The organism is Thermobacillus xylanilyticus (assembly GCF_907165215.1).
Lineage (GTDB): Bacteria > Bacillota > Bacilli > Paenibacillales > Paenibacillaceae > Thermobacillus > Thermobacillus xylanilyticus.
Genome location: NZ_CAJRAY010000042.1, coordinates 14,534 through 56,550, shown reverse-complemented (window position 1 = coordinate 56,550; position 42,017 = coordinate 14,534). Strand labels below are relative to the sequence as shown.

The window sequence follows — 42,017 nt, the reverse complement described above, 5'->3', positions numbered from 1 at the left end:
GATTCAGGTCGGGCTGATGGTCTATCATGATGGAAGACACCTCTTCTGTCTGGTAGTGATTGCTTGTCACTCTCACTTTACCAAACGAAGTGGTGTTTTTCTATTTGTGCAAGCTGGCTATTCAACAGACCTTAAGCCCGCTCTACAATTGGTTTTACATTGATTTTCTAGGTGCGAAAGTTGAGTTAATTATTATCATAGTATACCATCTCGGCGTATTATTCGACAATCTGCGCGATAATTGCTTGATACATTCGTGACGTCAGATTTGATTGAGATGAAACCATTGCTTTGCTACAATTAAAATTACATGGCATTTAGCCTTTTAGGTGAAGTCTACCACATTTGTAAGTGATATCAAGTCCGTCTCAACAATAACACGCAACATTATATTATTATTTCAATTTTTTTGTTAGGAGTCTTCCGGATGAAAAACATGACAAGTAAAAAAACTCAACTCACAAATAACGATTTCTCAATTCTCCACTGGTCTTTGATTTTGGGCGTATCGATTTTTTTTATATTCTTCCCGTACAGCCGCGGTTTGTTTAATAGCTTTTCCTACGAGTTTGAGCCTGCAATTTTTGAATCTATGCTTTTTGTGTTCGCCTTGTTCTTTTTGATGATCGCGCGTCTGTATTTCGTTTGGAAGGTTGATCAAATTTCTGCCATCTATTCCGTCGGAATCCTGCTGATTCCGCTCATCTATTGGATTTCAACCTTCCAAGCCGCGTCCTATCATAATGCTGTTTTAATGGTTCTTGTGACGTCCCTGCTTGCATGTCTTTTCATCATGGGCTTGTACTTGGGGACGACTCCTCGCTCCCTGGATGTCCTGCAAACCATACTCTTGTTGTCCGGATATGCGGTCATTCTATATGGCACCGGCGTTGTACTCGGGCTGGCGTATACGAAAGATGCAATCTGGTTTACCAGTGGAACTTACCGGCTTACATCCGTGTTCCAGTACTCCAACACTTACGCTGGCTTTCTGCTTGCTTTTCTTATGGGAGCTATGTTCACAACCGTTAACGCCAAGCGGACCTGGATTGCACTGATGAATGCCGCAATGCTCACGCCAATCTGGATGTCTTTGATGCTCACGTATTCCCGCGGGGCGTTGATCTTCATTCCGCTTCTGGTTTTGGTCATTCTTTTCTTCTTGCGCCTGGATCGCCAGATAGCGTTTGTCATCGCATTTATCGGCTCGGCGCTCGTGACCGTCTTCACCTTGAGTCCGATTACCGAGCGGTATATTCAAATAGCCCAAATCGTGATGCCCAAGAGAGACGGCGAGCCGGCAAATTTATTGTCGATACAAAATTCGCTGGTATGGCAGACCGCGCTGATTCTGCTGATTGGATCGCTTGTCACTACACTTCTCATCTGGGGAATTCGCACCCGGTACTCGTGGTTAGAGAAAAAATTATCCGCGCTGTCCGGCCGAAAATTCGCCTCCTTTATTGTACCGGTCGGCTTGGGTGGAGCGGGCATTCTTGGGCTGCTATTGCTGCTGGGAACCGGGATTGCGAGTTCCATTCTGCCCTCAAGCATCGCCGAAAGACTTCAAAATATTAACTTTCAACAGCATAGTGTACTTGAACGGAAGACGTTCTATGTCGATGCGCTGAAACTGACATCCGACTATCCGCTTTTTGGCTCCGGCGGAGGCGGTTGGAGTGCGCTGTACGAGAAATACCAGAACAACCCGTATGTCAGCCGGCAGACGCATAGCTTCTTCGCACAGACGCTTGTCGAGATCGGTTGGGTAGGCTTTTCGATACTGCTGCTCATTCTATGCGTCATCTTCTTTCAATATTTGAAACAATATTGGCGGGAAAGACAGCAGCAGCCGAGCCATTTCATTTTCTTTATCTTGGCTTTCACACTGCTTGCCCACAGCCTAATTGACTTTGACATGAGTTACGTATATATAGCAGGCCTGGTCTTCTTCTCTTTGGGCGTTCTTGTGGCAGTGTACGATAAAAAGATCTCCTTGACATTACTCAAATCGAAGGTTGCTTCCCGCTGGCGCTTCTTGTATCATGGAGCCTTGGCTGTAGTAACTCTTGTCTTGATCGTGCAAGCCTACCAAGAGTATGTTGGGAGTCAATATTTTAAAAGCGCAATAAATAAGGCAATAAATGAAAAGCCGCCGCTGGACGAGTTGCTTGTAACACTTGATCAGGCCATTTCATATTCGCCCAAGCACCCGGCTTATCTTGTCACCAAGATTGACTGGCTGGGGCAAGCCTACCACCAGACCGGTGATCGTTCTTATGCATTGCAGGCAAAGGAATTAATTGAGCAGATCAAATCAACCGAGCCTTATGATCGCCAAATTATTTTGTCGGAGTACCGAAACCATAAGGACTTGGGAGAGTATAATGAATCGATAGAAGCTTTGGAAGAAGGCATCTCTAAATTCCAGTGGGATATTAAATTTTATGAAGCCGCGATCATGGAATATGCGGTTAACGGAAACAGTGTGAAGGACACTGATCCTGCCAAAGCACAGACCTATTGGAATCGGGGTATGGAACTCTATGAGGAGGTCCTGCATCGTAAGCAGTTGTTGATGTTATTGCCTGAAGAGCAGCTTCAGGGACGTGACTTCGACGTCACGCCTTTCATTAGACAAGCAGTGGGGCAAATTTTATTTGGGCAAGGTCGTTATGAAGATGCTGTCTCTATGTTAAAACCAATGGTTGAAAATGATCTGAGTGATGTATACAATAGGATTGGCGTTCGTTACTATCTGGCAGCTCTGTATATGCTGGGGCAATCGGATGCCGATTTACTGAATCGATTGGTAGAAGCCGGTCCGAATGAGAAAATGTATCTGGACTCGCTCTTACAGTAACTGCCAATCATTGGGGAATCTGGGTTCGAATCTATGAATAATATTCTGTTCCAATTCACTTCCATTTCGACAAATTGTGCACTATAATAGTGTTGTTCTTCATGAATGTAATTGTCTCGAAAGGAGGTGAAAATGAATGAAAGCATTGATCCAACGCAAAACTGCTGCACTCGTAGCGTTCTTCATGATCGCATCGATGCTGTTCCCGATTGCGGCTTTTGCTGCGAAAGGTTTTATGAACCTGACGCACAATGCCATCACCGGGAAGGTAACGGGCACCGTGTATACCGATACGTACCACGGTGAAGGTGTATCGCCGGTAATTGCTGTTTACGACAAGGACGGCAATCGCTTGGATACGAGCGTATCTGTCACGTACTTCTACCTCGATCCGAGCAACGGTCACTACTACTACAGCTTCGAAGTTGACGCGTCGACGTACGGCGCTACATACTTCCCGCTGAACCTCCGCTACTATTACGAAGGTGCAGCATCCAGCGTATATGAGGGCGCTTATGTGTACGCAGGCGTAGTAGTTCCTCCGATCTTCGGCGGCATTGGCGGTGGTGACACGAACCCGACTGACGGTGTGGTGAAAGCCAACCCGGACGGCACGGTTGACGCCAACGCGCTGAAGAAGGCACTGGAGAGCGGTTCTGCGATTGTCGAGATCACTGGCGAAGTTGCGAAGCTTCCGGCTTCCGCTCTGACGGTAGGCGGTGTCGTAACGATTGTTTCGCCGCTCGGCTCGTATGAACTGCCTCTGGACGAGCTCGACCTGGAAGCGCTGGCTGAAGAGCTGGGCGTTTCGATCGATGATCTCTGGATCGTCGTGACGATTGCCGAACTGGAAGGCGCAGCCAAGGCAGCAGCCGAAGCAGCCATCGAGTCGGCAGGCGGTGAGGCTGTATCCGCGATCGTCGATTTCAAGCTTGAAGCCGTAGCTGGCGACAAGTCGGTTGAGATCAACAAGTTCAGCAAGTTTGTGAAGCGTACCCTGAACCTGACGGACGAAGGCGACAACCTCGTCGCTGTGCGGATCAAGGGTGACACGGTGAACCCGATCCCGACGAAGGTTGGCGAGGAGGATGCTGCATTCTTCAGCAACTCCAACTCGGTCTACGCCATCATCGATGTGGCTCCGAAGTCCTTCTCGGACCTGCGGAACCACTGGGGTGTCAAGGACATTCACACGCTGGCGAACAAGCTGATCGTCAACGGCACCGGCGCTGGCAAGTTCGAGCCGAAGCGTGATGTCACGCGTGCGGAATTCGCCGCGATGATCGTCCGCGCACTCGGACTCCAGGCTTCCGAAGCCGCGAACTTCTCCGATGTCGCTTCGTCCGCATGGTATGCCGACGCTGTAGCAGCCGCTGCAGAATACGGCATCGTCAAGGGCGACGGCACCGGCAAGTTCCGCCCGACGGACAAGATTTCGCGTCAAGAGATGGCTGCCATGGTCATCCGCGCCCAAGAACTGGCTGGCGTTGAAGTCGTCCTGTCGAACGCGGAAGTCGCTGCTCTCCTGAGCGGCTACAAGGACGCTGGTCAAATCGGCAGCTGGGCTAGAGCGGAACTCGCGGCAGCAATCGAATCCGGTATCGTGAGCGGCACGTCCGCCAACACGGTATCGCCGACCGCATCGGCTACCCGTGCGGAAGCTGCTGTGATGATCATCCGCGTCCTGAGCAATGTCGACTTCATCTGATCAGCCGCCCTTAACGGCACAAAAAAGGAGAGACCCTTCGGGGTCTCCCTTTTTTTGCCCTTTTATTCTCCGTTGCCGTATCCTTCCGGATTCTGCCGCTGCCAACGCCAGGCGTCGGCGCACATCTCCTCGATGCCCCGCGTGGCCGCCCAGCCCAGGCCATCGCGCGCGGCGGACGGATCAGCGTAACAGACTGCGGTATCACCCGGACGGCGCCCGACGATCGTATACGGGATCTTGCGGCCACTCGCCCGCTCGAACGCGGCCACGACCTCGAGCACGCTGTAGCCGCGCCCCGTGCCGAGGTTGTAGACGTGATACCCGGGATTCGTGAGAATCTTGTCCAGCGCCTTCAGATGGCCCTCCGCGAGGTCGACGACATGGATGTAGTCCCGGACGCCCGTTCCGTCCGGCGTCGGATAGTCGCCGCCGAACACGTTCAGCCGCTCCCGCTGGCCGACGGCGACCTGGGTGATGTAGGGCATCAGGTTGTTCGGGATGCCCTCCGGGTCCTCGCCGATCCGCCCGCTCGGATGCGCCCCGACCGGATTGAAATAGCGGAGCACCGCGATCCCCCATTCCGGATCGGCTGCGTGCAAGTCGCGCAGGATGAGCTCGCCCATCCACTTCGTCCGGCCGTACGGGTTGATCGGCCCGAGCGGCGAATCCTCGGTGAGGGGGCGCGGCGAATCAGGAACGGCGTAGACGGTGGCGGACGAGCTGTAGACGATCTTTTTCACCCCGAACTGCCGCATCGTCTGACAGAGCTGGATTGTGCCCGCAATGTTGTTCCAGTAGTACTCGAGCGGCATCTCGACCGACTCGCCGACCGCCTTCAGCGCGGCGAAGTGGATGACCGCCTCGACCTTGTGCTCGCGGAACACCCGCTCGAGCGCGGGCTTGTCCAGCAGATCGGCCTCGTGGAACGCGACCTTCCGTCCCGTAATCTCCTCAACCCGCCGGACCGCTTCGCGGTGGCTGTTCGACAGGTTGTCCACCACTACGACGTCATACCCCGCGTTCAACAGTTCCACGCACGTGTGGCTGCCGATATAACCGGCGCCGCCCGTTACGATAATTGCCAATCCAATCAACCTCTCCCAGCCCTAATATTTATCACGATTTTACTTGCCCACTCCAAAGTACAGGAAACCTTTCTCTGTCATGGGCTGCCTTTCGTACAAATTCCGCAGATCAAACAACACTTTTCCAGCATGCAAAGACTCGTAACGGTCGAAATCTATGCTTCTAAACTCATCCCAGTCCGTCAGAATAACTGTTGCATCAGAATCGCTTACAGCTTCATAAATGTCGCCGCACCAGGCAATGGAATCAAGAATGTCGCGAAAGGCCCGTTCCCCATTTATACGACCGCAAGGGTCATAAACGCGAAGTTTCGCTCCAAGCTCGACCAGCCGGGGCAATATGACAAGGGCTGGCGACTCACGGATATCGTCCGTGTTTGGCTTAAATGTGATTCCGAGGATTGCGATATTTTTTCCGGCGAGGTCTCCCAGTCCATCCCGGATCTTGTCAACCATCCGCAGTTTTTGGAGTTGATTGGACTTGATCATCGCTTCAACAAGCTGCAATGACTCTCCACAATCTTCCGCCATCCGTATTAATGCGGAAGCGTCTTTTGGAAAACAGCTTCCGCCATATCCGGGGCCCGCTTTCAAAAAGCTAGGTCCGATTCTTTGGTCCAGCCCCATCGCTTCGGCGACCAGTTGAATGTCTGCCCTCATTTTCTCGCAAACATTCGCAATTTCGTTGATATATGTTACTTTCATGGCCAGATACGCGTTTGAAGCATATTTAATCATTTCTGCGGTTTCCAAATTCGCCTCTATGGTGGGGACCTCGTTCTTGTAACAGAAGCCATAAACAGCTTTCATGCGCTCAATTGCATGCGGGTTTTCCGCTCCGATCACAATTCTGTACGGATGCATAAAGTCTTGGATGGCCGTGCCTTCTCTCAAAAATTCGGGATTGGAAACGACATCGAATGGAAAATTAACACCTCTCTCATGCAAAACCTGATGGATCGTCTGCTTGATGGCTCGTGCCGTTCCCACCGGTGAAGTCGATTTGTTGACAATGACCTTATATCCATTCATCCACTTGGCAATTTCCCTTGCCGCATGCAATACATACTGAATATCCGCTCTACCATCCTCCTTTGGGGGAGTTCCGACAGTGATAAAAATAACCTCGCTCTCTTCGACCGCGACTCGAATGTCAGTTGTGAAATGCAGGCGTCCACACGTCAAGTTCCTCATTACGATCGGTTCAAGACCCGGCTCATAGATCGGAATTTGGCCATTGCAAAGCTTGTTGATTTTCTCCGCATCTACATCAACACAAGTCACGGTATGACCAAAATCGGCCAACAACACTCCCGTAACCAAACCCACATATCCGGTCCCGACAACGGCAAGAATCGGCAATTTGAACCCTCCCTAATAATAAGAATATTAAAAGTTGGAATTCAAGTAAATTTCATTGGTACAAACTGTCGGAGCAATATTCGATTCCTAATGTATCTTTCCTCGGCCATCAGACCGCGGGTTAAAATCATACCAATTGCATCATACTCTCTGATTCAGAAAACAGAAAAGGCCATAATCCGCACCCCTGGTTTAAATCATCAGGTCACGTTCAACCCCGAGAATTCGGATATGGCTCAATCAGTCAGATTCACTTTATTTATTTCACTTCATACGAGCTCTTCAGCGACACGATGCGGTTGAACACCGGCCTGCCGGGCGCCGACAGCTTCGGATCGACGTTGAAATACCCGTGCCGGAAAAATTGGAACTTCTGCTGCGGCTCGACATCCTTCATGTGCGGCTCGACGAACCCGTGCAGCACCTGGAGCGAGTTCGGGTTGATCCGCGAGAGCAGCGAACGGTCTTCCGCCGGCGCGGCGTCCCCGTTCTCCTCGCCTGCTCCGGCCTCGGGCTCCTCGTCCACGGCGTTCTCATCCAGCAGCAGCGGCTCGAACAGCCGGAACTCCGCCGGCACCGCATGCGATGCCTCGACCCAGTGGATTGTCCCCTTCACCTTCCGCCCCGTGAACCCGGAGCCGCTCTTCGTCTCCGGATCGTAGGTGCAGCGCAGCTCGATCACGTTGCCGCTTGCGTCCTTCACGACTTCCTCGCACTTGATGAAGTACGCGTGCTTCAGCCGCACTTCGTTCCCCGGATAGAGCCGGTGATACTTCGCGGGCGGATTTTCCATGAAGTCGTCCTGCTCGATGTAGATCTCCCGGGAAAACGGAATCTGCCGCTCGCCCATCTCCGGGTTCTCGGCGTTGTTCTCCGCGGGGAGCCATTCGATCTGACCTTCCGGGTAGTTCGTGATGACGACTTTGAGCGGCCGCATGACCGCCATCGTGCGCGGCGCCTTCAGCTTCAGATCTTCCCGGACAAAATGCTCCAGCATCCGCGGATCGACGACGCCGGCGCTCTTCGACACCCCGGTCTCGCGGACGAACGCCCGGATCGCCTCCGGCGTGTAGCCGCGCCGCCGGAGCCCGCTCAGCGTGTACACGCGCGGGTCATCCCAGCCGTCCAGCACGCCGGCTTCCACAAGCTGCTTGATGTACCGCTTGCCGATGACCGCGCCCTGGATCTGCAGCTTCGCGAACTCGTACTGGCGCGGCTGCGATTCCATCTCGCACTCCCGGATGACCCAATCGTAGAAGGGCCGCTGATCTTCGAACTCGAGCGAGCAGAGCGAATGGGTAACCCCCTCGATCGCGTCCTCCAGCGGATGGGCGAACGTGTACATCGGATAAATGCACCACTTGTCCCCGGTGTTGTGGTGGCGGGCATGCAGCACGCGGTAAATGACCGGGTCGCGCATGTTGATGTTCGGCGACTTCATGTCCACCTTGGCGCGTAGCACCTTCTCGCCGTCCTTGAACTCGCCCCTCCGCATCCGCTCGAACAGGTCGAGATTCTCTTCCACGCTCCGGTTCCGGTACGGGCTCTCGATCCCCGGCTCGGTCAGCGTCCCGCGCGTCGCCCGGATCTCTTCCTGCGTCTGGTCGTCGACATAGGCGAGCCCTTTCTTGATCAGGAGCACCGCACGGTTGTACATTTCCTCGAAATAGTCCGAAGCATAATAGAGGGCGTCCCATTCAAACCCGAGCCACTCGATATCCCGCTTGATCGCCTCGACGTACTCCACGTCTTCCTTCGTCGGGTTCGTGTCGTCGAAGCGCAGATGGGTGCGGCCACCGTAGGCGTCGGCGATGTCGAAGTTGATGATGATCGCCCGGGCGTGGCCGATGTGCAGGTAGCCGTTCGGCTCGGGCGGGAAACGGGTGACGACGGTTTTGACCCTGCCCTCCTGCAAATCCCGTTCCACAATGGTGCGGATGAAGTTCGAAGACGTCATGTTCTCCACTCAGATCAACCTTTCCGGCGCAAGTAAAACGGCTGGCGCCGCCGCTCGGGCAAGCGCACAAACTCTTATCTTACATATGATACACAATTCTCCGCGGAAAAATAAGGGGGTACGCGCTTCGGCTCACCAATCCCCGCCCTCGTGATGCTCAAAAAACACATTCCGTGCCAAGAACGCTTCCCGCTCCCGCACCGTCTCCGGATCCCGCCCCGGGTACGTGCCGTAGGCGGCCATCAGCTTGACCAGGGCCGCCTCCGGCACGATGCGCGCGAGGCCCCGCACGCCCGCCTCGGCGAGCTCGTGCGCCGAGCGGTAGCGCGCGCTGTCCGCCGCCTTGACCGGCGCGAGCCAGACGTCGATGCCGAGCGCGGCGCACCGCGCCGCGAACGCGGGCAGCGACGATTCGTACGCGCCGGCAGCCGCGCTGCACGCCGTCGCCGAATGGTACAGGCCGTGCAGCACCGCCGCGGGCCTGCGCGGCAGCCGTTCGAAGTCGTACAGGCCGTAGTCGAGGCCGGGATACGGACGGATATAGACGATATCCGTCGTGAAGCCGAGCCGCTCCGGCGGCAGGCCGGGCTCGCGCGCCGCGCGCAGCGCCGCCACGGGCGGGTTCACCGCATGCTCGTGCGGCACGAACCGGCCGTCCAGCATATGCCCGAGCGGCGCGCCGTACGGCGGCGCGAACTGGTCGTCGAACGGGCGGGCCTCCGCCATCCGCGTGCCGAGCATGACCGGCATCTCGCCCCGGTCGTTCTCGAAAACCGCATAGACGCCGGGCAGCGCCGCGTCCACGATGAAATCGACCGCTGCGGCGAAGTTCCGCAGCCCGTTGCTGCGCGGATCTTCGAGCGGACGGTTCGCCGCCGTCAGCACGACCGGCAGCCGGACGTCCGCGAGCGCATAGCCGAGCATCGCCGCCGTGTACGGCAGCGTGTCCGAGCCGTGCGTGACGATCGCGCCCGCGAAGCGCTCCGGCTCCGTTGCCAGCCGCTCGCGCAGGCAACGGACAAGCGCCAGCCAATGCGCCGGCATCATGTTCTCGCTGAGCAGCGTCATCGGCTGCGCCGTCTCGAAGCGGATCTCCTCCGCCAACGCCCCCGCCGACTCCCGATAACGCTCAAGCAGCGCATAGCCCGTGCCGCTGTCGACGTCGACGACCGCGCCGGTCTGCCGGCTGCCGATCGTGCCGCCGGTGAAGACGACCAGAATCTCCGTCACCTTGCCACACCCCCGAACGAAAAACGCTACAGCAGCGCCTCGATGTCCCCGGCCAGCTGATCCGGCGTCACCTTCGGCTCATACCGGCGCACCAGCCGCCCATCGCGGTCGACGAGAAACTTCGTGAAATTCCACGGAATCCGCTCATCGTCGCCGCCGGACAGATGCTTGAACAGCGGATGCGCCCCTTCGCCGCGCACGTCCACCTTCGCGAACATCGGGAACGTCACGCCGTAATTCCGCGTGCAGAACGCACGGATTTCCTCATGCGTGCCCGGCTCCTGCCCCCCGAACTGGTTGCAGGGAAAACCCAGCACTTCAAAGCCCCTGTCCCTGAACCGGTCGTACAGCTGCTGCAGCCCTTCATATTGCGGCGTCAACCCGCAGGCGCTGGCCGTATTCACGATGAGCAGCACCTTGCCCGCGTAATCGGAGAGTGAAACCTGCCTGCCGTCCAGCGTCTCCGCCTCGAATGCGTGCACCGTCATGCCGCGTCCCTCCTGCCTTTTTTACCCACGAGTCTACCATCCGCGGCGCACAGGGTCAAACGGGCCTCGCACAAAAAAAATCCGCCTATTGTGAAATTTTTCACGATATTTGTGATTTTTATCACATACTTTGCGTGCCATCCATATTACACTGAAGACGTAAAGAACAAGATCAATCATCCGCAGCCGAACCGGCGCGGCAAGCAAGGGAGAGGATCAGCGATGCAGCGGTCCCGGCCATCCACCGATCGGCAATGAACGAACATCCCGAACCGGCAAGTCGATTCCAATCGGCGTTTTGCTTCCGGATCAATCTTCATAAGGAGTGAACGGTCATGATGAAATTCTGGCGAGAAAATGTTTATGCAGCGGGCGCGCTCCTTCTGCTTCGGTTGTACATCGGCTGGATGTGGCTCGAGGCCGGCTGGCACAAAATGACCGGCGGGTTCGACGCCGCCGGCTTCCTGACCCGGGCGGTCGAAAACCCCGTCGCCGACAAGGCGACCGGCGCGGCGGTCTACCCGACGTACACGGCGTTCATTGAGCACTTCGCGCTGCCGAACGTCAAGCTGATCAACTTCCTGATCCCGGTGGGCGAGTTCCTGATCGGCCTCGGCCTCATCCTCGGCGCACTGACGACGGCGGCCGCCTTCTTCGGCCTGATGCTCAACTTCCTGTTCCTCTTCGCGGGAACCGTAAGCACGAACCCGTGGATGGTGCTGCTGGGCGCGTTGATCTTCATCGGCGGCGCCAACGCCGGAGCGTTCGGCCTCGACCGTTGGCTGATGCCGATCCTGCGGGCCGGCTGGAAGAAAATCTTCCGCCGCAAGGACACCCTCGGCGGCGGCACGACGGATGCGGCGCCCAAAGCCGTCTGACGCGCAAGCTGCCCTTGGCATAATCCATCAACACACACACGAAGGAAGCGGTCCCCGTTCGGAGGACCGCTTCCTTCGTCACCGCCGATCCCCGGCAGCTCAATTGAAATGTTCCGGCCCAAGCGCCGCATTACAAACCGCCGGAATTGCTGTATAATGGGCGGCAAGGAGGGTGATAACCATGGCTTTCACACTGCAGATCGGCGAGCAGGCCCCCGATTTCCGCCTGCCCGCAACGGACGGCCGCACCTGGTCGCTGGATGACTTCAAGGACGCGCGCGTGCTGGTCATCTTTTTCACATGCAACCATTGCCCGTATGTCATCGGCTCGGACGAAGTGACCCGCGCGACCGCGCTCAAGTATGAGCCGCACGGCGTCCGCTTCGTCGGCATCAACTCGAACAGCGAGAACACGAAGCCGGAAGACTCCTTCGAGAACATGGTGAGGCGCATGGAAGAACACCGTTTCCCCTGGGTTTACCTGCGCGACGAAACGCAGGAAGTCGCGAAAGCGTACGGCGCGCTCCGGACGCCGCATTTCTACGTCTTCGACGAGAACCGCAAGCTGGTCTACACGGGCCGCGGCGTGGACAATCCGCGCGACACGTCGCAGATGACCGTGAACGACCTCGACAACGCGCTCGCGGACGTCATCGCCGGCCGGCCGGTCGCCGTGCCGCTGACGAACCCGATCGGCTGCAACGTGAAGTGGGACGGCAAGGACCCGCACTGGATGCCGGTCGAAGCCTGCGACCTCGTCTGATCCGCGTGCATGGAGGGATAGCCGACCGATGCGCACGACCGTCGGGGACGTGGTCGCCGCGCTGACCGCGCCTGCCGGACAGCTCGGACAGACGGTGGATGAGCTGCTCTTCGGCGAGCCGGAGACGACCGTGACGGGCATCGTGACGGCATTCATGCCGACGCAGCGGGTGCTGGAGGAAGCGCACGCGGCGGGCGCCAATCTCGTCATCGCCCACGAAGGCCCGTTCTACAGCCATCACGCCGGTTTTGCGAAGACCATCGAAGATGACCCCGTCTATCAGGCGAAAAAAAACTTCATCCTCGAAGCGGGGCTGGCGATTTATCGGCTCCACGACCACATCCACCGATACCGTCCGGATGGCATTGCCGAAGGCCTGATCGAAGCGCTGGATTGGGCGCGCTTCACGGTCCGGCATCTGCCGGAGGCGGCGATCATCGAACGGGAAGGGACGACCGTCCGGGCAGTCGCGGAGGAAGTGAAGCGGCGCCTCGGCCTGTCCGTCGTCCGTGTCTCGGGAGATCTTGACGCCCCCTGCCGGCGGATCGGCCTGCTCGTCGGCTACCGCGGCGGCGGTGCGAACGCCATTCCGCTGTTCGAACAGGAACGGCTCGATCTTGTCATTTGCGGCGAAGGCCCGGAATGGGAGACGCCGGAATACGTCCGGGACGCCGCGCGGCAAGGCAGGGCGCGGGCGCTCATCGTGCTCGGCCACGCCGAGAGCGAGGCGGCGGGCATGCGCCTGCTCGCGAGGCGGCTTGCGGCCGCGTTCCCGCACATCCCCGTCCGCTGCGCGGACGAGGAACCGGTGTTCACCTGGATATAGAAACCATTGAAGCCTGCCGGCTGTCCGGACATTGTCCGTCGCCGATGCAGGCTTCGTCCTTTTTTGTACTGTATGAAAACATCCCCCGCAGCGCACGATAACCTTGTTTGTTGTGCACCATACCGGTCGACCGGATGCGGCACATGCCCGACAAGACCCGGAAATGGAGGATCCGGTGTGAGCCGAACCAAACGAAGCGCGCTGCTCGCGCTCAGTTCCATCCCGCTCATCATGACGCTGGGCAACTCGATGCTCATTCCCGTGCTGCCGGCCATCCGGCGCAAGCTGGAGCTGACGCCGCTTCAGACCAGCCTGATCATCACCGTCTTCTCGGTGATGGCGATCCTCTTCATCCCGCCCGCGGGCTGGCTGTCGGACCGGATCGGCCGGAAGCGCGTCATCCTCCCGTGCCTCGCCCTGGCCGGCATCGGCGGCGCCGTCTGCACCGCCGCCATCATCTGGCTCAAGCACCCGTACCCGTACCTGCTGGCCGGACGAATTCTGCAGGGCATCGGCGCCGCCGGAGCGGCGCCCATCGTCATGCCGCTCGTCGGCGACATGTTCAAGAGCAAGGAACAGGTGAGCGAAGGTCTCGGCCTGATCGAAACCTCGAATACCTTCGGCAAAGTGCTCAGCCCGATCATCGGCTCCGTCCTCGCGATGCTGGCCTGGTACGCGCCGTTTGCGGCCATTCCGGTCTTCGCGGCGGTCGCGGTGCTGCTGGTGGCCCTGCTGGTCCGCGCACCCGCGAAGAAGGACGAGCCGCAGCCGCTGCCGGCGTTTCTGCGCACGCTGCGGCGCATCTTCCGGCAGAAAGGGCGGTGGCTCTTCGCCGTCTTCGCCCTTGGCGGGCTCGGCATGTTCATCCTGTTCGCCAGCCTCGTCCACCTGTCGGATGCCCTCGAGGACCAGCTCGGACTGGACGGCGTGTGGAAAGGCGCCGTGCTCGCCCTCCCGCTCGCCGTGCTCTGCACGGCCTCCTACGTCACGGGCAAGCTGATCGGCGAGCGGAAACGCCGCATGAAGGTGATCGCCACGGCCGGCTTTGCGCTGTCGGCCTGCGCGACGGGCGCCTGCGCCGCCGCGGACGGCATCTGGTTGCAGCTTGCCCTGTTCAGCGCCGCCGGCCTCGGCATCGGCGCCGCCCTGCCCTGCCTCGACGCTTTCATCACCGAAGGGATCGATGAGGCGCATCGCGGCACCGTCGGCTCGTTCTACAGCAGCATGCGCTTTGCGGGCGTCGCCCTCGGTCCGCCGGCCGCCTCGCTGCTCGGCCGGCCGAACGCCGATCCGCTGTTCTGGTGCCTGGCGGGAGCCGGAGCCGTCTCGGCGCTCGTGGCGTGGCTCGCCATCCGCCCGGGCGAGCCGAATCCCCGCGTGTACACGGGGCCGCGGCTCGTCGGCCGGCCTTCGCCCAGCCGCTGAACCGGCAGCCATCCGGCTTGAAAAAAGTTTCAAATTGTCATGAGCTTCTAAGTATGTTATGTTATTGGAAGGTCAATGATAAAAGAAGGCCCGGGCGAAAGCCCAGGCCTTTTTCCCGGCGGACGCCGGCATACAACCTCATCCTGGACGGGAGTCAACGCTTCCCCCGGATGGAAATCGGAAGAAAGTGACCGTCAACCTTGGCAGGGGACCGGTTACTTTCTTTTTTTGTCATGGTGGTCGAAAATGAACCTCAGCAGCGTCAACAGGAACGTGCCGAAAGCCATCATCGCCATGACAAATTGGAAAAGTGTCCATAGCATCACCTCCTCGGCGCCGGACAGACGCCTTGGGTGCCGGTCGCCGCCGGACCGGAGGAAGATGCAACTCCCAACCAAGGCCACCTCCCTTCACGGTCAAAGAAGGGAAATGTCAGGTTGTACTTTTATTAATATGCATTATTTCCTGTTATTAGTCTAGCTCTTCAAAAATAACCGAACGTATATTCTTCCTTTTATTTCCTGATCGACCCGGACAGCAGCCGCTCCACCTCGTCCCGGGACGGAATCGAAGCCTGCGCACCATGCCGGGTAACGGCCAACGCCGAAGCGGCCGCCGCAAACCTGAGCGCTTCCATCACCGGCTTCCCTTCGCTTGACGCCGCCGCCATGGCGCCGATGAACGTGTCGCCCGCCGCCGTCGTGTCCACCGCCCGGACCTTGAAGGCCGGCACATGGACGGATTCGCCGTCCCGGCCGGCCCGGACGCAGCCTTTGTCGCCGAGGGTGACGACCACCTGCGTCACGCCGGCCTCAAGCAGCCGCCCGGCCGCCCGCTCCGCATCCTCCGCGCCGGACACTTTCGCGCCCGTGATCACCTCGATCTCCGTCTCGTTCAGGATGCACGTATGGATCAATGGCAGCAGCGACGGCTCCGGTTTCACGGCCGGCGCGGGATTGAACCAGACGGGAACGCCCCTCCGCTTCGCCTCCCGCATGACCGCCGCGGTGGTCTCCCGGTCGATTTCATTTTGCAGCAGGACGGCATGGGCTTCGTCCCAGGCGATCCGCCCCTCAATCTCGCCGAACGCGAACGCTTTGTTGCTTCCGCCGGCCAGCACGATATGGTTCTCGCCCGACCGGTCCACCGTGATGATCGCCAGCCCCGAATGGCCTTCCTTGCGCAGAATGCCCGCGGTATCCACGCCGCTGCCCGCCAGATTGTCGATCAGCGTCTGCGCGAAGCTGTCCGTGCCGACCGCACCGACCATCTGCACGCTGGCGCCGCTGCGGGCGGCCGCCACGGCCTGATTGGCCCCCTTGCCGCCCGGCTGGTAGCCGACGCCCAGACTGTGGATCGTTTCCCCGGGCCGCGGGAAAGCCTCGACATTCGTCACCAGATCCATATTGATGCTGCCGACGACGACGATCTTCTTCATCGTTCCATCCCGTCCTGTACGGTAAATGATATGACGCGGAATTCGCCGACGCTGCCCGCGGCATCCCTCAGCGAGGCAACGCCGTACATGCCGTGCGCGTATTGCGCGTCCTCCGCCTCCACCACCAGCTTATCATCCACGTACAATTTCAGGGAAGCGCCCCGGACGATCATTTTCAAGGCATAGGTCCGGCCGTGCTCCCAGGGGAAGCTCGCCGACGCCAGCTCCGTCCAGCCGAAATCGTTCTTCCGGATCGACACGGTGCCCTCCTCCGCCAAGCCCAGCCAGTAGCAGCGCTCGATGCCGAGCGCCCGGGCGACGAACCCGTGGGACTCGCCGGACAGCGGCGTAAATTCGGCTTCGGCCTCCACGTCCCGCGCGTAATAATTCCCCGTGAACGCGGCGGCGTTCCCCTCGACGGCATAGTGCAGCGCGCCGTCCTTCAGGCTCCACTCCCCGCGATGCTGGGCCATCGGCGTCACCGAGGTGAATTCGACCGCCTGCTTGCGCCAGTCGATCGCGTACCCGCCGCCGCCGTACACGCGCATCCGTCCGATATACAGCGCGCCGAACGCGCGGGATGCGGCCGTCGACGTCGGCGAGTCGATCATGAAGCCGACTTCGTCCGCGAAGCTTCCCGCAAGCGGCGGAACCACGAAGCTCAGCGTGTTCCACTCGCCACGGACCAGCTCCACGGCCTCGAGCAACACATCCTCCTTCGTATACGTATCGCGGACATACGGCGTGATCCGCAGCGGCGCGCCCTCCCACTGGTCCAGCCAGAGCTTGAACTCCACCGTCTGGCCGCTGTACACTTGCGGCGCGAACGTCGGCTTGTATTTCTCATCGTTGAAGTCCTCGCGCCGGTAATAAGGCTTGTAGCAGATCTTGCTGCTTTCGACATTGGTGATGCGGTCGAACACGATTTCCAGCGATCCGCCGCTCTCCCCGTACCGGACGCGCCGCGAATGTCGGATGACCGGCGTCTTGAACGGATTGCTCGTGCGGATGCCGTGCGTCGAGCCCGGCAGATCGAAATCGAAGTACAGCTCGCCGAACCGGACGCCGTTCGCCAGCTTCCGCGGCGGTTCCAGGCCGTGCAGCCGGCAAGACAGCAGCGCCAGCTCCTTGCAGAACGTCGGCAGATCGACGATGTTCAGATAGCCCGACACGCTGCTTGCGACGATGCAATCGTTGATCGGCTTCCGGTAATGCCCGGGAATGCCCGCAAGACCGCACAGCACGCCCGCGATCGTGCCGACGTTGCCCGCATTGCAGTCGGTGTCCCAGCCGCACATCGTCGCGATCTCCACCGTCCGGGCAAAATCGCCCCCGCCGTACAGCAAGGCCAGCACGCACACCCCAGCGTTCGGGATGATGTGGCAGACGCCGCCGTATTTGTCGTAGCCCCATTCCGTCTCCAGGAACCGGCGGCACGCCCGCCAATCGTGCGGATGCCGGTCGTGGAAGTCCATCACCGCGCGCACCACCTGCGCGTACAGCGAATCCGCGGGAATCATGCCCAGGGCCGCCTCCACCACCTCATCGACGCTGTCCGCTTCGAACGCCTTCGCGATGCAGGCCGCAATGAAGCGCGCCCCGTACAGGCCGTTGCGGTCGTGCGACACGCTGGCCGCCCGCTCCGCGTAAAGCGCCGCCTTCTCCATGTTCCCCGGCCACAGCAGCCCCCACACGTCGACGAAAATCTGCCCGCCGATCTGCTCCGCCAATATCTCCCCGTTCACGGCGATCGAACCCGATGCCGGCGCTTCGATGCCCTTGCGAAGGTTCACGTAGGCCGTATGCTCGGTGCTGACGCCCACGCCGCCCCACCAGAACATGCCGACGCCTTCCCGCGCGTAATTCAGCCACGCCCGCGCCACATCCTGCGCGGTCAGCTCGCGGTCCACGGCATCGTCATACAGCGCCCGAATAAAAAAAATGGGGCCGTTCGCGTCATCATCGGCGGAAAAGGTGCGATACGGCTTCACATAATCCCGAATGTCCCCGTAGACCCGCTCGATGCGCTCGAAGGTCCACACCTCCGGCTCGACGGGCGCGCCAAGGCGGATGCCGATATTCATGCCGAGAAATCCCGCGTACACCCGCTCCAGATAATTCGCTGGCAACATCATTCCACTCCCCCGGACGATCATCGTATGTTCAGTCGAGCACGGCCTCCCGCCGCTTCAGCTTGTCCAGATCCCGCCGGATGATCTCGCGGGCGGCACCGGCGAAGGCATCGCTCGCGGCCATCAGGTCGAGGCGGTTCACGCGGTCGAGCTGCTCCAGATCCTCGCGCCGGATCGCGCCGACACCATGCATGGCCCCGAGAATCGCGCCGATCATGACGCCGATCGAGTCGGTATCCCGGCCCGAACTGACGCCGTCGCTCATCGCCGGATAGAGCTCGCCGTCATGCAGATGAATGAAGGCGAGCGCCACCGGCAGCTCTTCGATGCTGCCCAGCCGGCTCGGCGCGTAGTGGTTGCTCGGCTTCCCGACCTTGTCGATATGGCGGTGCACGTCGTCCCCCATGGGGGAGTAGGGCAGCAGCGCTTCATGCAGCCGCCCCACCGCCTCCTCGTAAGACCAGGAACCTTGCTTCTTCAGGCTGTCCGCGACGTGCAGACAAGCCTCGATCGCGAGCCGGGTGCCGTCCTTCGCGAAGCCAAGCGCCGTGTCCAGAATATCCCGGACCGTGCAGCCCGGCTCCATCGCCCTCGCGACGCAGGCCGCCATGACGCCGGCAGCCTCCAGCCCGTAGCTCGACTGATGCCCCATCGCGAACAGGATCGCTTCGTCATAGGCAGCCTTCGGATCGCCCGCGTTGACGACGCCCACGGGGGCGATATACATCGCCGCCCCGCAGTTCACCATGTTGCCGATGCCGCCTTCGCGCGGCTCGCAGTTCGCGAGCACATGACGGATGAAAATATACTTCTCCGGATAGAACAGCCGCTCCAGGATGGTCGTCTCCCGGCCCAGCTCCGGCACATAGACCTTGCGGAACGCGATTTCCTTGACGAATTCATTCCCCATGTCGTAGGCGTCCAGATGCCGGCGCTCGGTCTCGTACACCCGCATCAGCGCGAGCGTCATCAGCGTGTCGTCGGTGACAATGCCATCGCCGCGCATCCGCCCGAGACGGGCCTCTTCGTCGTAATCCGCCTTGTACCACCGCGTCATGATCGACTCGACTTTCCCGTATTGCTGCTGAATCTGGGCGAAGGTCAGCTTCTCGACCGGCGCGCCCATCGCGTCTCCCAACGCGACGCCGGCCGCGACCCCTCTGACCCGGTCCTGAAAAGTTGTCATCCGTCACAGGCTCCCTTTCTTGCTCATGACCTTGCTCTTAGTTTAACAGATCGTTCGCGTACTCCGTGATTTCCTTGCCGCCGTTGGCATACCAGGCGTCGACGAACTTCTGGAAGTCGCTGATCGGCTTCTTGCCGGTGATGAAGTCGGCCGCGTACTCCTTGTACAGGTTCGTCAGCGCGTCCCAGGTCGCGACATGCTCTTCCGGAATCGCGAAGTTGTTGTCCTCCTTGAAGTACTTCGTCGGCATCTCGAGCGATTCTTGCGCCGTGGCGCCCAGCAAGGCGCCTTCCACCGGAATCGTCGTGTTCAGCTCGATCGGCTCCCAGAACGACGCGATCCATTCGCTGAAGAACGCGTCCGTGAGCACCGCCTTGCCGTCCACGACGTTGTAGTGCTGCCCTTCGAAGCCGAGGCGGTCCAGCGTCTGGCCTTCCGGGCTTGCGAGGAAGTCGAGGATCCGGAAGACGACATCCTTGTGCTCGGACACTGCCGAGATCGCGAAGCCGCGCGATTCCTTCGTGACGTCGGTCGCCCCGAAGCCCTGGGATACGCCCTTGGCCGGCGGCAGCACGACCAGTCCGGCGCTGTCGCCGTGCAGTTCCTTCATGCGGGCTTCATACAGGTCGATGACCTTGCCCGCCGTGCCGACGATGACGCCGGCGTCGCCCTTGTAGAACGCGTCTTCCTTCGTATCCCATTGCTTCGTCATGTACTCGTTGTCGAACAGGCCTTCCTTGTACAGCTTGTTGTAGAATTCGAGCTTGTTCTTTTCCGCCTGGGACACGAGCGAATACTCGTAGGTGCCGTCGTCCTTCTTCAGCCAGGTCGAGGTGACGCCGAACGCTTCATTGAAGATGAAGTTGATCTCCGCCAGATCGCCCGCGACCGTAATGCCGTATTTCGCCTTGCCCGAATCGACCAGTTCCTTGAAGAACGCGTAGTAGTTGTCCGGCGTCGGATTGTCCATGAGCGCCTCGCCCGTCGCCAGCCCGCTCAGCCAGTCGGCGCGGACGACCGGCACCTTCGGCGTCACCGGCTTGATCCAGAGCAGGTACGGATAGCTTTCGATCCGCTTGATGTTGTGCTCCATCATGATGTTCTTCAGGTATTTGGAGTTTTCGATGTACGGCCGCAGATCTTCCAGCAGCCCTTGCTCGGCGATCGGCTGGTCCCCGCCCTGGAAGTAGATCAGATCGGGAATGTCGCCGCCGAGCAGCAGGAGATTCAGATTCTCCGCATAGTTCCCCTGCGGAAGCTCGACAAGTTCAAATTGGACGTTCAACCCCTCATGCTCCAGCAGCGCCGCTTCCAGCGCGTCGAAATATTGCGCATAGAGCGGATTGGATGCGGATACATCCTTGATGACGGTCCGGATCGTGACCGGGTCGCCGGACGGCGCGGGCGTGTTGTCCGCCGATGCGTTCGACGAGGTGTTCGACGATCCGCCGCTGCCGCCGGAGCCGGCCGGATTGTTCTTGCCGCCGGAGGAGCACGCCGTCACCGCCAGCAGGATACAGACCATCAGTGCGATCAAGCTTTCCATCCGTTTCATTCTTTTCAGCACCCCTTGAGATTCGTTTTGAATGTCCAAAATCTTTCCGCGTGACGCGCTTGCTTCTTCCCCCACGGATCAACCGCCCATTATTCCTTCACACCGCCTTCCATCGCGCCTTTGGTGTAATATTTCAAAATCAACGGATAGAGCAGAAGCAAAGGGACAATCGCAATGATGATCGTTCCCGCCTGCAGGGCGTCGAAATCGACCAGCTGTCCGCCGAACATGTTCTCGTAGCCGCCCATGATCGTCGTGTTGTCCTGGCGGATGACGAACTGGCGGAGCACCACCTGCAGCGGCCATTTGGCCTGATCGGTGATGTAGATCATGGAACGGAAATACTCGTTCCAGTGGAACACCCCGTAGAATAATCCCAGCGTCGCGATGCCGGCCTTCGACAGCGGCAGCATCACCTGCGCGTAGATGCGCAGATGGCCCGCGCCGTCGATCTTGGCCGCATCCAGCAGCTCTTCCGGCACATCCTGGAAGTAACGCATCATGATGAACAGGTAGTACACATTGATGCCCTTGTACAGGATGAGCGATGTGTAGGTGTTGAGCAGATCCAGCTCCTTGACGAGCAGATATTCCGGGATCAGGCCGGGCTCGAACACCATGATGATGATCAGGAAAATGACGACGAGACCTTTGCCGTAAAAGTTGTTCCGCGCGATGACATAAGCGGCCATCGTGGTCAGCAGGAGATTGAGGCAGGTGCCCGCCGCCGTGATGAACACCGAGTTCAGAATCCCGCCGGCAATCAGCGAGTTGTTGAGCAGCACCTCATAGGTGGCCAGGGAGAACTTCTTCGGCCACAGATCCAATCCGTCCATGAGGTGGGCATGGGCCGGGTCCGTCAGGGAGACCGCGAGCAGATTGATGAGCGGCAGCAGCACCGCGAGCGTGCACAGAAACAGGAAGACGTGGATGATCACCTTCGTCAGCTCGACTCTTCGCATATCGGTCGCCCCCTTTCTACCACAGCCCTCTGCCGGTCAACCGCCTGGAGGTAAAGTGCGTACCGAGGATCAGGACGATCCCGATGACGCCCTTGAACAGGCTGGCCGCCGTGGAATACGCGAACTGGCCGTTCACGATGCCGATCCGGTAGACGTAGGTGTCGAGAATATCCGCCACGCTGATGACCGAATCGTTCATCATGTTGAACACCTGATCGAACCCCGCGCTCATGAAGAAGCCAAGGTTCAGGATGAATACGGTTACAATCGTGCCTGTCAGCTGCGGCAGCGTGATGTGGAACATCGACTGCAGGCGGCTCGCCCCGTCGATTTTCGCGGCCTCGTACAGAGCCGGGCTGATGCTCATGATGGCCGCCAGGTAGATGATCGAATCCCAGCCCGCGCTGCGCCAGATTTCGGATGCGACGAACACCCAGCGGATATGGGCCTTGCTCGTCATGTAGTCGATTGACGGCTCCCCGAAGAAATTCGCGATCAGGTTGACCGCGCCTTCGGAAGGGCTCAGCAGCTTGATCCAGATCCCGGCGATGACGACCCAGCTCAGAAAGTGCGGCAGGTAGACGACCGACTGCACATACTTGCGGAAGTGGCGCTGCGTCACCTCGTTGATCAGGATGGCCAGCAGGATCGGCACCGGGAAGCCGAAGATCATCTTCATGGCGCTGATGATCAGCGTGTTCCGGATGACGTTCATGAACGCCGGAGAACTGAACAGCACTTCGAAATGCTTGAACCCGACCCACACGTTGTCCCCGATGATCCGGTAATCCTGGAAAGCAAGCCGCATGCCCAGAATCGGGATCACGTGGAAAATGACGAAGTACGCGAGGGGAGGGACGAGCATCACATACAGAATCCAGTCATGCCGCAGCTTTTTCAGCACATTCATGGTCCCTCCTCCTTCATCGCCACGTCGAGATTCATCAGGGGCGCGTGCTGCTGCGCGCCGTAGACGTCGCGGTCGCCGGCCGAGCCCGACGATACCTCGCGGGCGATCGTCACCTTGAAGCCGAGCGCCTGATCGTAGAACACGAGTTGATGGACCTGGTCCACGCGGATCTGATACAGCCGGGCGATCGTCTCCCGCGTAATCGCGTTCGACCGCTTGAGGCGTTCATAAGATTCGCGATTGTCGAACAGGCAATCCAGGGTGATCTCGAACGGACCGGAATTTTTGCTCCGCAGCACCTTGGCGATGTCACCCAGCTTCGCCATCCTGAACGCCTCCTTGCCGAATCTCGATGGGAAAACCGTCCGCGCGGCATTCCATCAGGTGATAGATCGAAAACTCATAGACCGGGCCGAACTCGATGTCGCTCGGCGCGAACGGGAAGGCGAGATTGCCCGCCGTCGACTTGCGCCCTTCATAGCCGTAATGCAGGAAGGTCGACCGCGCCGTCGCGCAGATGCTGCTCGCCAGCTCCTGCGTCTTCGCCACGACCTCGAACAGGACGCCGACCTCATGGCCGCGGAAAGGCTCGAATTCCCGCTCGCCGAGCACCGCGTTCATCCCGTAGTTGTAGAAGCGGATCCGGTAATCTTGCTCGTCGATTTCCGGGTAATACTGCTTCGTCTGCGCGATGACGGCGTTCTCCACATCTTCCAGCTTCCCGAGCAGGATGGGATCGCGGATCCCGGCGATCACGAAGGTGCGGTACGCGGTGAGGCGGGCGCCTTCGAGCTTGATGAACGTTTTGTCCTGCGGGATATAGCGGCTCCCGCTGACGCGCACGATGCCGGGACCTTGCTCCGTGAACCGGCAGTTCTCCAGATCGAGCAGGAAGCCCGGACCGTGCAGCAGATAGGGATGATCTTTCTCGTAGAACGTATGGGCCGCCACGCTGATCGGCGTGCAGGCGCGGCGGTCATTCAGCGCCCGGACCGTGAAGTAGTCGTCGCCGATCGTGCCGAGAATGCAATCCTTCGTCGTCGCCGGCTCCGCGCAGAGCGCGCCGCATTCCAGAATCTTGCCGAGATGATAGCTGAGTCCGGGATCCTTGCCGTGGAAAATGCCCACCGCGGCGAACGGCGACGGATCGTAGGCACGCCCGCAGACGATGATCTCGCTGCCCGCTTCCAGCGCCTTCAGCACCGGCTCGTGCCCCATCTGGCCGACGATGCTGGCCGTCTCGCGGATCGTCTGCTCCGTCAGCTGCGGGATATTGGGCGACATCGGCACGATCTTGCCCTGCCCGAGGGCGTCCAGCACCGCTTCCTGCGTGAAATCCGCCCAGATGACGGCAATCTTCGCGGACATCTGCTTCTCCCGCAGAATCTCCTCAATGATGTCCAGCGTCCACTCCACATGCGGCCGGGCGCCCGAGCCTCCGGCCGACCCGATGATCACCGGCACCTTTCCGGGCAGGCAGGCGCCCAGGATGATCTCCAGATCCTTCTTGCATGCCCGGCGGCTGACGATCGAAACGCCGGCTCCCAGCTTGTGCGGCCCCCCGTCGGTCGATCCCGCGTCGACCACCACGGCATGCACCTGCTGCTCCATTCCCCTTCGGAACGACTCCTCCGGGAAGCCGTATCCGAGCATTCCGCACGGCGATAAAATGTTGACGTCCTGGCTCATAGGATTCCCTCGTTTTCGTGTAATCTTCCTGGATTGGTGGATTACTGGGTGGTCCAATTGCGCCGTGATTGGATCGCTGGGTGATCCAATTTTGGCAAAAAAGAAAAATTCATCAAGCGAGCTGCCTCACCAGAATGTTCTCTTTGACCTTGCCCAGGTGGTACAGCAGCGCGGCCTTCGCCTGCTCGGCATCCCTCCGCTTGATCGCTTCGACGATCTGCAGGTGCTCCTTGTATACCTCTTCGCGGCGGCCGGCATTCTGCAGCGTCTTGCTCAAGGTCCGGCGGAGCAGATCCATATGGAGCTCCATCATGTTGACGAGCACGACGTTGTGCGACGCCTTCGCGATCGACAGATGGAACGCCTGGTCCGGACGCGTATGATCTTCCTCGTCCGCGTCGCCCCACCGCTCGAACGAGGCGACGATATCCGCGATATCCTCGTCCGTCGCCCGCTGGCAGGCCAGCTCGACGATGCCCGTCTCGAAAATTTCGCGCGCTTCGAGCAGCTCGATGATCGTCGCGCGTTCGATATTGTCCAGAATCCGGTTCTGATCATCGACGGACTCGATCGAACGGGACAGGTACCTGCCCCCGCCGGGCTTCGTTTCGATCAGGTTCTCCCGCTCCAGGATGCGGAACGCTTCGCGAAGGGTTCCCCGGCTGATGCCGAACGCCTGCGCCAGCTCCCGTTCGGTCGGCAAGAGGTCCCCCGGCTTCAGATTGCCTTCGATGATCATCTCTTTGATCTGTTCGATCACGTTTTCATAGACTCTTTGATATTTGACTTTCTTGATCGCCATAAGCGGTTTCTTTCCAGCCCTTCCCCGAAAATTGGTCAATTGGGTGGACCAATTTTTATCTAGAGGATAACCCGAAACGGGAAAGGTGTCAATGGGTGCGTTTTCATCCGTTCTTTCTATTTGACGATATGCCAAAAAGCCCCGGCCCTTCGGCCGAGGCTCCTTTCACGGCGGTCGGCTTGCCCCGCCTTCTATTCAAGATCCCCGCGGCGCCAGCGGCAGCGGCTCGCGCAGCGTCAAGCTCTTGTGCATCCAGATGGCCGCCTGGAGTCCGTCCCCCATCGCGATCGCGGTCTGCTCCGAGTGCACCGTCACGTCGCCGGCCGCCCACACATGGGGGACGCTCGTCAGCTTCGTGCGCGGATCGACCTCGATATGGCGGCTTGAAGCCAGCCGCGCGCCGAGCATGGCCGCGAGCGACGAGCGGACCTCGTTCCCGCCGAACCCGAGGAACGCGCGCTCCGCCTGCAGCTCCGTGCCGTCCGCCAGCCGGACGCCGCGCAGACGGCCCTCGTCCGCCAGCAGCTTCGCAACCGGCGTCTCAATCATCGGGATGCCGGCTTCCCGAAGCCGGACGGCCGCGGCCGGGTCGAGGGCCTTAAGCTCATGGTTCACATAGACGATGTCGCGCGTCCACGGCGTCAGCTCGAGCGCCAGATGGGCGCCCGCGTCGCCGGCGCCGAGCACGAGCGTGCGGCGGCCGATCGTCTCCCAGCCGTCGCAATCCGGACAGATGAAGACGGTGATGCCGAGACATTGCTTCAGCTCCGGCCAGTCCGGAATCCGGTCCTTCACGCCGGTCGCGATCAGCAGCCGGAGCGCGCGCACTTCCGCGCCGCCCTCCAGCGAGACGACGAACAGGCCGTCCCCATCCGGACGCCCGCCCGTTCCGCCGCCGGCCGGCTCGCGCCGCACCGCCGTCGCGACGCCGCCGATGAACGTTACACCGTACCGGCTCGCCTGCTCCCTCCCCGCGCGGCGCAGCGTCTCCCCGCTCACGCCTTCGGGAAACCCGAGCAGATTGTGATAGCCCCGGCACAGCGAAGACCGGCCGTCTCCCGCATCCACGACCACGACCGTATGCCGGTACCGGCCGAGCTGGATCGCCGCCTGCAGGCCCGCAATCCCGCCGCCGATAATGGCGCATTCGTACACGCGCACGGCAGAAGCCCCCTTTTTGCCTCATTATGCCGCACGCGCGCCGGATTTACTCAGCCGCCTTCCGGCTCCACAGCCCTTCCTCATCCTTGAAGTTCCGCGCGATATAGAGCACCGGCGTCCCGGCTCCCGAGACGACGAACTTGATGAGGTACGTCGTGACGAGAATGTCGATCCAGACCGCCGTCTCGAAAACGCCCGCGAACGCGACCGTGCAGAACACCAGCGTGTCGACGAACTGGCTGACCAGCGTGCTGCCGAGGATCCGGATCCAGAACTGTCCGCGCGCCGCGAACCGCCGTTTCAGCCGGCTGAACAACTGCACGTCGAGCACCTGGCTGACGAGATAGGCGCACAGGCTGCCGGCCGCCACCCGGGGCGCCAGCCCGAACACCATCTCCATCGCCGCCTGCATGTCCAGGCCGGACGCATCCGGCTTGAACACGAGCGCAAGCTGCATGACCAAGGTGGAGGCGAACAAGAAGAAAAAGCCGAACCAGACCGCGCGCCTCGCTTCTTCCCTGCCATGCCGCTCGTTCAGCAGGTCGGTCGCCATATAGATGGACGCGTATGTAATATTGCCCAGCGTCATGACAAGCCCGAGCATTTCGATCGTCTTGACGACCTGCAGATTGGCGAGTACCGTCGCGACGCCGATCCAGGCGAACAGGCCGATGCGGCCGAACAGCCGGTAACACAGAAGGAACAACGAAAACTGGACGATTCCGAACAGAACGCCCCACCCCAGGTTGAACCAATCCACTTCCCACCACTCCCTGGCTTGTTTTTGCGAAAATGAAAGAAAAATCCTTCCTTTTCTGTGTAAATTTTAATCGTAAAAGCGCGTTCTGCACGCCAACCGCCTTTGACACCGGTTTGCGGCCGTAGCATAATAAGATGAGCCAACCCTGATACGATCGCAAACGTCTATATCAAATAGAGAGATAACAATGGCAAGCCGGCCGCATTCGTAACCGGCTTGTTGTCTTGCCGAGGGGGAATGTCCGCATGAGACCGGCTCTGCTAAACCGGGTATATCGCATTATCGGTTCGCGGCCGTTTATCTTTTTCTCCGTCATCATGCTGTTCAAGAGCTACCTGGCATGGCTTGTCATCTTCGAGGACATGCCGTTCTGGGCGCCGCTCATCTCTGAAATTCCGTTTATCTGGGCCATATTCTGCCTGATTGAATGGTTTTCGTCAAAACGCAAATTGACCGCCTACCTGATCGTCAACCTGGCGCTCACCGGAATCTTCTTCTCGGTCATCATGTACTACAAGTACTACGGCGTCATCGTCACCTGGCGCGCGCTGGAGCAGGTCAATCAGGTGACGGCGGTGAAGAACAGCGTCTTTTCGCTGATCGATCCGTACTTCCTGTTCATCTTCAGCGACATCGTCGTGTTCATCTATCTGCTGATCAACGGCCGGCGGAAGCACGGGGCCGGGTACCGGCTGCTGCGCATCTGCAACCGGCCGAATGAACGGCGCGGCGTCATGACGCTCATCTTCGCGCTTTCGGTCGTCATCTGCGTCATGAATATTTTGCCGCATACGGCGAGCATGAACGAACGCGTGCAAGCCTCGGAGATGGGCATTCTCAACTATGAAGCCTACTCGCTGATCGCGGACGAAGAGTACGAGCTGATCGAGAAGTCGGAGATCACCCAGGACGCGATCGACGAGCTGAAAGGCGTCCATCGCCCCGTCCGCGCGCCTTACCAGGGATGGGCCAAAGGCAAGAACCTCATCGTCATCCAGATGGAGTCGCTGCAAAACTTCCTGATCGGCCTTGAAGTCGAAGGCCAGGAAGTGACGCCGAACCTGAACGCGCTCGTGCGGCAAGGGTTCTACTTCCCGGACTTCTACCATATGGTCGGCCAGGGCAACACGTCGGACGCGGAGTACGTCGTCAACACGTCGTTCTACATCCCGCCGCAGGGAGCGGCCACGATGCGCTATGTGGACCGCCGCCTGCCGAGCCTGCCCCGGCTGCTCAAGGTGCGCGGCTACGAGACCATGACGTTCCATACGAATACCGTGGAATTCTGGAACCGCACCGAACTGTACGCCGCGCTCGGCTGGGACCGCTATTACGACGACCGCTTCTTCGGCAAGGAGGATGCGGTGTTCTTCGGCGCGTCCGATGACGTGCTCTACCGGAAGACCGCCGAGGAACTGGAGCGCGCGCACCGGGAGGGCAAGCCGTTCTACGCGCAGGTCGTCTCGATGACGGCGCACCATCCGTTCACCTTGCCGAAGGACAAGATCAGCCTCGACCTGTCGGACAAATACAGCGGCACGTTCGTCGGCGACTATCTGCAGGCGCAGCACTACGCGGACGAAGCGCTCGGCCGCTTCATCGCCGACCTGAAGGCGCGCGGCGTCTGGCAGGACAGCCTGATCGTCCTCTACGGCGACCATGTCGGCCTGCCGGTCTACTCGCTGAACAACCGCGAGCAGGAATTGCTTGCCGAACTGATCGGTCACGAATACGGCTACGCCGACATGATCAACGTGCCGCTCATCATGCTGTCGGACGGAGCGCTCTATCCGAAACGGTTCGAAGGCCGCCTCGGCGGTCAGGTCGACATTCTGCCGACGATTGCGGGCTTGATGGACATCCCGCTGATCGGGTACATCCACTTCGGGCAAAATCTGCTTGTCGAGCAGGACAACCTGCTCCCGCAGCGGTACTATCTGCCCTCCGGCACGCTGATTACCGGCAAGTCGCTCTTCATCCCGGGCGAAGGCTACGCGGACGGCACGCTCTATCCCCTCTCCGGGGAGCCGGGCGACGAGAGCGTCGTCACCGAAGACGCGTTCGAGCGGGCGCTCCGCCTGCTCCAGCTGTCCCACAGCTACGTCCGTCAGCTGCCGGAGCGGTCGCCGGATGAGGCGCCGCAAGCGATGCTGCCTGAGCCGGATGACGAAGCGGAGACGGAGAAAACGGCAAAGACCGAACCAGACGACGCGCCGCCGGTTGAGGACGCGGATGATGCGGCGGAACACGAGACGGAGGGTGAAGAGGCGGAATCGTAACCGGGCACGCGTCTCCGGTCCGCAACGCCGATTCCGCTGTGCCGGCAGACTGCATGCACAGGATTGCTGCATGCGGTCTGCCGGTTCTTTCTTGCCTCGCTGCACAGCATGAAGGAGCACCCCTGTCCGACAAGCGTGCTCCTTCGTCCAACCCCTATTCCGCCCGCGGAACCTCAATAAGGCCCGCGGATATGCTCCCGCACCTGAAGTTCATAGAACTCGCGCAGCCGCGCCTGCTCCGCTTCCGTGAACGGCGGCACGTCCGCGGCCGCCAGGTTCGCTTCGACCTGGGACACCGTCTTGAAGCCGGGGATGACGCAGCTGATGTGCGGATTGTCGAGAATCCACCGGATGGCGGCGGCCGCCATGCTGCCGCGGCCCTCGCCGATCCAGGCCAGCTCCCGGCTCAGCCGGACGCCCGTCTCGAACGGCAGCCCGGCGAACGTCTCGCCGACGTTGAACGCCTCGCCGTTCCGGTTGAAACGGCGATGATCATCCGGCTCGAACGTCGTCTGCTCGGTGAATTTGCCGGTGAGCAGCCCGCTCGCCAGCGACACCCGGGCGAGAATGCCGACGCCTTGCGCGTGAGCTTTCGGGAACAGCTCCTCCGCCGGCTTCTGCCGGAACACGTTGAAAATCACCTGCAGCGCCTTCACGTTCGGATACTGCAGGGCGATCAGTCCTTCTTCCACCGATTCGACGCTGACGCCGTATTCGCGGATCAGACCTTCCTCACGCAGACGATCGAGCACGCCGAACACTTCGCCGCGGCGGATGATGTCCGTCGGCGGACAGTGGACCTGGTACAGGTCGATCCGGTCGCGGCCCAGCCGCTTCAGGCTCGCTTCGCAGAACTTGCGCACCGATTCGTACGTGTAGACCGCGGGATCATGAATATCTGCAGCCCGGCAGAACTTGGTGGCGATGTAGATGTCGTCCCGGCCTTTCACCGCTTTGCCGAGCAGTTCCTCGGCGTGACCGTCGCCGTAGACATCCGCCGTATCGAAGAAATTGACGCCCGCGTCGATCGCCCTCGCCAGCGCGTTCAACGATTCGGCATCGTCCGTCCTTCCCCATGAGCCGCCGATCGCCCACGTCCCGAAGCTGATCTCGCTGACGTTCATGCCCGTGTTGCCGAGCGGTCTGTATTTCATTTCGCATCCCGTCCTCATCCCATGGATTCGCTTTCCTCCCCATTATGCTTCGGGGTGGACATCCATGCAAGAGGCGGGATCAGAACGGCAGGTCCGGCACCGGCGACAACAGATGATCCAGGCTGCGGAAGGTGTACCCCTGTCTGCGCGCTTCGTCGATGATCGCGGCCAGCGCCTCGGCGTTGTCCTTCGACACGCTGTGCAGCAGGATGATGGCGCCCGGATGAAGCTGCGCGACGACGCTGTCATACGCATGGCGGGCGCCGCGCTGCGCCGAGGTGTCCCAGTCTTTGTAGGCGATCGACCAGAACACGTTGGTGTACCCGAGCGATTGGCTTACGCGGAGTGATCGTTCACTGAAGATGCCCCGCGGCGGACGCAGATAGCGCATCTCCTTCTGGCCGGTCACGCTTGCGACCTCGCGCGCCACCCGATCCAGTTCTTCCCGGATCTTCGCATCCGGCAATGTCGAGAAATCCGGATGCGACCACGAATGGTTGCCGATGATGTGTCCTTCCCGGACCATGCGCCGCAGCAGATCCGGCTGATCTTTCACATAATGGCCCGTCACGAAGAAGCAGGCCGGCACCTTTTTCGCCTTCAGCACGTCGAGGATTTTTTCCGTGTACCCGTTCTCATAGCCGTTGTCGAAGGTCAGATACAAATTTTTGCCCTCCGGGCTGCCCCGAAATACCGCGCCGTATCGCTCGAGCAGCGGTGCGAACCCTTCCTGGTCGATCGATGCGGGCTGCCCGTTCCGGCTCTTCTTGAAACCGAAATGGTACGCGCGGTCGCCGGACGAAACCGCGGAAGCGGAAGCCGGAGAATCCGCCAGCACCGCCACCGCAGCCGACGGGTTCCCCGCCGGACCGGACAGGGACAGGCCCGTCCACACGCCGAGCAGCACGGCCGCAGCCGACCAGACCAGCACGGCCGGCTTGACTCGTCTGAACATGTTGCCACCCCCTGAACGAAACTGCCAATCAGGCTTAAGATGTCCGCCGGAAGGATGTTTTATGTTGCCGGTTCTGCGGGAGGGACAAGCCCTTTTGAATGCGGATACATTTTGTTTGTGGTATGATAGGGGTAGACCCCCGAGGCGGGGTCTGTTTTCACATCAACGGAGGAGATGATTGCCCATGAGCAAGCGGTACGCCATCCTGGTGAACATTCCGATCGGAAAGGCAGGCGTTATCTTCCATGAACCATAGAATGATGAAGCCGGGCAGCGCACTGGAAGCCGAATTGCGCCGCCAGCTTGCCTGCCTGGGCGACAACCGCATGCTATGGTTCAGCCAGCCGCCGTCGGCAGCCCGCCCGGAACAACGGGAATTGATGGAGACGCTGCAAAGGTACGAGAAACAGCTCGAAGACATTCTGGCCGGCATCGTCCGGGATCTGGAGGACTTGCCGGTGCTCATCGGCTCCGAGGTGACGCTTCGGTACGAGGACGGCGGGCCGGATGAGACGTACCGGATCGTGCTGCCGGAGGAAGCCGATGTCGACCGGAGCCGGATTTCCTGCCTGTCGCCGATGGGCAGCAGTCTGCTCCTGGCCCGGGTCGGAGACACGGTGGAGATCCGTACGCCGCAAGGCGGATACCGCGCCCGGATCGTAAGGAGCGTCTGCACGTTCGCCGCCGATGCAGACGACCGTTGAACCGTCGCTTGCCGGCAGGCGCCATATTTCAAGTCAGGGGTGAATGGCCATGATTCAAGTGAAAGAGTTTCTTGACACCGAATCATCGCACGCCGTGAAGAAAGTGAACGATTTTCTCGCCACCCTGCGCGAAGACCAGGTCATCAACGTCTGCTACGGTTCCTACACGAAGACCGGCGCCCATGGCGCGCAGCATCAGCGGACCGCCATTCTGGTCGTCTATCGGACGGACGGCTGAGCCGGGCGGCGGGATGCCGCGGGGAATCCCGTGTCCTGCACCTTGATCTGGGCGAATGCATATCTTGACAGCAAATAACTGCTGTTGGGAGGCATTCGGACCACATGGAGAAGCAACCGAAGGTCATTTACCGCGCGGATTCGACCGCCGCCGAGTCCTTGCGGTCGATGAAGAAGCGGCTGTGCGAGATTTGCGACATGTACGCCGGCCGCATGGTTCGGGTGCAGACGATGGACGGCGGCGTCTATGACGGCATCATCCGCCATCACGAAGGCTGCATCCTGTACCTGGAGTTGGACGCACCGGGATACCGCGCGTTCTGGAATCCGTTCGTGCCGTTCAATCCGTATTACAACACGATTCTGCCGCTCGTCCTGTATGAGCTGCTGGTCATCTCGCTGCTCTCGTAAAGAGAAAAGCCGTCCCATCCGCTTGTTGCAAAGCGGGAGGGACGGCGATTTTTTTGAGGTTCGGCCGATTCACGCCCCCAGGCCGGCGTCCGCATCGTTGCGGGCGCGCCGCCCCATGAACGGCCACCAGTTGAACGATCCGAACAGCCGCACCATGACCGGTATGAACAGCGGCAGCATGATGAGCGCATAGAGGAACAACCCGGCCAGTACGATAGTCGCGATGTGCAGCAGCGACATGACGCCCGACGGCAGCATCGCCGCGAACGTGCCGCCGAGAATGATCGCCGCCGACACGATGACGGAGCCCATGTTCTTCATCGCGTTCAGAATCGCTTCGCCGGCCGGCAGATCCCGGTATTCGCGGAACCGGTCCATCAGGAAGATGCTGTAGTCGGTGCCGAGCGCCAGCAACATGACGAAGGCGAAGAACGGCACCGCCCAGCCGAGGCCCGTCATGTCGAGCATCCGCACGAACAGCACTTCCGCCGCCGCCACCGACATGTAGTAGGTCAGGATGAGCGACAGCACGAGGTAAATCGGCATGACCAGCGAGCGGAACAGGACGACGAGGATGAGCACCAGGCCGATCAGCATCAGCGTGACCGTGCGCGAATAGTCGTCCGCGGTCACATGCCGCAGGTCATTGTTCACGCTCGAGATGCCGCCGACCGCGACATCGGCGCCTTCCAGCGGCGTGCCTTCCGCCATGCCCGGCGCGGCGGCCGACAGCCGGTCGACCGTATCCATCGCCTCGACGGAGTACGGATGGTGTTCCAGCACGACCTCGAACTTCACCGTCCGCCGGTCGCTGCTCATATAGATGTCGAGCGCCTGCAGGAACTCTTCCGAAGCGATCGCTTCCTCCGGCAGATACCAGCCCGCCAGCTGCGGGTCGGGCGACGAGGACAGACCGGTCAAATATTCCCGCGCCGACTCCAGGCCGGCCGTCACCTGCTTGATGCCGTCCGCCGATTGCCCGAGGCCGTCGGTCAGCTCGCCGAGCTGATCGATCAGCCCGGCCAGGCCGTCCGCCAGCTCGGCCTGGCCGTCCGCGAGCTGCGCCGCGCCGCCCTTCATCTCGGGGAGGCGCTCCAGGATGGCGCCCTGGCCGGCGGCGGCCTGCGCGATGCCCGACTGCAGTTCCTTCAGTCCCGCGGCAATCTGCTTGAGCCCGCCGGCCAGTTCCCGCTGGCCCGCGGCCGCCTGGCGCAGCCCCTCGTTCGCCTGCCCAAGGCCGGCGCCCAGCCCGCCGAGCTGCTCATTCAGCTGCGCCAGCGACGCGCCGAGCCGGGCCGCGCCTTCGTGCAGCTGCTTCGCCGTGCCTTGCAGGCGCAGAAAATCTTCGTCCGCCGCCAGTTCGGGATACTTCTGCGGCAGTCCGTCAAGTCCGGCCGACAGCCCGGCCAGCCCCTCGGCCAGTTCATCGTGCTTGCTTGCGATCTCGTCATAGCCGGCCTTCAGTTGATCCAGACCGCCGGCCATTTCCTCGTATCCGGCGAGCAATTCTTCCGCCGCGGCGGCCAATTGTTCGGCGGCCGCCTGCGCTTCCGCGGCGCCGGATGCCAGCTCGCCCGCGCCGGCTTCGCCGCTGCGCAGCCCTTGTTCGAGCTGGCGCAGCCCGCCCTCGAGCTGCTCGAGTCCGGCCTTCAGCTCGCTCGTGCCCTGCGCCAGCCGTTCGGCGCCGCCTACCGCTTCCTCAAGCTGCGGCGCGTTCGCGGCCAGCTCTTCGCTCGCTTCCTCCAGCCCGGCGCCGATCTGGCTCAGCCCGTCTCCGCCCTGCTCGAGACCGCTGTCCAGCTCCGACACCTGGCTTACCACCTGCAATTGCTCAAGCGGCTCGCCGGTCGGCCGGGTGGCGCTGCGCACCGACGCCACGCCTTCGGTCTCCAGCAGCCGACGCGACACCTGTTCGATCGCGGCCAGCCCTTCCGGCGTGTCGAGCGGCGTCTCGCTGCGCCAGACGACCGTCGTGGGCAGCGTCTCCCCGGGACCGAAGCTGTCCGAAATGATGTTGAACCCGCGCACCGAACCGTAACGGTCGCCGATTTCGTCGAGCTGGTTGAACGTGACGGCGTTCTTGTAGCCGACGAGCAGCGGCACGGCCAGCACGGCGATGATCGCCAGCGCGCCGAGCGGCCGCCGGAGGGCGAACGAACCGACGGTGCCCCACAGCCGGCTCTCCTTATGCTCCAGCGAACCCCGCAGCGGCCAGAACAGCGCCTTGCCCAGCACCGCCATGAAGAACGGAACGATCGTGACGAGCGCGATCAGCATGACCGCGACGCCGACCGCGACCGCGACGGCGGAACGGTACAGCGAGAACGTCGACAACCCGATCGACGTGAAGCCGACGAGCACCGCCAGCCCCGCGAACAGCACCGTCTTTCCGGCGGTCCGATAAGTGCGGAGAATGGCGTCGACCTTGCCGCCGCCTTGCGCCAGCTCCTCCTTGAACCGGCTGATCAGCAGAATGCAGTAGTCCGTCCCGATGCCGAACATGACCGCGACCATGAAGATCTGCGTGAAGTTGGAGAGCGGGAAGTCCGCGTACTCCGCCAGGTAGGCCACGACCGACTGGGACACCAGATAGCTGAGCCCGACGGTGAGCAGCGGAATGAGCGGCGCGACGACCGACCGGAAGACCACGATCAGAATGACAAGGATGAAGACGATTGTAATGAGCTCGGTCTTCTTCACGCCTTCCTCGGAGCTCTGGATGACATCTTCCGCAATGACCCAGCCGCCGGTGATATAGTGGTCGACGTCGATGTCCGACAGCGCGCCGTACAGCACATCCTGCTGTTCCTCCGCCGTCCGGTCGCCGAACTCGACATTCAGCAAGGCGAGCACGGTCGTCCCGTCTTCGGATATCATCTTCGCCGCCAGTTCTTCGCTGTCGAACGGCGACGTCACCGACACGACGCCATACGTGCCGCCGTCGTGCTGAAGCTTCTCGATCCCGGCTTTCACCGCCTCAAGATCGTCGTCGGACAAGCCTGACTCGCGGTGGAAAACGAGAACCGTCGAATTCCCGCTTTCCCCCAAATCGTCAAGCATCTCGTCGGCGATGACGGACGGATAGCCGTCCGGCACCGAAATCTGCCCGTGCTCCCGCACCAGTTCGGCCAGATTCGGCGACGTCATAAGCAGGCCCGCCGCCGCGGCAAGCCAAAGCGCCAGCACCAGCCAGCGCCATCTTACGATTTGTCTCATATGGTTGCTCTGCCCCTTCCTTCCATATCCGCCAACACTTCCGCCACCTTCTCGTAGGTGCCGACAAATTGCAGCGCTTCTTCCCGGCTGAATTGGTTCATGACCGTCGACAGCCGCTCCCTTATCCGGTCATCGATCATCTCGGCCAGCTTCCGGCCCGCCTCGGTCAGCGACAGATAGATGACCCGCCGATCCTTCACGTCCGGAATCCGCTCGATCAACCGCTTGTCGGACAGCCGCGTCATGATCGCCGTAATCGAGCTTTTGCCGACGCCGAACACGTCGGCCAGCTCCGATGAGATTGACCGGCCTTTCATGCGAAGATAGCGGATGACCAAATATTGATCCAGCGTGATGTCTTCATCGCCGATGCACCTGCGCAGCAGGATGTTCACACGCCGATGCATGCGGTACGTCGCTTCTTCATATCTCTTGATAATGGAGGCCAGCAGATCCTGATCCATCTGCCCGTCTCCTGCCTCGCGCTTCACCGCTCGTCCCTCCCCTCCTGCCGTCCGAAGATAGTTCGATGGTCGAACAATTTTACAGTAAAACTTTATCACATCCCCTCTGGCCCCGTCAAACGCGATTCCCGGCGCCCGCAAAGAATAAAAGCCGCGCTCCGCGGGAGTCTGCCACTCTCGCGGCGGGCGGCTTCTATCGTTCCGCACAAGACTGCGGCAGCCGGATTGACACGGTCGTTCCTTCACCGCTCCGGCTGACATAACGGATATTCCCATCGTGTTCCTCGATGATTTTGTGGCTGATCATGAGTCCGAGACCCGTACCCTTCTCCTTCGTCGTAAAGAACGGCTCCCCGAGCCGGCGCAGCTGGTCTTCCGGAATGCCGCTTCCCTGATCGATGACGTGCACGAGCACGTCCGTTTCATCCCGCTCGATCGAGATGATCAGCAGGCCGCCGGACGGCATCGCCTCGATCGCGTTTTTCACGACGTTCATGAACACCTGCTTCAGCTGATTTTTGTCGCAGCGGACAATGCACGCTTCCGGAGTCGCCTGCTCCTGGATGATCACGTTGTTCAGAATGGCCTGGCTGCTGAGCAGATCGGCGACCTCGTGCACGATCAGCCGGATGTCCCAATCCTGGTAGACGGAGGCCTGCGGCTTGGCCAGCACGAGCAGCTCGCCGAGGATCATCTCGATCCGGACAAATTCCTGGTCCATGATCTCGTAATACCGGTCGGCCTGCTCGCCGGTCGCCTTGCGGAGCAGCTTGGAGAAACCTTTCAGCGATGTCAGCGGGTTGCGAATCTCATGGGCGATGCCCGCGGCAAGCTGTCCGGCCATCTTCAGCTTCTCCGACGTGCGCAGCAGCTCCTCGGTCCGGCTCTCGATCGTAATGTCCCGCACGATGCCGACCAGCAGCGGGGCTTGGCGGTACTCGTCCCTCATCCATTTGCCGATCGTCTGAATGGTCCGGACGCTCCCGTCCGGCATGAAGATGCGATATTCGCACTTCAGTTCTTGGTCCGTTTCGCGGAGCCGCTCGACAAAATATTCCCGCAGAACGGGTCTGTCCTCGGGATGCACAATCTTCTCGTACGCTTCCCAATCGCTGGCGAAATCGGTCCGGCTGAAGCCGAAGACGGCGTACATTTCGTCGGACCAGTACAATTCATTCGTCTCGGGATACCATTCGAAATGGCCGAGACCCGCAATGCGATGCGCAAGCTGCAGATGAGCCCTGCTTCGCCGCAGTTCCTCTTCCGACCGTTTCTTGTCCGAAATATCGCGGCCCACGGCGACGATCCGCTCGACCACACCCAGCTCGTCCCGCACGATGCTGAACGTTGCCCTGCACCAGATGTAACGGCCGTCCCGATGGCGCACGCGGATATCCCGAACGCCGAAGTTCGCCTGATAATCCTCCGTCACTTCGGCGACATGCGGCACTGATGATGCTGCTGCTTCTTCCGTTCCGTCGTCATGGTCGGCGGCCAGGAGATGAATCCCGATCCGCGACAGGTCTTCGGGCAGAATGTACAGCACGCCCGACTTGCCCGTCACTTCTTCCGGACGGTATCCCAACACGCGTTCGACCGACGGCGATACGTATTCGATAGTCATGTCCGAATTCAAGCTGACGTAGATGTCATCCGATTGCCGGATGAGCGGGGCGAACAGGTCACCCGTCATGCGGCTGCCGTGTTCCCGTTCCTTCCGATTCCGCATCGCTGCACGCTCCCGTATCGAATCCGAATGGCCTAGTTGATTGATGCTGCTTATACGCTATTCGCGGGATCCGCGTACACCACTGCTTATTCCGAGCCTGCGAATGCCGCCTGCTGCCCGCTGCGCACGAGGCTGCTGTAGAAACCGGAAAGCGCCATCAATTCCTCGTGGCTCCCCTGCTCGATGATGCGGCCTCTGTCCAGCACCAGAATGCGGTCAGCACGCCGGATCGTGTTCAGCCTGTGCGCGATGACGATGCTCGTGCGCCCGGCCATCAGCCGGTACAGCGCCTCCTGGATATGTAATTCCGTAATCGTGTCGATGCTGCTCGTCGCCTCGTCGAGCACGAGGATGGCCGGATCGGCAAGGATCATGCGCGCGATGGCCAGCAGTTGACGCTGTCCCTGGCTGATGCCGCTGCCGTCCTGCCGCAGCATCGTATCGTATCCGTGCGGCAATTTCATGATGAACCGGTGCGCGTTCGCTTCCCGGGCCGCCTGTTCGACTTCCTCATCCGTCGCGTCGAGCCGGCCGTAACGGATGTTCTCCCGGATCGTCCCCTCGAAGAGGAAGACGTCCTGGGGCACGAATCCCATCGCTTTCCGGAGCGACTTGCGCGTAATGCCGCGAATGTCCCGGCCGTCAATCAGAATCCGCCCGCTGTCCGGCTCGTAGAATCGGGCAAGCAGCTGCACGATCGTCGTCTTGCCCGCGCCGGTCGGTCCGACCAGGGCGATCATTTCACCCGCTGCGGCGCGGAACGATGCGCCTTCGATCGTCGGCACGCCCGGCTCGTAGGAGAACGAGACGTTGTCGAAGACGATCTCGCCCTTCACCTGTCCGATCGGCACCGCACCCCGTTCGTCCACCGTCTCCTCCTGTTCGTCGATCACCTCGAATACCCGTTCCGCGCCGGCGACGGCCGACAGGAACGTGTTGAACTGGTTCGCCAGATCGTTCAGCGGCCGGGTGAACTGCCGCGCGTACTCGGCGAACGTCACGATGATCCCGACCGAGACGATCCCCTTCAGCGTGAGCAGGCCTCCGGCCCCGGCGACAATGGCGAAGCTCATGTTGTTCAGCATGTTCATCAGCTTCGGTATGAAACCGGAATAGACTTGCGCCCGATAGGCGGACTCGCGCAGCCTGGCGTTCTTCGCCATGAACTCGTCGATGACGGCATGCTCGCGCGAGAAGCTTTTCACAATGCGCTGCCCGGAAAGCGTTTCCTCAACGAAACCGTTGAGCGCTCCCGTATTGCGCTGCGTCTCCTTGAAATAACGGCCGGTCCGGTTCGTAATCCAGCGCATGCCGGCGAACATGACCGGCACGATCGTCAGCGTGATCAGCGTCATGATCGGGCTGAGCCAGATCATGAGCCCGAGCATCCCCGCGAATGTGAGCAGGCTGGAGATGAGCTGGATGAAGGAGCTGTTCAGCGTCTGGCTCACGTTCTCGATGTCGCTCGTCATGCGGCTCATCAGTTCGCCGTGCTGCCGCTTCGTGAAGTACGCGATCGGCAGCCGGTGGAGCGCGTCGAACAGATCGGCCCGCAGCTTCGCGACGGTGCGCTGCGCGACGCCGATCATCCAGAAGTTCTGCAGCCAGCCGGCCGCGCCCTGCGCGATGTAGGATGCGCCGAGCACGAGGATCAGCAGCACAAGCCCCTTGTAATCGCCGGGCACGAAAAAATCGTCGATCGCCCGGCCCAGCAGATACGGGCCGAGCAGCCCGAGGGTCGAGCTGACGGCCGTCATGACGAAGATGGCCGTGAGCAGCCGTTTGTGAACGGCCAGATACGACCAGATGCGGAGCAGGGTCGGAACCCATTGTTTCGGCCGCTGTCCGCGCTTGCCGCCGCGGTCAGCCATGGTGCGCCGCCTCCTCTCCGTACTGCGACCGGATGATGCGCGCATACAGCGGCGACGTCCGGAGCAGCTCTTCGTGCGTCCCCATCGCGTGAAGCCGGCCATCCTCAAGGATAAGGATAACATCCGCCTGCATGGCCGCCGATATCTTCTGTGTGACGAGCAGAATCGTGCAGCGGTACGCTTTCAGCGCGGCCAGCAGCGCCGCCTCCGTCTTCGCGTCGAGGGCGCTCGTGCTGTCGTCGAGCAGCAGCACCCGCGGCTTGCGAAGGAGCGCCCGCGCCACCGAGAGCCGCTGCTTCTGGCCGCCGGACAGATTGACGCCCTTCTGCCCGAGCATTGTCTCGTATTGGTCCGGCAGCCGCATGATCGTCTCATGGATCTGCGCGGCGCGCGCCGCTTCCACGATTTCCTCCCGGGTGGCGTCATCCTTGCCCCAGAGCAGGTTGTCGCGCACCGTTCCCGAGAACAGCACCACTTCCTGCGGCGCATAGCCGATCTGCGCCCGCAGCCATTCCGGATCGCAGGTTCTGACATCCCGTCCGTCGATGCGCACGGCGCCTTCGTCGGGATCGAACAGCCGCGGGATGAGCTGGATGAGCGATGATTTGCCGGAGCCGGTCGCGCCGAGAATGGCCGCCGTCTGGCCCGGCCGAACGGTAAACGAGATCCGCTCCAGCGCAGGGTCGGCCATGCCCGGATAGCGGAACGTGACACGCTCGAACGCGATCTCCGCGCCTTCGTCCGGGGCGAAAGGCGGCGAAGCCGCTTGCTCCTGCCTCCCGTCTTCGGCGGAGCCTTCCGTGCGAATCGTCGTCTCCTTCTCTTCCGTCTTCAGCACTTCCGTGATCCGCCCGGCCGACGCCCTCGCCCGGGCCAGACTCGTCACGATCCAGGACAGCATCGAAAATGCGGCCATGATGCGCATCGCGTAGTTGACGACAGCGACGATCTCGCCCACTTCCGCGCGGCCCGCCTGCACTTCCGCGCTGCCGAACCAGAGCAGCAGCAGAATGCCGACATTCATGACCATGAGCAGGGCCGGCACCGTCAGTTCGACAACCCGGATGGCGGAGATCGTGCGCGTCATCAGATCTTCATTCGCCTGCATGAACCGCTCCCGCTCGCGGGCGTAGCGCACCATCGCCTTGATGAGCCGCATGCCGAGCAGGTTTTCCCTCAGCAGCCCGTTCGTCCGGTCCAGCCGGGCCTGCACCGCCTGGAACAGCTTGAATCCGCGGTTCATCATCCAGACGAGAACCGTAAACAGCACCGGCGAGATCAAGAGCAGGATCAGTCCGAGCCGGACGCTCAAGGCCAACGCCATGAACAGCCCCCCGGCCATGATCAGCGGCGCCCGCATCATGACGCGCAGGCTCATGAACACCGCGTTCTGCACCTGGGTGACATCGCTCGTCATCCGGGTCATGAGCGTTGCGGCGGAGAAGCGGCTGAATACGGCGTAAGGAAAAGTCTGCACGCGTTCGTACATCCCGGCCCGGACGTCAAAGGCGAAGCCCTGGCTCACATGCGCGGCGAAATAGCTGTTCACGATGCCCGAAGCGAAACCGAGCAACGCAAGCAGCGTCATCCAGGCGCCGATCCTGAGCACCGCGCCCGTATCCCGGGGCAGGATGCCTTCATCGATGATGCGGGCCATCAGGACCGGATGCCAAAGCTCGACGACGAGTTCCACCAGCATCAGGATGAGGGCGGCGCCCGCGGCCAGACGATACGGTTTCAAATATTTCAGCAAGTATCGCAATTCCGCTCACCCCTTATGCGTGGTTGGAATCGTTTGCAGCCGGGCGTCGGGATGA

General features: G+C 60.7%; 33 protein-coding genes. 10 read left to right on the top strand and 23 right to left on the bottom strand.

Annotated elements, in window-relative coordinates:
* Positions 1–427: 427 nt before the first annotated feature.
* Both KJQ12_RS09075 and KJQ12_RS09070 read left to right on the top strand, forming a co-directional pair.
* Entirely contained in the window at positions 428–2,863 is a 2,436-nt protein-coding gene (locus KJQ12_RS09075) for an O-antigen ligase family protein (RefSeq protein WP_213484395.1), read from the top strand.
* Between the two features lie 136 nt (positions 2,864–2,999).
* Positions 3,000–4,571: an S-layer homology domain-containing protein gene (locus KJQ12_RS09070; RefSeq protein WP_213484394.1), complete on the top strand. Its 1,572-nt coding sequence runs from the start codon at positions 3,000–3,002 to the stop codon at positions 4,569–4,571.
* A 62-nt stretch (positions 4,572–4,633) separates the two neighbouring features.
* Here the strand turns inward: KJQ12_RS09070 and galE are convergent, their stop codons facing one another.
* From galE to KJQ12_RS09045, 5 genes are all read right to left on the bottom strand, one after another.
* Complete coding sequence (gene galE / locus KJQ12_RS09065; protein WP_213484393.1) at positions 4,634–5,656, bottom strand: UDP-glucose 4-epimerase GalE; 1,023 nt, start codon at positions 5,654–5,656, stop codon at positions 4,634–4,636.
* 39 nt (positions 5,657–5,695) lie between these two features.
* Entirely contained in the window at positions 5,696–7,018 is a 1,323-nt protein-coding gene (locus tag KJQ12_RS09060) for a UDP-glucose dehydrogenase family protein (RefSeq protein ID WP_213484392.1), read from the bottom strand.
* Between the two features lie 259 nt (positions 7,019–7,277).
* Entirely contained in the window at positions 7,278–8,975 is a 1,698-nt protein-coding gene (locus tag KJQ12_RS09055) for a glutamine--tRNA ligase/YqeY domain fusion protein (RefSeq protein WP_213484401.1), read from the bottom strand.
* A 132-nt stretch (positions 8,976–9,107) separates the two neighbouring features.
* Positions 9,108–10,205 carry an asparaginase gene (locus KJQ12_RS09050; RefSeq protein ID WP_213484391.1) on the bottom strand — a complete coding sequence of 366 codons (1,098 nt, stop codon included), beginning with the start codon at positions 10,203–10,205 and terminating at the stop codon, positions 9,108–9,110.
* Positions 10,206–10,231: 26 nt separating this feature from the next.
* Entirely contained in the window at positions 10,232–10,693 is a 462-nt protein-coding gene (locus KJQ12_RS09045; RefSeq protein ID WP_213484390.1) for a glutathione peroxidase, read from the bottom strand.
* A 335-nt stretch (positions 10,694–11,028) separates the two neighbouring features.
* On the opposite strand from KJQ12_RS09045, the gene KJQ12_RS09040 reads away from it, so the two are divergent.
* From KJQ12_RS09040 to KJQ12_RS09025, 4 genes are all read left to right on the top strand, one after another.
* Complete coding sequence (locus tag KJQ12_RS09040) at positions 11,029–11,571, top strand: DoxX family protein (RefSeq protein WP_015256645.1); 543 nt, start codon at positions 11,029–11,031, stop codon at positions 11,569–11,571.
* 181 nt (positions 11,572–11,752) lie between these two features.
* Positions 11,753–12,334 (top strand): thioredoxin family protein, encoded by a 582-nt coding sequence (locus KJQ12_RS09035; protein ID WP_015256646.1) that lies wholly within the window; start codon positions 11,753–11,755, stop codon positions 12,332–12,334.
* Between the two features lie 28 nt (positions 12,335–12,362).
* Positions 12,363–13,160 (top strand): Nif3-like dinuclear metal center hexameric protein, encoded by a 798-nt coding sequence (locus tag KJQ12_RS09030; protein WP_015256647.1) that lies wholly within the window; start codon positions 12,363–12,365, stop codon positions 13,158–13,160.
* 177 nt (positions 13,161–13,337) lie between these two features.
* Positions 13,338–14,585, top strand: a complete 1,248-nt coding sequence (locus KJQ12_RS09025; protein WP_213484389.1) for an MFS transporter — start codon at positions 13,338–13,340, stop codon at positions 14,583–14,585.
* 514 nt (positions 14,586–15,099) lie between these two features.
* Here KJQ12_RS09025 and rbsK read toward each other — a convergent pair.
* The 11 genes from rbsK to KJQ12_RS08970 form a co-directional block, all read right to left on the bottom strand.
* Positions 15,100–16,023 (bottom strand): ribokinase, encoded by a 924-nt coding sequence (gene rbsK, locus KJQ12_RS09020; RefSeq protein ID WP_213484388.1) that lies wholly within the window; start codon positions 16,021–16,023, stop codon positions 15,100–15,102.
* Positions 16,020–18,155 carry an ADP-ribosylglycohydrolase family protein gene (locus KJQ12_RS09015; RefSeq protein ID WP_213484387.1) on the bottom strand — a complete coding sequence of 712 codons (2,136 nt, stop codon included), beginning with the start codon at positions 18,153–18,155 and terminating at the stop codon, positions 16,020–16,022. Before KJQ12_RS09015 ends, rbsK begins: the two co-directional genes overlap by 4 nt.
* A 31-nt stretch (positions 18,156–18,186) precedes the next feature.
* Positions 18,187–19,341 (bottom strand): ADP-ribosylglycohydrolase family protein, encoded by a 1,155-nt coding sequence (locus KJQ12_RS09010; RefSeq protein WP_213484386.1) that lies wholly within the window; start codon positions 19,339–19,341, stop codon positions 18,187–18,189.
* Positions 19,342–19,378: 37 nt separating this feature from the next.
* On the bottom strand, positions 19,379–20,896 hold the full coding sequence (locus tag KJQ12_RS09005; protein WP_213484385.1) for an extracellular solute-binding protein: 1,518 nt from the start codon (positions 20,894–20,896) through the stop codon (positions 19,379–19,381).
* Between the two features lie 89 nt (positions 20,897–20,985).
* On the bottom strand, positions 20,986–21,858 hold the full coding sequence (locus tag KJQ12_RS09000) for a carbohydrate ABC transporter permease (RefSeq protein WP_213484384.1): 873 nt from the start codon (positions 21,856–21,858) through the stop codon (positions 20,986–20,988).
* A gap of 16 nt (positions 21,859–21,874) precedes the next feature.
* Positions 21,875–22,768 carry an ABC transporter permease gene (locus tag KJQ12_RS08995; protein ID WP_213484383.1) on the bottom strand — a complete coding sequence of 298 codons (894 nt, stop codon included), beginning with the start codon at positions 22,766–22,768 and terminating at the stop codon, positions 21,875–21,877.
* Entirely contained in the window at positions 22,765–23,094 is a 330-nt protein-coding gene (locus KJQ12_RS08990; RefSeq protein WP_213484382.1) for a DUF4387 domain-containing protein, read from the bottom strand. Before KJQ12_RS08990 ends, KJQ12_RS08995 begins: the two co-directional genes overlap by 4 nt.
* On the bottom strand, positions 23,078–24,457 hold the full coding sequence (locus KJQ12_RS08985) for an acyclic terpene utilization AtuA family protein (protein WP_213484381.1): 1,380 nt from the start codon (positions 24,455–24,457) through the stop codon (positions 23,078–23,080). The genes KJQ12_RS08990 and KJQ12_RS08985 overlap by 17 nt, the downstream gene beginning before the upstream one ends.
* Before the next feature lie 112 nt (positions 24,458–24,569).
* Positions 24,570–25,259: a FadR/GntR family transcriptional regulator gene (locus tag KJQ12_RS08980; protein WP_213484380.1), complete on the bottom strand. Its 690-nt coding sequence runs from the start codon at positions 25,257–25,259 to the stop codon at positions 24,570–24,572.
* A gap of 195 nt (positions 25,260–25,454) precedes the next feature.
* Entirely contained in the window at positions 25,455–26,420 is a 966-nt protein-coding gene (locus KJQ12_RS08975) for an NAD(P)/FAD-dependent oxidoreductase (protein WP_213484379.1), read from the bottom strand.
* Positions 26,421–26,466: 46 nt separating this feature from the next.
* Positions 26,467–27,180 (bottom strand): queuosine precursor transporter, encoded by a 714-nt coding sequence (locus KJQ12_RS08970; RefSeq protein WP_213484378.1) that lies wholly within the window; start codon positions 27,178–27,180, stop codon positions 26,467–26,469.
* 245 nt (positions 27,181–27,425) lie between these two features.
* Here KJQ12_RS08970 and KJQ12_RS08965 point away from each other — a divergent pair, with 245 nt between their 5' ends.
* Positions 27,426–29,459 (top strand): LTA synthase family protein, encoded by a 2,034-nt coding sequence (locus KJQ12_RS08965; RefSeq protein ID WP_213484377.1) that lies wholly within the window; start codon positions 27,426–27,428, stop codon positions 29,457–29,459.
* A 173-nt stretch (positions 29,460–29,632) separates the two neighbouring features.
* On the opposite strand, the gene KJQ12_RS08960 is transcribed toward KJQ12_RS08965, so the two are convergent.
* Together KJQ12_RS08960 and pdaA are read right to left on the bottom strand one after the other, a co-directional pair.
* On the bottom strand, positions 29,633–30,613 hold the full coding sequence (locus tag KJQ12_RS08960) for an aldo/keto reductase (RefSeq protein WP_213484376.1): 981 nt from the start codon (positions 30,611–30,613) through the stop codon (positions 29,633–29,635).
* Between the two features lie 79 nt (positions 30,614–30,692).
* A complete protein-coding gene (gene pdaA / locus KJQ12_RS08955; protein ID WP_244860529.1) occupies positions 30,693–31,568 on the bottom strand; it encodes a delta-lactam-biosynthetic de-N-acetylase in 876 nt (291 codons plus the stop codon).
* A 245-nt stretch (positions 31,569–31,813) separates the two neighbouring features.
* Here pdaA and KJQ12_RS08950 point away from each other — a divergent pair, with 245 nt between their 5' ends.
* From KJQ12_RS08950 to KJQ12_RS08940, 3 genes are all read left to right on the top strand, one after another.
* Positions 31,814–32,272: a GreA/GreB family elongation factor gene (locus tag KJQ12_RS08950; RefSeq protein WP_015256657.1), complete on the top strand. Its 459-nt coding sequence runs from the start codon at positions 31,814–31,816 to the stop codon at positions 32,270–32,272.
* A gap of 49 nt (positions 32,273–32,321) precedes the next feature.
* The gene (locus KJQ12_RS08945; protein ID WP_041853999.1) at positions 32,322–32,510 is read left to right on the top strand and encodes a sporulation protein Cse60; all 189 of its coding nucleotides are present in this window, start codon (positions 32,322–32,324) and stop codon (positions 32,508–32,510) included.
* A gap of 104 nt (positions 32,511–32,614) precedes the next feature.
* Positions 32,615–32,920: a hypothetical protein gene (locus KJQ12_RS08940; RefSeq protein ID WP_015256659.1), complete on the top strand. Its 306-nt coding sequence runs from the start codon at positions 32,615–32,617 to the stop codon at positions 32,918–32,920.
* A gap of 69 nt (positions 32,921–32,989) precedes the next feature.
* On the opposite strand, the gene KJQ12_RS08935 is transcribed toward KJQ12_RS08940, so the two are convergent.
* From KJQ12_RS08935 to KJQ12_RS08915, 5 genes are all read right to left on the bottom strand, one after another.
* Positions 32,990–36,136: an MMPL family transporter gene (locus KJQ12_RS08935; RefSeq protein ID WP_213484375.1), complete on the bottom strand. Its 3,147-nt coding sequence runs from the start codon at positions 36,134–36,136 to the stop codon at positions 32,990–32,992.
* Positions 36,133–36,627: a MarR family winged helix-turn-helix transcriptional regulator gene (locus tag KJQ12_RS08930; protein ID WP_244860527.1), complete on the bottom strand. Its 495-nt coding sequence runs from the start codon at positions 36,625–36,627 to the stop codon at positions 36,133–36,135. The genes KJQ12_RS08935 and KJQ12_RS08930 overlap by 4 nt, the downstream gene beginning before the upstream one ends.
* 166 nt (positions 36,628–36,793) lie before the next feature.
* Complete coding sequence (locus KJQ12_RS08925) at positions 36,794–38,329, bottom strand: PAS domain-containing protein (protein ID WP_213484374.1); 1,536 nt, start codon at positions 38,327–38,329, stop codon at positions 36,794–36,796.
* Between the two features lie 86 nt (positions 38,330–38,415).
* Positions 38,416–40,200 carry an ABC transporter ATP-binding protein gene (locus KJQ12_RS08920; RefSeq protein WP_244860525.1) on the bottom strand — a complete coding sequence of 595 codons (1,785 nt, stop codon included), beginning with the start codon at positions 40,198–40,200 and terminating at the stop codon, positions 38,416–38,418.
* The gene (locus tag KJQ12_RS08915) at positions 40,193–41,962 is read right to left on the bottom strand and encodes an ABC transporter ATP-binding protein (RefSeq protein WP_244860524.1); all 1,770 of its coding nucleotides are present in this window, start codon (positions 41,960–41,962) and stop codon (positions 40,193–40,195) included. Before KJQ12_RS08915 ends, KJQ12_RS08920 begins: the two co-directional genes overlap by 8 nt.
* Between the last annotated feature and the right edge of the window lie 55 nt (positions 41,963–42,017).

What these genes read in the sequence shown, in the direction of transcription:
- KJQ12_RS09075 (WP_213484395.1), top strand. Translation starts at nt 428, where the DNA reads ATGAAAAACATGACAAGTAAAAAAACTCAACTCACAAATAACGATTTC.
- KJQ12_RS09070 (WP_213484394.1), top strand. Translation starts at nt 3,000, where the DNA reads ATGAAAGCATTGATCCAACGCAAAACTGCTGCACTCGTAGCGTTCTTC.
- KJQ12_RS09055 (WP_213484401.1), bottom strand. Translation starts at nt 8,975, where the DNA reads ATGACGTCTTCGAACTTCATCCGCACCATTGTGGAACGGGATTTGCAG.
- KJQ12_RS09045 (WP_213484390.1), bottom strand. Translation starts at nt 10,693, where the DNA reads ATGACGGTGCACGCATTCGAGGCGGAGACGCTGGACGGCAGGCAGGTT.
- KJQ12_RS09040 (WP_015256645.1), top strand. Translation starts at nt 11,029, where the DNA reads ATGATGAAATTCTGGCGAGAAAATGTTTATGCAGCGGGCGCGCTCCTT.
- KJQ12_RS09035 (WP_015256646.1), top strand. Translation starts at nt 11,753, where the DNA reads ATGGCTTTCACACTGCAGATCGGCGAGCAGGCCCCCGATTTCCGCCTG.
- KJQ12_RS09030 (WP_015256647.1), top strand. Translation starts at nt 12,363, where the DNA reads ATGCGCACGACCGTCGGGGACGTGGTCGCCGCGCTGACCGCGCCTGCC.
- rbsK (WP_213484388.1), bottom strand. Translation starts at nt 16,023, where the DNA reads ATGAAGAAGATCGTCGTCGTCGGCAGCATCAATATGGATCTGGTGACG.
- KJQ12_RS09015 (WP_213484387.1), bottom strand. Translation starts at nt 18,155, where the DNA reads ATGTTGCCAGCGAATTATCTGGAGCGGGTGTACGCGGGATTTCTCGGC.
- KJQ12_RS09010 (WP_213484386.1), bottom strand. Translation starts at nt 19,341, where the DNA reads ATGACAACTTTTCAGGACCGGGTCAGAGGGGTCGCGGCCGGCGTCGCG.
- KJQ12_RS09005 (WP_213484385.1), bottom strand. Translation starts at nt 20,896, where the DNA reads ATGAAACGGATGGAAAGCTTGATCGCACTGATGGTCTGTATCCTGCTG.
- KJQ12_RS09000 (WP_213484384.1), bottom strand. Translation starts at nt 21,858, where the DNA reads ATGCGAAGAGTCGAGCTGACGAAGGTGATCATCCACGTCTTCCTGTTT.
- KJQ12_RS08995 (WP_213484383.1), bottom strand. Translation starts at nt 22,768, where the DNA reads ATGAATGTGCTGAAAAAGCTGCGGCATGACTGGATTCTGTATGTGATG.
- KJQ12_RS08990 (WP_213484382.1), bottom strand. Translation starts at nt 23,094, where the DNA reads ATGGCGAAGCTGGGTGACATCGCCAAGGTGCTGCGGAGCAAAAATTCC.
- KJQ12_RS08985 (WP_213484381.1), bottom strand. Translation starts at nt 24,457, where the DNA reads ATGAGCCAGGACGTCAACATTTTATCGCCGTGCGGAATGCTCGGATAC.
- KJQ12_RS08980 (WP_213484380.1), bottom strand. Translation starts at nt 25,259, where the DNA reads ATGGCGATCAAGAAAGTCAAATATCAAAGAGTCTATGAAAACGTGATC.
- KJQ12_RS08965 (WP_213484377.1), top strand. Translation starts at nt 27,426, where the DNA reads ATGAGACCGGCTCTGCTAAACCGGGTATATCGCATTATCGGTTCGCGG.
- KJQ12_RS08960 (WP_213484376.1), bottom strand. Translation starts at nt 30,613, where the DNA reads ATGAAATACAGACCGCTCGGCAACACGGGCATGAACGTCAGCGAGATC.
- pdaA (WP_244860529.1), bottom strand. Translation starts at nt 31,568, where the DNA reads ATGTTCAGACGAGTCAAGCCGGCCGTGCTGGTCTGGTCGGCTGCGGCC.
- KJQ12_RS08950 (WP_015256657.1), top strand. Translation starts at nt 31,814, where the DNA reads ATGAACCATAGAATGATGAAGCCGGGCAGCGCACTGGAAGCCGAATTG.
- KJQ12_RS08945 (WP_041853999.1), top strand. Translation starts at nt 32,322, where the DNA reads ATGATTCAAGTGAAAGAGTTTCTTGACACCGAATCATCGCACGCCGTG.
- KJQ12_RS08940 (WP_015256659.1), top strand. Translation starts at nt 32,615, where the DNA reads ATGGAGAAGCAACCGAAGGTCATTTACCGCGCGGATTCGACCGCCGCC.
- KJQ12_RS08935 (WP_213484375.1), bottom strand. Translation starts at nt 36,136, where the DNA reads ATGAGACAAATCGTAAGATGGCGCTGGCTGGTGCTGGCGCTTTGGCTT.
- KJQ12_RS08925 (WP_213484374.1), bottom strand. Translation starts at nt 38,329, where the DNA reads ATGCGGAATCGGAAGGAACGGGAACACGGCAGCCGCATGACGGGTGAC.
- KJQ12_RS08920 (WP_244860525.1), bottom strand. Translation starts at nt 40,200, where the DNA reads ATGGCTGACCGCGGCGGCAAGCGCGGACAGCGGCCGAAACAATGGGTT.